Source organism: Hyphomicrobiales bacterium, assembly GCA_039973685.1.
Lineage (GTDB): Bacteria > Pseudomonadota > Alphaproteobacteria > Rhizobiales > JACESI01 > JACESI01.
This window is the reverse complement of sequence record JBDWKL010000034.1, coordinates 1-50385: the sequence shown is the minus strand read 5'-3', so window position 1 is coordinate 50385 and position 50385 is coordinate 1. Positions and strand designations below refer to the sequence as shown.

Sequence of the window (50385 nt, the reverse complement as noted above, 5' to 3'; positions counted from 1 at the left end):
CATCACACTTCATCCGGAAAATGCTTCATGGTCAATTTAATCGGATTTGGCGCTGCTTGGCCGAGGCCGCAGATGGAGGCGTCTGCCATCACGTCGCATAGGTCCGTAAGAAGGTCTTGGTCCCACGTGTCTGCTTGCATGAGTTTCACAGCCTTCTCGCAGCCAGAACGACACGGCGTACATTGGCCGCAGCTTTCATCTTCAAAGAACTTCAGCATATTGAGCGCTGCATCGCGGGCGCTGTCTTTATCTGACAGAACCACAACCGCCGCAGAACCGATGAATGTGCCGAGCGGTTGCAATGTATCAAAATCAAGCGGTACATCGTTGATGGAGGCGGGCAGGAGGCCAGAAGATGGGCCGCCCGGTTGGTAGGCTTTGAATTCATGGCCATCTAACATGCCGCCGCAAGCGTCAATAATGTCTGTGATCGTGGAGCCAGCAGGAAGCAGTTTCACGCCCGGTTCTTTGACACGGCCAGAGACTGAATAAGAACGCAGGCCTTTGCGACCGTTCTTCTCAGTGGATGATAGCACTTGTGGCCCTTCACGCATGATGCGGGTGATCCAAAGCAACGATTCAACGTTGTGCACCAAGGTCGGGCGATTGAAGACGCCAACTTGTGCCACGAATGGCGGACGATGGCGCGGGATGCCGCGCTTGCCTTCAATCGATTCGATCATCGCGCTTTCTTCGCCGCAAATATAAGCGCCAGCACCGCGACGAAGGTCGATATAACCTTCAGCCACAAGACCAGCGGCTTCAAGCGCTTTGATTTCAGTTGCTAGAATTTCAAGCACCGCTGGATATTCATCGCGCATATAGATGAAGCAAGTGTCTGCTTCCACTGCCCAAGCAGCAATCAACATGCCTTCAAGAAACAGGTGCGGCGTGCGCTCTAGGTAATAGCGGTCTTTGAATGTACCCGGTTCGCCTTCATCACCGTTGACGGCAAGATAGCGAGGTCCAGCTTCAGCGCGAACGAATGACCACTTTTTGCCAGATGGGAAGCCCGCACCACCGAGACCGCGAAGGCCTGCTTCAAGAATAGTGTCTTGCACTTCATCTGCTGTTTGACTGCCACCACGCAGTTTAGTGAGTGTCTCGTAACCGCCGTCTGCTTTGTAAGCGTCAAACTTTTGATAATCTGGCATCTTGTGATGCGTATCACCGCTTTCAACGGCTGCTTCAACCTTCTCAACTGTCGCAAGATCAATGTGGTTATGACCAAGTTCTAACGTTGGCGCTGTGTCACAACGACCCATGCAAGGCGCACGAAGAACGCGGACATTACCACCACCGCCATATTTATCGCCAAGGTCTTTTAAAAGTTCTTGAGCGCCTGCCAATTCACAAGAAAGACTGTCGCACACACGTATCGTTAGATCTGGCGGCGTTTGCTCGCCTTCACGCACAACATCAAAGTGAGCATAGAAGGTTGCAACTTCATAGACTTCCGCTTGTGCAAGCTTCATCTCTTCGGCCAGTGCGCGAAGATGGTCTGATGAAAGGCATTTGAATTTATCTTGGACAAGATGCAGGTGCTCAATCAATAAATCACGACGGCGTGGCTTGTCGCCAAGCAGTTCACGTACATCAATCAGTGCCTGATCATCGAGTTGACGGCCCTTAGGGGTTTTGCGCCCTTTGCCCGTTCCATCTTTCCAAACACCCTTACGCTCAACGTTTTTCAACATTGCGAATTCTCCAACAATTTGGGAGACGCTAGTTGAGGCAGGGCTTTCACATCAAATTTTAAGTACAGATTGGGCAATCAGCATTTGTTATCGTGGACTATTGGCTTACCAATTGCTTAGCCGCATTGCTCAAAACCGCATGGGCGGGCGGGGCAGGTTCACGGCGCGGGAGAAAGAGGCCGATTGGTCGCAGAATGTTCGGTTCAACGAGGTCTAAAGCTTTGATGTTTGAACCGACACCAAAAATTTCCACCATCGTGCGCGGTGCAATCGTTGCTGCAGTGCCGTTTTCCACCTGTGCAAGAGATACAGTCAGCGCGTTGGTTTCAAGCACGGGGTCAACTTCGACATTAATGTCAGAAAATATTTCATCAATGATCCGACGGTTCCTCATGCTTTTTGACAACAAACACAAAGGTAAATCAGCTGCGTCCTGCCACGTAATCTGGTCTTTTTTATCATCAACCATATGACTTGGTGCCAAGAGCACGTACTCTTCGTCATAAAGATGTGAGCTTGTTATCGTGGGTGGTAGAGGGTCTTCAATGTAGGAAATGCCCGCTCCAAACGAGAAATTATCGAGCCCTCGTTTAATCTCAACCGAAGATGCCGAGACGATTTCAACCTTTAGCTTTGGTTGGTCAACGCGGATTATGGCTGGCAAGCACGCTGCAAAGGCGAGGGCCGTTGGAATAACGCCGATGCGCAAACTACCTTCAATGGCGGATCTTGCTGCCGTTAGCTCTTGTTTCATCCCGTCGACATCTTCAAGCAACTTGCGTGCCCATGTCAGGACAATTTCACCTTCAGGTGTAAACCCCATGAAACGGTTACCACGAAGAACGATTGATGACTTAAGATCGAGTTCTAGGTTTCTAATGCGGGCTGAAAACGCAGGTTGCGAAATGCCGCAATCATCAGCTGCACGGGCAAAATGTCCGTGTCGCTCTAACGCCACTAATAGCTGCATATCTCGAATATCAAACAAGGAACAGGCCTCCAACCAGCATGCCGTTGAGAATCAGCAACTTAGCCGCACGCGCGAAAATCCTCAATGATTGACCATACGTTAGCGGCAGCATACCGCAAAATCTTATCTCGTTGCGACGGGTTATTAAAAATAAAGCCGCCGATGAGAACACCGGCGGCTTTGATTTGGGAGGGCCCATTATTTAATGGGATAGTCCAGTTGTCGAATTAGACTGAGTAGTAAAGGTCGAATTCAACTGGGTGTGGAGTTTGCTCATAAACAGTGTTTTCTTCCCATTTAAGCTCCATGTACGCTTCGATTTGGTCTTTATCGAATACGTCACCTGCACAAAGGAAGTCATTGTCTTCTTCAAGACTGTTCAATGCTTCACGAAGTGAGCCAGCAACAGTTGGGATTTGTGCAAGTTCTGCTGGTGGCAGATCGTACAAATCTTTGTCCATTGCTTCACCTGGGTGAATTTTGTTTTTGATGCCATCAAGGCCAGCCATCAACATTGCAGAGAATGCTAGGTATGGGTTAGCTGTTGGATCTGGGAAGCGAACTTCAACACGTTTTGCTTTCGGGCTGTTGCCGAAAGGAATACGACAAGAAGCTGAACGGTTGCGTGCTGAGTAAGCAAGAAGAACTGGTGCTTCGTAACCAGGAACCAAACGCTTGTATGAGTTGGTTGATGGGTTAGTGAAAGCGTTCAATGCTTTAGCGTGCTTGATGATGCCACCAATGTAGAACAAGCAGCTTTCAGAAAGGCCAGCATATTCAGAACCAGCAAATGTAGGCTCGCCGTCTTTCCAGATAGACTGGTGAACGTGCATGCCAGTACCGTTGTCACCAAATACAGGCTTCGGCATAAATGTAGCTGTTTTGCCATAAGCGTGTGCAACGTTGTGGATGCAGTACTTGTAGATTTGTAGGTGGTCAGCAACTTGTGTCAACGGCGCGAATTTCATGCCGAGTTCGTGCTGTGCAGCCGCCACTTCGTGGTGGTGCTTTTCGATCAACACGCCCATTTCACCCATAACTGAAAGCATTTCGCCGCGGATGTCTTGGCCAGAATCAATTGGGTTTACTGGGAAGTAGCCGCCTTTGTTACGTGGACGGTGGCCCATGTTGCCTGCTTCGTAGTCTGCGTCCGTGTTTGATGGAAGCTCTACAGAATCAAGTTCGAAACCAGTTTTGTATGGGTCTGTTGAGAATTTAACATCGTCAAAGATGAAGAACTCAGCTTCAGGGCCCATGAAAATGCTATCGCCAGCACCAGAAGACTTCACATATGCTTCTGCTTTCTTAGCAGTCATGCGTGGGTCACGGTTGTAAGCTTCGCCACTGTCTGGCTCAAGAATATCACAGAAGATTGCGAGTGTTGACTGCGCGTAGAATGGGTCTGCTGTTACAGTTGATGTATCAGGCATCATTACCATGTCTGATTCATTGATGGCTTTCCAACCACCGATTGATGAACCGTCAAACATCACGCCATCAGCGAACATGTCTTCGTCAACGCATGAAGAATGCATTGTCACGTGTTGCATTTTACCGCGTGGGTCTGTGAAACGAAGATCTACATACTGGATGTCTTCGTCTTTGATCTGTTTTAAAATGTCGTTAGCTGATGTCATAAGCTAGTTTCCTTGGTCACTCTATCATTTACCTTCATCGCTGCATGCGATTTTGGCGGTTTCTATAGCATGTCGCGTCATGTTTAGAACGACACGGATGCACAAATTTTAGGCATAAGCCTTTGACTGTCTCTTAAATGGCTTCTTCGCCAGATTCGCCCGTGCGAATCCGAATAACGTCGTCGATTGTTGAGACAAATATCTTACCATCACCGATGCGTCCTGTTTGGGCTGCATTGCGGATAGCCTCAATGGTAGCATCAAGCTGACCGTCAGACACGACGACTTCAACTTTTACCTTTGGTAGAAAGTCCACAACATACTCAGCACCACGATAAAGCTCAGTATGACCTTTTTGACGGCCAAAACCTTTCGCTTCTACAACGGTAATACCTTGGATCCCCACATCCTGAATTGCTTCTTTCACTTCGTCCAATTTGAACGGCTTGATGATCGCTTCAATTTTCTTCACGAATTTCAATTCCTTATAATTCTGTGAGCATCAGGGGCGTATAACAAAATAACGCCCCATAGCGTTGTTGTGATTACCCTACGCACCACCTTATGCATCCCTTGTGCCAAATTGACCCAACTATTCAAAAATTTAAGTAGCAAAGGGATTGGCGTAATTTTCCGCATATTAACGCAGACGAAATTCACCGCAATGGAGGGGAGGTCAAAAAATAGGCAATATCTATGGCTTATATTTATGCAATTGACTAATTAATGAGCATATATTGAGGCGGCGGATAATTTCTTCTGCCCCTCGGTCCAATTGGGCAATTGGCTCCTTTGTATAAAAGTCACTTTTTTAACGATCCGAAAGTCCCCAAATTTAACGTTTTCAGAAAAAAAATCTAAAACGATGCTTTTTTTGAGCTTTTTTAATTTGACCACGCGTTTTGGGGTGGTATAGAGGCGCCTGATTTCAAGATTTAATGAGGGCATCCTCGTTCTTGACTTCGTGACTTACAATGTGCGGGCGTGGTGAAATTGGTAGACACGCCAGATTTAGGTTCTGGTGTCGCAAGACGTGGGGGTTCAAGTCCCTCCGCCCGCACCATCCCCTCAAGCGGCAAGATCAGATTTCTGATGCTGACTTTTGGGAATGTTGAACATTGTAAGGTGAAGTTGAACAAGCAACCTCCTTTTATCTGTGTACACATGGCCCGCATATCATTGCGGGCATATTTCGATTGAATAAGGAAACACGACGATGCAAGTCACTGAAACCCTCTCGGATGGCCTGAAGCGCGGTTTGAAAATCACCATTCCAGCTTCTGAGCTTGAATCTAAAATGATGGAAAAACTCGTTGAGATCAAAGATCAGGTTCGCATCAACGGTTTTCGCCCGGGTAAAGTGCCACTCGCGCATCTGAAAAAGACATATGGCCGTTCGGTCATGGCAGACATTGTTCAAGAGACAGTGACGCAGTCTAGCCAAGCAGCATTAGAAGAGCGCAAAGAGCGCCCAGCAATGCAGCCTGCTATCGAAATGACAGAAGACCAAGACGAAGCAAACGAAATCTTGGACGGCAAACGCGACCTAGATCTCGATGTTTCTTATGAGTTGATGCCTGAATTCGAAGTTGGCGATCTTTCTGGAGTCACCATTGAAAAGCCAGTTGTTGAAGTGGCTGATCAAGAGGTCATGGACCAAATCGAACAAATCGGCAGCCAAAGCCGCCCTTATGAAGAGAAAAAGGGCAAAGCTGAAGACGGCGACCGTATCAGCATGTCTTACCTTGGTAAGGTTGACGGCGTAGCATTTGAAGGCGGCGCTGACGAAAATGGTCAACTTGTTCTCGGTTCTGGTCAGTTTATTCCTGGCTTTGAAGAGCAGCTTGTTGGCAAAAAAGCTGGCGACGAGACTGTTGTTAAAGTTACATTCCCAGAAGAATACCAAGCCGCGCACCTTGCAGGCAAAGAAGCTGAATTTGACGTTGTTGTTAAAGAAGTAGCAGCCCCTGGCGAACTCGTAATTGACGATGATTTTGCTAAAAATCTTGGCCTAGAAGGCTTGGATAATTTGAAAGAAATCATCAAAAGCCAAATCGATGGTCAATATGCTGGTGCAAGCCGCCAGAAAGTTAAGCGTCAATTGCTTGACCAACTCGATGAAAAATATGATTTCGAACTACCACCAACAATGTTGTCTCAAGAATTTGACGGCATTTGGGGTCAGGTTGAAAAAGAAATGGAAGAAGCTGGTACTTCTTTTGAAGACAACGACACGACTGAAGAACAAGCACGCGAAGATTATTCTAAAATCGCTGAGCGTCGTGTTCGCCTTGGTTTGGTGTTGGCCGAAATCGGCGACAGCAAGAAAATTCAGGTGACGGAAGACGAAATGCGCAATGCAGTAATGCAGCAAGCGTCGCAATTTCCGGGTCAAGAAAAAGAAGTTTTCGAGTTTTACCAAAAAAATACAGAGCAACTTGCTGGCCTTCGTGCACCGATCTTTGAGGAAAAGGTTGTTGATTACATTCTAGAATTAGCAACGGTTACTGAAAAGACAGTCACAAAAGAAGAATTGCTTGCAGAAGATGACGAAGAATAAGTCCCTATAGACGAACCCTTAAGGGTTTAAATGTATCAATGCTTTCCTAATATGAGGGTGAGCGATTCCTTTAGAGGCAGCCCATCGGCTGCCTTTGTTGGATTAAAGGCTTACCTTCGCACTAAAACGCGCCTTATGGAGATATGATGAGCAATCCGACTGAGACCTTTATGAACCTCGTGCCAATGGTTGTTGAACAAACAAACCGTGGTGAACGTGCCTATGATATTTTCTCACGCTTGTTGAAAGAGCGTATTATTTTTATCGCTGGTCCTGTTGAAGATGGAATGGCATCGCTGGTTTGCGCGCAATTGCTTTTTCTTGAAGCAGAAAACCCGAAAAAAGATATTGCGATCTACATCAACTCACCAGGTGGTGTCGTGACCTCTGGCATGGCGATTTATGACACGATGCAATTCATTCGTCCTGAAGTGTCGACATTGTGCTTCGGCCAAGCTGCATCAATGGGTTCATTGCTTTTGGGTGCTGGCCAAGCTGGCAAGCGCTTCAGCCTTCCAAATGCCCGCGTTATGCTTCATCAGCCTTCTGGTGGTTTCCAAGGTCAAGCATCAGACATTGAGCGCCATGCACAAGATATTGTGAAGTTGAAAAAGCGTCTTAACGACGTATATGTAAAACACACTGGTCAATCTTATGATGTGGTAGAAAAGACGCTAGATCGCGATCATTTCATGACTGCACAAGAATCAAAAGAGTTTGGTTTGATTGATGAAGTGCTCAACGAACGTGTTGGTGGCGACGAAGACGAAAGTTAATTATTCACGCGGTAGCGCTTTATTAAGTAAAAAAAGGCGCTTTACGCTGATTTGTTCTGTGTTAAGTTCTCTTGAAGTGTTTCAAGTTAGTATGAGAATCACAGGATTATGACCCTTCTTCATAATGGGAAGGGCGAAGTGAGGAAAATGCATGACCAAGGTGAGCGGCTCTGGCGATTCTAAAAACACACTTTACTGCTCTTTTTGCGGTAAAAGTCAGCACGAGGTAAGAAAACTCATTGCTGGTCCAAATGTTTTTATCTGTGATGAATGTGTCGAACTTTGTATGGATATCATTCGTGAAGAGAACAAATCTTCACTTGTGAAATCAACTGAGGGCGTACCGTCTCCAGCAGAAATCTGCAGCGTTTTGGATGATTACGTAATCGGCCAATTTAAAGCCAAGCGTGTTTTGGCTGTTGCCGTGCACAATCACTATAAGCGCCTGAACCACGCAGCTAAGAACAATGATGTTGAACTTGCTAAGTCGAACATCATGCTTATCGGCCCGACAGGTTGCGGTAAAACACTCCTTGCTCAAACACTAGCGCGCATCATCGATGTTCCTTTCACAATGGCTGATGCCACAACATTGACCGAAGCTGGTTATGTTGGTGAAGACGTTGAAAATATCATTTTGAAGCTTCTTCAAGCTGCTGATTACAACGTTGAGCGTGCCCAGCGCGGTATCGTTTACATTGATGAGATCGACAAGATTTCTCGCAAGTCCGACAATCCATCCATCACACGTGATGTTTCAGGTGAGGGCGTTCAGCAGGCCTTGTTGAAGATCATGGAAGGGACAGTCGCTTCTGTTCCTCCACAAGGCGGACGCAAACATCCACAGCAAGAATTCTTGCAAGTAGATACAGCCAACATCTTGTTTATTTCAGGTGGTGCGTTTGCTGGCCTTGATAAAATCATTTCTGATCGTGGTGAAGCAACATCAATCGGTTTCGGTGCACACGTTGCAGCAGAAGATGACCGCCGTGTTGGCGAGCTTTTCCAAGCTGTGGAACCTGAAGATCTATTGAAATTCGGTCTTATCCCAGAATTTGTTGGTCGTTTGCCTGTTCTTGCTACATTGGAAGATTTGGATGAGGCGGCTCTTGTCGAAATCTTGTCTGAACCTAAAAATGCTCTCGTGAAACAGTATCAGCGTCTCTTCGAAATGGAAGACGTCGAACTGACATTCAACGAAGATGCATTGAAAGCAATTGCAAACAAAGCAATTGAGCGCAAAACAGGCGCCCGTGGTCTTCGTTCTATCATGGAAACGATCCTACTCGACACAATGTATGAGCTTCCTGGCTTAGATGGTGTTGACGAGGTTGTGATCTCAGGTGACGTGGTAGAAGGAAGCGCGCAGCCGCTTTATATCTATAGCGAACGCGCTGAAGATACTGGCACAAGCGCCTAACCAGCCTCAAAAATACAATATTTGTAATCACATGTAATTTAGCACTCTTTTAACGAGAGTGCTAAATGATGCTTGTATTCCTGATTGCGGAATACCATGTTGGTAAGCAATAAGTCATGTTGGTTTGTTGCCACAAATCAGCAACTATGTGGTCAGGGTTGAGTCAGCAATTTTAAGCTGAGCCCCATGAAAGGATGTTTTATGACAACTGATACAATTGGTCTGTCTACTGGTAGCAATTTATATCCGGTTCTCCCGTTGCGCGACATTGTTGTGTTTCCGCATATGATTGTTCCGCTCTTTGTTGGGCGTGAAAAATCAATCAATGCGTTGGAAGAGGTAATGCAAGCAGATAAGCAAATCTTGCTCGCCACCCAAATCAACTCAAGCGACGATGATCCATCTCCAGAAGCCATCTATCCGATTGGTACAGTTGCCTCTGTTCTCCAGCTTTTGAAATTGCCTGATGGTACTGTGAAGGTGCTTGTTGAAGGTAAGGCACGCGCTGAGATTGAACAATATTCTGACCGCGAAGAATATTTCGAAGCAACTGGCCGTGTTCTGGAAGAAGAACTTGGCGATGCTGCTGAAGTTGAAGCTTTGTCTCGCTCTGTCATTTCTGAATTTGAGAGCTATGTAAAACTCAACAAGAAGCTTTCACCAGAAGTTATTGGCGCCGTTGGCCAAATCGAAGACTACGCGAAGCTGGCTGATACTGTTGCATCACACCTTGCGATCAAAATTCCTGAAAAGCAGGAAATCCTTAGCTATACCAGCGTCATTAAACGTCTTGAGCATGTTCTTGGTTTAATGGAGAGCGAAATTTCAGTTCTCCAAATCGAAAAACGCATCCGTTCGCGTGTTAAGCGCCAAATGGAAAAGACCCAACGTGAGTATTATCTGAACGAACAGATGAAAGCGATCCAGAAGGAACTGGGCGAGGGCGAAGACGGTAAGGATGAGCTTCAAGAACTTGATGATAAAATTCAAAAGACCAAGCTTTCCAAAGAAGCCAAAGACAAAGCTAATGCTGAGCTGAAGAAGCTTCGCCAGATGAGCCCAATGTCGGCTGAGGCAACGGTTGTTCGTAATTACCTTGATTGGTTGCTTGGCATTCCATGGTCAACAAAATCAAAGGTCAAAGGCGATCTTGCTTATGCTGAAGAGGTTCTCGATACCGATCACTATGGCTTGGAAAAAGTCAAAGAGCGCATCGTTGAATATCTTGCCGTGCAATCACGCGCCAATAAACTCAAAGGCCCAATCCTTTGTCTTGTTGGCCCTCCAGGTGTTGGTAAAACATCACTCGGCAAATCAATCGCCAAGGCGACGGGCCGTGAATATGTGCGCATGTCACTTGGTGGAGTGAGGGACGAATCGGAAATTCGCGGTCACCGCCGTACATATATCGGTTCAATGCCGGGTAAAGTTATTCAGTCCATGAAGAAGGCGAAGAAGTCTAACCCACTCTTTTTGCTTGATGAAATCGACAAGATGGGCATGGATTTCAGAGGCGATCCGTCGTCTGCCCTTTTGGAAGTTCTTGATCCAGAACAAAACAGCACGTTTGCAGATCACTACCTCGAAGTGGATTATGATCTATCCAATGTGATGTTTGTCACCACATCTAATACGCTCAATATTCCAGGTCCACTGATGGACCGCATGGAGATTATCCGTATTGCAGGTTACACCGAAGAAGAAAAACTCGAGATTGCTAAACGCCATCTGATTCCCGAAGCCGTGAAAGATCACGCGTTGAAAGACGATGAGTTTGAAATTGACGATGCTGCCACTTTGATGGTGATCCAACGCTATACGCGTGAAGCTGGTGTGCGTAATTTGAAGCGCGAATTGGCCTCACTCACTCGTAAAGTTGTGAAAGAAATCATCACCACAAAAGTTGAGACTATCAAGATCACCACTAAGAACCTTGAAGACTATCTTGGCGTTACAAAATACCGCCACGGTGAGGCTGAAGGGGAAGATCAGGTTGGTGTTGTCACCGGACTTGCATGGACTGAGGTGGGCGGTGAATTGCTGACCATTGAAGGTGTCATGATGCCGGGTAAGGGCAAGATGACTGTTACTGGTAATCTTAAAGACGTGATGAAAGAATCAATCTCTGCTGCGGCATCCTATGTGAAGTCGCGCGCTGTTGATTTTGGTATCGAGCCGCCATTATTTGATCGGCGCGACATCCACGTTCACGTGCCTGAAGGTGCAACACCGAAAGATGGTCCATCAGCAGGTATCGGCATGGCAACGGCAATCGTTTCTATGATGACTGGCATTAAAGTTTCTAAAGACATTGCCATGACAGGTGAGGTGACCCTTCGCGGTACCGTCTTGCCAATCGGTGGCTTGAAAGAAAAGCTCTTAGCGGCTCTTCGTGGCGGAATCAAAAAAGTGCTGATTCCTGAAGAGAATGCGAAAGACCTTGCCGACATACCAGATAGTGTGAAAAACGGACTGGAAATAGTACCCGTTTCTCGCATGGATGAAGTGCTGGAACATGCGCTTTTGGAAAAACCAGAAGCCATCGAATGGGACGAAAGCCAACAGCCGACTCAATCCGGTAAAGACGCTGAAAGCGGTGTCACTGCTCACTAATGTGGCAATTATAGTAATAATTATGACCCGGATCATTTTGGTCCGGGTCTTTTTATGTCATTTCTTGTGAAACGATGAATAAAAACCTCCGAAAAGCCTGAAAAAGCCTTGTTTTTTAGTACGATTCAATTCACAGACAAAGACAGTGAAATTCATGATATGGCTAAAACGAAGGATATTTTTACCATGAACAAAAACGAGCTTATCGCAGCAGTTGCGGAAAAAACAGACTTGTCAAAAGCAGCTGCAGGCGAAGCAGTTGACGCAACTTTTGATGCGATCACAAGCAGCCTTAAAGGTGGTGATGAGGTTAAGATCCTCGGTTTTGGTAACTTCAGTGTAACAGACCGTGCTGCCACAACAGGCCGCAACCCACGCACTGGTGAAACAATCCAAATTAAAGCGTCTAAATCTCCTAAATTCAAAGCTGGTAAAGGCTTGAAAGACGCAATCAACGGCTAATTCCCTAGTCTTTGAAACGAATATTGAAAGGCCCGCTCTGGCGGGCCTTTTGCTTTTTGATCCGCATTCAAATGAGTGAAAATAATTTTTTGTGCGATTTGATCAAATTGAATGGATAAAGGGCTTGCAATTGATTGCGAATTCAGGCTATTTCCCCTTCACGGTCGGGTGGTTAGCTCAGTTGGTAGAGCATCTCGTTTACACCGAGAGGGTCAGGAGTTCGAGCCTCTTACCACCCACCATTTTTTCTTCTCTTCGATATATCTAATTTTCGCCTTCACGGGCGATGAATTGATTGCGTGCGCTCTAGCTGTGTAAAAAAAACATCAGCTAAAGAAGCCTATATTTGGCTCTTTATGCCAAGCATTCTCCACCTTTCAATAGCTTCTTAATTTGCCCGAAAAATTCTGTTGCAATAAAATGTCTCCAGAGGGGTATTTCGTGCTTGACTTGCCGTGCTCCATTCCGTATCTCGTTCGCACGCTTCTAGAACGAAGCGGAAATGCGCGGGTGTAGCTCAGTTGGTTAGAGTGCCGGCCTGTCACGCCGGAGGTCGCGGGTTCGAGTCCCGTCACTCGCGCCACTTTCCTTTTTTGATAAAGTGAAAGTGGCGCCTAGATGCCGCGCTTTTCAAAACACTTCCTTTTACAGTTCATTGTTTTGTCGATCACCACCGTTGTATTGCGTTGGTTTGATTGTTCATACATTTTGCGGGCATTTTCGCTGAACGAGCGTTTTGTTTATGCTTTTTTCAGCTTCATGCATTTTTCCCCCTAGTTGTTTAGTTTTTGAACGTTCGGATACTTGCGCAAGAGGGATCAACCTATTAAGCCACTATTTAATCAGTTTATGAGCTGAACAGGTCGTACTTTCGCCATGTTGTCACCTTGACGACTCAGTGGGTACGACGTAGGCCATAGATACGCTTATCAAAGCGATTGTTGCCTTGTTGGAGAGGTTTTGGAGAAGGGAAGCGGATAATGGAAGTTCTTCTGTCCGAGTATCTGCCGATTATTGTTTTTATCGGTCTTTGTCTTGTCATTGGATTGGGACTTCTAGTTGCGCCCTTCGTGGTGGCTTACAAAGCGCCTGACACCGAAAAACTGTCTGCCTATGAGTGTGGCTTCAATGCATTCGACGATGCCCGCATGAAGTTCGATGTGCGGTTTTATCTGGTCGCTATTCTCTTCATCATTTTTGACCTCGAAGTTGCTTTCCTCTTTCCTTGGGCAGTTGCCTTTAAGGATCTTGGTTGGTTCGGCTTTTCATCAATGATGATCTTCTTAGGCGTTTTGACGATTGGCTTCATCTATGAGTGGAAGAAGGGCGCGCTTGAGTGGGACTAAACCACTTGTGAGTGAATAAAATTATGGCAAATACAACGTCCACATTAATTGCAGAACAGCCAAAAGGGATCATCGATCCGAATACTGGCAAGCCTATTGGCGCTGACGATCCATTCTTCGTAGAAATGGACAACGAGCTTGCCGACAAAGGTTTTCTCGTAACCAGCACAGACGATCTGATCAATTGGGCCAGAACAGGCTCATTGATGTGGATGACGTTTGGTCTTGCCTGTTGCGCTGTAGAAATGATGCAAATGTCGATGCCACGTTATGACTGTGAGCGTTTCGGCTTTGCACCGCGCGGTTCACCCCGTCAGTCTGATGTGATGATTGTTGCAGGTACGTTGACCAACAAGATGGCTCCGGCACTGCGCAAAGTTTACGACCAAATGCCTGAGCCACGTTATGTGATCTCAATGGGCTCCTGCGCTAATGGTGGTGGTTATTATCACTACTCCTATTCTGTGGTGCGTGGCTGTGACCGTGTGGTTCCAGTAGACATCTACGTGCCAGGTTGCCCTCCAACAGCAGAAGCACTGCTTTATGGCGTGTTGTTGCTGCAAAAGAAGATCCGCCGCACAGGCACGATCGAACGATAATTAAGTAAAGCAAGCGGAAAGCGTTAGACGCTATGGAAGTTGATACAGGTCTCAAAGACTATGCAGACTATCTTGAAGCCAAATTGGGCGATCAGGTAGAAGCATCATCATTTGCATTTGGCGAATTGACTATTCAAGTTGCCGTTGAAAACATCTTGGATGTCTTGCGCTTCCTTCGTGATGACGCACAGTCTTTGTTCGTGAATTTTACCGATATTTGCGGTGTTGATTATCCTGCACGCAAACGTCGCTTTGACGTGGTCTACCACTTGCTTTCACCAAAACATAACATGCGCATCCGTGTGAAGTTGCAGGCAGACGAAGATATGCTTGTGCCTTCAGCCACGCCGCTGTTCCCAGGAGCAGATTGGTTTGAGCGTGAAGCTTATGACATGTACGGCATCTTGTTTTCGGGCCATCCAGACCTTCGTCGTCTGCTTACAGATTATGGTTTTGAAGGCTATCCGCTACGCAAAGATTTCCCGACCACTGGTTATGTGGAAGTGCGTTATGATGACGAGCAAAAGCGCGTTGTTTATGACACCGTGAAACTGGCGCAAGAATTTAGACAATTTGACTTCGAATCACCTTGGGAAGGCACAGAATATGAGCTACCCGGTGATGAAAAAGCAACGCAGTAAAAAAGAGGGACGGGATTTGACGATGACCTTTTGTAAATCCAGTTCTGGAGACGCTTAATGGCTGAGGCACAGGTAAGAAATTTCAATATCAACTTCGGTCCGCAGCACCCTGCGGCACACGGGGTGTTGCGCCTTATTCTTGAGCTTGATGGCGAAGTGGTCGAGCGGGTTGATCCGCATATCGGTCTTTTGCATCGTGGCACAGAAAAGCTGATTGAGACGAAGACATATCTTCAAGCGGTTCCATACTTCGACCGTCTTGATTACGTTGCACCAATGAACCAAGAGCATGCCTATGCGCTTGCGATTGAAAAGATGCTGGACATTAAAGTGCCATACCGTGGTCAATTGATCCGTGTGCTCTATTCAGAAATTGGCCGCATTCTCTCGCACCTCTTGAACGTGACAACACAAGCCTTGGACGTTGGCGCTTTGACGCCGCCACTATGGGGCTTTGAAGAACGTGAAAAATTGATGGTGTTTTATGAGCGCGCCTCTGGCGCCCGTATGCACTCAGCTTATGTGCGTGCTGGTGGTGTTCACCAAGACCTACCGCAAAAGCTGGTTGATGACATTCACGCGTGGTGCGATCCGTTTCTCAATACATGTGACGACATCGAAACGCTGCTAACTGAAAACCGCATCTTTAAACAACGTAACGTTGATATTGGCTATGTCAGTCTCGATGATGCTTGGAAATGGGGTTTCTCAGGCGTAATGGTTCGCGGTTCTGGCGCTCCTTGGGATCTGCGTAAATCTCAGCCTTATGAGTGCTATCCTGATCTTGATTTCGATATTCCAATCGGTAAGAACGGCGACAACTATGATCGCTACGTGATCCGCATGGAAGAAATGCGCGAGAGCGTGAAGATCATGAAACAGTGTTGTGAGCTTCTATCTGGTGAGAAGGGCAGAACGCCAATCTCTGCGATTGATGGCAAAGTTGTGCCACCTAAGCGCCAAGAAATGAAGAAGTCGATGGAAAGCTTGATTCATCACTTCAAACTCTACACTGAAGGCTTCCACGTTCCAGAAGGCGAAGTATACGCCGCTGTTGAAGCACCTAAGGGTGAGTTCGGTGTTTATCTTGTGGCAGATGGTTCTAACAAACCATACCGCTGTAAAATCAAAGCGCCAGGTTTTGCTCACTTGCAAGCCATGGACTTCCTTTGTCGTGGCCACATGCTTGCTGATGTGTCAGCGGTTCTTGGTTCACTCGACATCGTGTTTGGTGAGGTGGATCGCTAATGAGCCAAACACTCTACCTTTTTCTGATCTTGGCTGGCGTTGCCAACTTGATATTTTTGGGCTTCGTTTATCTAAACGAAAACAAAAAATTGATTGTACAAACTGGGCATACCATCGAAGGCATGACGCAGGTTGTTGGCGGGCGCTATCTTATGATGGCGGTATTGGTATTGGGTTTATATCTGCTTGCAGATCGCGCGTCGCTTGGCGTTGCGTTTGCTAGTTTTGCATTTGTCGCTTTGTTCGACATTTTAATTGAAAAACGGCGCGGTGGAAAAGTCTTTCCACATGTTGGTGCTGCTGTTGTGAGTGTAGTCATGTCTGTCGTCTCTTTCGACATGGCAGAAGCTGAAGGACTTTAAGGATGGCCGTTCGTCGAATAGCTGAGGAACAACCAGATAGTTTCGTCTTTGATAAGGGAAACCTTAAATGGGCGAAGGATCAGATTGGCAAGTTTCCAAAAGGAAAGCAGGCATCTGCTGTCATTCCATTGCTTTGGCGTGCCCAAGAGCAACATAACGGTTGGTTGCCAGAGCCTGCCATGCGCTATATCGGCGACATGCTAGAAATGCCGTTCATCCGTGTGATGGAAGTGGCAACATTCTACACTATGTTCCAGTTGAAGCCGGTTGGTTCTGTCGCTCACATTCAAGTATGTGGCACGACGCCTTGCATGTTGCGCGGTTCAGAAGATTTGATGAAGGTTTGCAAAAGCCGCATCTCACCGAACCAGCATGAAGTAACAGCAGATGGCAAATATTCATGGGAAGAGGTTGAATGCCTCGGTGCCTGTGTAAACGCGCCGATGGTTCAAATTTTCAAAGATACATTTGAAGACCTGACACCTGAAACATTCGAGAAAATGCTCGACGATATTGAAGCAGGGCGCAAAGTCAGCCCAGGCCCACAGACAGATCGTTATTTGGCTGTTCACTCAGAAGGCCGCACGCAGCTTCACGAAGGCGCAATTGAATATGGACCAGAAGCCAACGCCTATATTGCTCCCTATGTGATGGCTGGTAACGCTGCCATGATCGCCAATGATGCGCGTGATAGCGGACTAGCAACAGGCGCTGGTAAGAAGAAAGCCGCGCCTAAAAAGACAAGTGCGGCGAAGCCAGCGGCTGCGAAAGCGCCAGCAACAAAAGCTGTAGCTAAGAAACCAGCCGCTAAGCCAGTAGTGGCCAAAGCGGCTCCTGCTAAGGCAGCAGCGGCTAAAGCAAAGCCTGCAAAAATTAAAGCGCCGACCAAAGCGGAGCTTGCCAAAGAAGAAAAAGCAGCTGATGCAGCCTTAGCCGCTTTGCCAAAAGGTGCAAGCGCTGAAGACCGCGCCAATGCTGTTGGCAAAAAGCCGCGTGGCCTTCCAAAGGCACGCAAAGCGGGTGCTGATGATTTGAAACTCATCAAGGGTGTTGGTCCAGTGATCGAGACGAAATTGAATGACAAAGGCATTTGGCATTTTGACCAAATCGCCGCATGGGACCGCGGTGCGGTTCAATGGTTCGATCAATTCTTGAGCTTCAAAGGCCGTATCGACCGCGACACTTGGTTGAAACAAGCTGCAATTTTAGCGACTGGCGGTGAGACTGAGTTCTCAAAACGCTCGTCCAAAACAACAAAGGGGAAATAGATCATGGTTCAATTCCTCGAAGATAAAGACCGCATTTTCACAAACATTCATGGTTTCCATGATTGGGGCCTAAAGGGTGCTCAAGCACGTGGTCAGTGGGATAAAACGGGTTCCATCATCAAGAAGGGCCGCGATTGGGTCATTGATGAAATGAAAGCTTCCGGCCTTCGTGGTCGTGGTGGTGCGGGTTTCCCGACTGGCCTTAAATGGTCTTTCATGCCGAAAGAATCTGATGGTCGTCCACATTACCTCGTCGTCAATGCTGACGAATCAGAGCCGGGTACATGTAAAGACCGCGAAATTATGCGCCATGATCCGCATACGCTGGTTGAAGGCTGCTTGATTGCAGGTTTCGCCATGGGTGCTAAAGCGGGTTACATCTATGTGCGCGGTGAGTTCATTCGTGAGCGCGAACGTCTGCAAGCAGCGATCGACCAAGCTTATGATGCGGGACTGCTCGGCAAGAACGCGGCAAAATCTGGTTGGGATTTCGACCTTTACGTTCATCACGGGGCAGGTGCTTATATCTGCGGTGAAGAAACAGCTTTGCTTGAAAGTTTGGAAGGCAAAAAAGGCCAACCACGCTTGAAGCCGCCATTCCCTGCCAATGCGGGTCTTTATGGTGCGCCGACAACAGTGAACAACGTTGAATCAATTGCCGTGGTGCCGACAATCCTACGTCGTGGCGCGTCTTGGTTCTCTTCATTCGGTGCTGATAACAACAAGGGCACCAAGCTCTTTTGCGTATCAGGCCACGTCAACAATCCAGCTACTTTTGAAGAAGCAATGTCTGTTCCATTCAAAGATATGATGGATAAGCACTGCGGCGGTATTCGTGGTGGTTGGGACAATCTTTTGGCGGTTATTCCTGGCGGTTCGTCGGTTCCTTGTGTGCCTGCTGAACAGATTATGGATTGCCCGATGGACTTTGATAGCCTTCGTGGGCTGCAATCTGGTCTTGGTACGGCGGCTGTGATCGTGATGGATAAATCCACCGACATGATCAAAGCAATCGCCCGATTGGCTTACTTCTACAAACACGAAAGCTGCGGCCAATGTACGCCGTGTCGTGAAGGCACTGGCTGGATGTGGCGTGTGCTTGTGCGTATGTCTGAGGGCCGCGCTGAAAAACGTGAAATCGACATGCTTCTTGATGTTACGAAGCAGGTTGAAGGCCACACAATTTGTGCATTGGGTGATGCGGCAGCATGGCCGGTTCAAGGTTTGATCCGCCATTTCCGCCCACTCATTGAAGAACGCATCGATCAATATTCACACCGTGCAGACAAAGACGGTGCTGTATTGGAGGCTGCTGAATGACAAACTTCCAAGCATGGTCTCGGGAAGACCTAAGATTTGTTGTATCTGGCGGTGCTAGTTTAGAAATAAGCTCATCGCCCCGTTCAAGGGAAGATCTCCGCTTTATAGCATCCGGATTGCAAAGCGGAGCCTTTCTAAAGATTACCGATGTAGGGAGGTTTTCTCGCGAAGACCTTAGATTTATAGCTACTGGTTCACCTGATGGTGCCACCGTTATATTTAGTTAATTGTAGAGGCTGCTGAATAATGTCCGATACATCTAAAATCGTCGTAGATGGCGAAGAAATCGAAGTACCAAGCCACTTTACTCTTCTGCAAGCCGCAGAAGCAGCTGGGGCAGAAGTGCCACGTTTTTGTTTTCACGACCGTCTGTCAGTTGCTGGTAACTGCCGGATGTGTCTGGTTGAAGTAAAAGGTGGCCCGCCAAAGCCTGCGGCCTCTTGTGCTATGGGCGTGCGCGATTTGCGTCCGGGTCCAGAAGGTCAAGCGCCTGAGATTTTCACCAAGACACCAATGGTCAAAAAAGCGCGGGAAGGGGTGATGGAATTCCTTCTCATCAACCACCCACTTGATTGCCCAATTTGCGACCAAGGCGGCGAATGCGACCTGCAAGACCAAGCCATGGCTTACGGTATTGATGGCTCCCGCTTCCAAGAAAACAAACGTGCGGTTGAGGACAAATATATCGGCCCACTTGTTCGCACAAAAATGACACGTTGCATTCACTGCACACGCTGCGTTCGCTTCACTACCGAAGTAGCTGGCGTTTCAGACCTCGGTCTTATTGGCCGCGGTGAAGATGCAGAAATTACAACATACCTTGAAAGTTCTATGTCATCAGAACTGCAAGGCAATGTGGTTGACCTTTGCCCTGTTGGTGCGTTGACATCTCGTCCGTATCAAGATCAGGCCCGTCCTTGGGAACTGAACAAGACGGAAAGCATCGACGTTATGGATGCGCTTGGTTCTGCTATCCGTGTGGATACACGTGGTCGCGAAGTAATGCGCGTGATGCCAAGGTTGAACGAAGAAATCAACGAAGAGTGGATTTCAGACAAGACACGGTTCATCTGGGATGGTCTTCGCACACAGCGCCTCGATCGCCCTTATATTCGTAGCGGCGACAAACTTGCTCCGGCAAGCTGGTCAGAAGCTTTTGCAGCAATTGCTGAAAAAGTGTCGGCAACATCTGGTGAGAAAATCGGCGCAATTGCTGGTGATCTATCTGGCGTTGAAGAAATGTTTGCGGCAAAACAATTGCTTGAAGCACTCGGCTCATCAAACGTTGATTGTCGCCAATCAGGCAATGCACTTGACCCATCAAAGGGCCGTGCAAGCTACACATTCAATGCCACAATTGAAGGCATCGAAGATGCTGACGCGATTTTGCTTGTTGGCACAAACCCACGCGTGGAAGCCGCACTTCTTAATGCTCGCATCCGCAAAGCATGGCGTGCGTCAGAAGGCACATTGCCAATTGGCGTGATCGGCGAAGCTGCTGACCTTACATATGACACCACATACATCGGCGCAGGCGGTGATAGCCTTGCAGAACTTGCTGGTGGCAAAGGGTCTTTTGCAAAAGCATTGAAATCAGCAAAACGTCCGTTGATCATCATCGGTCAAGGCGCATTGACGCGTGCTGATGGTGCTGTGATTTTAGCCAACGCTGCGGCAGTAGCTGACAAGTTCGGCGCAACGACTGCTGACTGGAATGGCTTTGCTGTTCTTCATAACGCAGCCAGCATGGTTGGCGGCTTGGACATCGGTTTTGTTCCGGCAAACGACGGTGTAAAAGCAGCAGACATGGGCGGCCTTGATGTTGTCTTTATGCTCGGCGCTGACGAAGTCTCCCTAAAGGGCGATGCCTTTAAAGTTTACATCGGTTCACACGGTGACAACGGCGCACATAGCGCTGACGTTATCTTGCCTGCGGCGACATATACTGAGAAGTCAGCAACTTACGTCAACACAGAAGGCCGTGTGCAAATGACAACCCGCGCCGCATTCGCCCCTGGTGAAGCGCGCGAAGATTGGGCAATCTTACGTGCCTTGTCTGATGTGCTAGGTCACACACTCCCATACGACAATCTAGGCGCCTTGCGTGCTGCACTTTATGAAGCGCATCCTCACATGGCACTTGTTGGCGATATTGCTGAAAGTGATGCATCTGCTGTGGCAGGTATCGCGAAAGCAGGCGGCAAAATAAACAAAGCGGCATTCAGTTCGATTGTCAGCGATTTTTATCTCACGAACCCGATTGCACGGGCTTCTAAAGTGATGGCTGATTGTTCAGCACTCGCCATGAAGCAACGCGCAGAAGCGGCGGAGTAGGGCAGGACAATGGAATTTATTGATACCTATATCATCCCCGGTGCGATCATTGTCGGTCAGAGCTTTTTGCTACTAGCAATTGTTCTCATCGGTGTGACTTATTCAACTTATGCCGACCGTAAAATCTGGGCAGCCGTGCAAATGCGCCGTGGTCCAAACGTTGTTGGCCCATGGGGTTTGTTGCAAGCTTTTGCTGATGCGCTGAAATTTATCTTGAAAGAGCCTATTGTTCCTTCAGGTTCCAACAAAGCGGTTTTCTTGCTTGCACCACTCGTCACAGTGACGCTCGGTTTGGCCGCTTGGGTTGTTATGCCTGTTAATGCGGGCTGGGTGATTTCAGACATTAATGTCGGCATCCTCTTCATTTTCGCCATTACATCGCTCGAAGTTTACGGCGTGATTATGGGCGGTTGGGCTTCAAACTCTAAATACCCATTCCTTGGTGCACTTCGTTCAGCTGCTCAAATGATCTCTTACGAAGTCTCTATCGGCTTTGTTATCGTTGCCGTGCTGCTATGCGTTGGGTCACTCAACATGAGCGAAATTGTTCTAGCGCAACAAGAAGGACCGGGCACAATGATTGGCCTTCCAGCGTCTTTCCTTGATTGGCACTGGTTCGCACTGTTCCCACTCTTCATCATCTTCTTTGTGTCACTGTTGGCAGAAACAAACCGTCCGCCATTCGATTTGCCAGAAGCTGAATCTGAATTGGTAGCAGGTTTCATGGTTGAGTATTCATCTACTCCTTACGTGATGTTCATGCTCGGCGAATATGCCGCGATCTTGTTCATGTGCGCTATGACAACCGTGCTCTTCTTGGGTGGTTGGTTGCCGCCGTTTGACTTCGCACCATTCACTTGGGTTCCAGGTGTCGTTTGGTTCGTACTCAAAGTCGGCTTGGTGTTCTTTATGGTATCATTGGTTAAAGCGTTCGTTCCACGTTATCGCTACGACCAATTGATGCGCCTTGGTTGGAAAGTGTTCCTCCCAATTTCACTCTTCATGGTCTTCTTTGTGGCCTTTATTCTCTTACTGACAGGATGGGGCCCGTAAAGACGGGGATGCAGACTTATGAATTCACTTGTTCAAGCCGGTAAGGCACTTTTCTTGAAGGAATTTTTCAGCGCCATCGTGTTGACGATGCGCTATTTCTTCAGACCTAAAGTAACCATCAACTACCCTTATGAAAAAGGGGCAATCAGCCCGCGTTTTCGTGGTGAGCATGCATTGCGTCGTTATCCAAACGGCGAAGAACGTTGCATTGCCTGTAAATTGTGTGAAGCAATTTGTCCGGCACAAGCTATCACCATCGAAGCAGGCCCACGACGCAACGACGGCACCCGCCGCACTACGCGTTATGACATCGACATGGTGAAATGCATCTATTGCGGTTTTTGCCAAGAAGCATGTCCGGTGGATGCGATTGTTGAGGGTTCAAACTTTGAGTTCGCGACGGAAACCCGCGAAGAACTCTACTACGATAAAGACAAACTTTTAGACAATGGCGCGCGCTGGGAGCGTGAGCTGGCACAGAATATCGCGCTTGACGCGCCATATCGCTAAGGAAACCGTAATGGGACTGGCTTCAATCTTCTTCTACCTGTTTTCGACAATCCTCGTATTGTCGGCATTCTTGGTGATCTCATCCAGAAACCCTGTTCATTCAGTGTTGTTTCTGATCCTCGCTTTCTTTAATGCGGCAGGCCTTTTCGTTCTGGTCGGCGCTGAATTCCTCGCCATGTTGTTGGTGATTGTTTACGTCGGCGCGGTCGCGGTATTGTTCTTGTTCGTTGTTATGATGCTCGACGTTGACTTCGTGGAGTTGAAACAAGGCTTCCTGCAATATGTTCCGCTTGGCGGTTTGGTTGCGGTTGTATTGGCCGTCGAACTTGTCGTTGTACTAGGCGGCTCTTTATTCGATCCGAATTTTGCAATTGGAACAGGTACAGCGCCAATTCCCGATGTGACTGAGATCGGCAACACCAAGGCTATCGGCTTGTTGCTATACACTCGCTACATCTATTTCTTCCAAGCAGCCGGCCTTGTGCTTTTGGTTGCGATGATTGGTGCGATTGTTTTGACACTGCGCCACAAAGAAGGCGTGAAGCGCCAAGACATTGCCGCACAAAATGCGCGCACCCGTGAGACGGCGATTGAAGTCGTCAAGGTTGAGACAGGAAAGGGGATCTAATCAGATGGAAATCGGTCTATCTCATTATTTGGTTCTAGCAGCGATCCTATTCACCATTGGTGTGTTTGGTATTTTCGTGAACCGTAAAAACGTCATCATCATTTTGATGTCAGTCGAATTGATCCTGTTATCAGTGAACATCAATCTGGTCGCATTCTCATCGTTCAGCGGTGATCTTGTTGGTCAAATCTTCGCACTCTTGATCCTAACCGTTGCAGCTGCAGAAGCTGCGATCGGTCTTGCAATTCTCGTCGCTTTCTTCCGCAACAAAGGGTCGATTGCGGTTGAAGACATCAATGCGATGAAAGGCTAGAGATTATGTATACAGCGATTGTCTTTCTTCCTCTTATTGGCTTCCTGATTGCCGGCATCTTTGGCCGCGCCATCGGTGCAAAAGCCAGTGAATATGTAACAAGCGGCCTTATGATTGTTGCAGCTGTGCTGTCATGGATTGCCTTCATTCAAGTTGGTTTCAGCGATGCAGAAGCCTTCACGGTGCCTGTGTTACGCTTTATCCAGTCTGGTGATTTTGTGGCCGACTGGGCGTTCCGTATTGATACGCTCACCGTGGTCATGCTTGTGGTGGTGAACTCTGTTTCCACACTCGTGCACATCTACTCCATCGGCTATATGCACCACGACCTACACCGTCCGCGTTTCTTTGCTTATCTGTCGCTCTTCACTTTTGCGATGTTGATGCTTGTAACATCAGACAACCTCATCCAAATGTTCTTTGGTTGGGAGGGCGTTGGCCTTGCGTCTTATCTGCTGATTGGTTTTTGGTATCACAAACCTTCTGCAAACGCGGCAGCAATGAAAGCGTTCATCGTCAACCGTGTCGGTGACTTCGGCTTCGCACTTGGTATTTTCGCAACCTTCATCATCTTCGGTTCCGTTGAGTTTGATACAATCTTCTCAGCAGCTAAAGGCATGATTGGCGAAGATGGTTCTGTTGCAGCCGCTGAGCCAGTGCTCAACTTCCTCGGTTACAGCCTAGCTCTTGATAGCGCGATTACAGTAACCTGCTTCTTGCTCTTTATGGGCGCTATGGGTAAATCAGCGCAGTTCCTGCTGCACACTTGGTTGCCAGACGCTATGGAAGGCCCAACGCCAGTTTCAGCGCTTATTCACGCTGCAACAATGGTGACAGCTGGTGTCTTCCTTGTTGCTCGTATGTCTCCGATTTTCGAACTGTCACAAACAGCGTTGACCTTCATCACCTTTATTGGTGCGTTCACTGCAATCTTTGCAGCAAGTGTTGGTCTCGTGCAAAACGACATCAAGCGCGTGATTGCTTATTCAACCTGTTCGCAGCTTGGCTATATGTTTGTTGCAATGGGCCTTGGCGCTTATTCAATCGGCATCTTCCACCTCTTCACACACGCCTTCTTTAAAGCGTTGTTGTTCTTAGGCGCAGGCTCAGTGATCCACGCGGTCTCCGACGAACAAGATATGCGCAAAATGGGTGGCCTTAAGAATTTGGTGCCTGTGACCTATTGGACCATGTTCATCGGTACAATCGCCCTGACAGGCGTTGGCATTCCAGGCACGCTTGTTGGTACAGCTGGCTTCTTCTCAAAAGATGCCATCATCGAAGCGGCCTTCGTGGGTCAAAACTCAATGGCAAGCTTCGCTTTCGCTATGACTGTTCTGGCCGCCTTGTTTACAAGCTTCTACTCATGGCGCTTGGTGTTTATGACATTCCACGGCAAACCACGCGCGTCTGCGTCTGTTATGAGCCATGTGCATGAATCACCAAAAATCATGACTGTGCCATTGTTCATCTTGTCAGTGGGTGCTCTGTTTGCAGGTGTTGCATTCTACGGCCACTTCATTGGTCACGGATATGATCATTTCTGGAAGGGTGCGCTCTTTACAGGTCCAACAAATAATATCATCCATGAATTCCACCATGTGCCTTTCCTTGTGAAAGCGGCGGCAACTATCGTGATGATTTTGGGCTTCGTGATTGCTTACGTTTTCTATATCCGCAAACCAGATCTGCCGAAAACTTTGGCTGAAGAGCATCCGGGGCTTTACAAGTTCCTGCTCAACAAATGGTACATGGATGAACTCTATAATGTGGTGTTTATTCGTCCTGCCATGTGGCTCGGCAAATTCTTCTGGAAGCGGGGCGACGGTTGGTTGATCGACGGCTTCGGTCCAGATGGCATCTCAGCCCGTGTCCTCAACATTACCGACCGTGTCGTCAAGCTACAGTCCGGTTTCATTTATCACTATGCGTTCGCCATGATGATCGGCCTTGCGGCCCTCGTCACCTGGATGATGTTTTAAGAATTAAGGGAAAGAAGACCAAACCATGTCATTTCCGATCCTCTCCACGGTGACATTTCTGCCCCTAATCGGGGTTGCGATGATATTGATTGTCCGAAACGACGATCATCTCGCTCGTCAAAACATCCGCTATATTGCGTTGATCACAACATTGGTGACATTTATCTTGTCACTCGGTATTTGGATCAACTTTGATAATGCTTCAGCCTCTTTCCAAATGAAGGAAGAGCTGGAATGGTTTGCGGGCAGTGGTATTGCCTACCGCATGGGTGTTGATGGTATTTCAATGCTGTTCATTATCCTAACAACCTTCTTGATGCCGCTTTGTATCTTGGCCAGTTGGGTATCCGTTCAAAAGCGCGTCAAAGAATATATGATCGCCTTCTTGGTGCTTGAAACACTTGTCATCGGTGTGTTCTCTTCGCTTGATATCGTGCTCTTCTATGTCTTCTTTGAAGCAGGCCTCATTCCGATGTTTATCATCATCGGTGTATGGGGTGGTAAGCGCCGCATCTATGCATCGTTCAAGTTCTTCCTCTATACGCTTCTCGGTTCAGTTCTTATGCTGCTTGCGATTATGGCGATGTATTGGGATGCAGGTTCGACAAACATTGAAGTGTTGCTCGCACACCAATTCCCAGCTGAAATGCAAACCTGGCTATGGCTTGCCTTCTTCGCTTCTTTCGCGGTGAAGATGCCAATGTGGCCGGTTCATACATGGTTGCCAGATGCACACGTTGAAGCGCCGACTGCTGGTTCTGTTATCTTGGCGGGTATCTTGTTGAAGCTCGGTGGCTACGGCTTCCTGCGGTTCTCACTTCCAATGTTCCCGCTCGCCTCTGCAGACTTTGCTCCATTCGTGTTCACGCTCTCAGTCATTGCGATTGTCTACACATCGCTGGTCGCTCTTATGCAGCACGACATTAAGAAGCTGATTGCTTATTCATCCGTTGCCCATATGGGTTATGTGACGATGGGCATTTTTGCAGCCAACGAGCAGGGCATTCAGGGCGGCATCTTCCAGATGTTGTCACACGGTCTTGTATCAGGCGCGCTCTTCCTTTGTGTCGGCGTTGTTTATGACCGCATGCACACACGGGAAATTTCAGCCTATGGCGGCCTTGTAAACCGCATGCCTTTTTATGCTGTTGTGTTCTTATTGTTCACGATGGCCAATGTGGGCTTGCCGGGAACCAGTGGCTTCGTCGGTGAATTCATGACGTTGATGGGTGCCTTCAAAGCGAACACATGGGTGGCGTTGATTGCCACAACTGGTGTGATTTTGTCCGCAGCTTATGCACTGTGGCTTTATCGCCGCGTTGTCTTCGGCGGACTTGAAAAAGAGAGCTTGAAACAAATTCTCGATATGTCGCTGCGTGAAAAAGTGATCATCGCACCATTGGTGATCTTCACAATTTTCTTCGGTGTCTATCCATCACCAGTATTCGATGTGACAGCCGCATCAGTCGACAATCTCATTCAAGGCTATGAAGCAGCACTCGCTGCAGCCGAACAGTTGCAGCAAACCGCTGCCGCAAGCGTGAAGTAGAGGGCAGGGACCATGCAAGATAAGTATTTGGAAGCGCTCAACATCATGCCTGCCATGCCAGAAGTGGTAATGGCTGTTGGTGCAATGGCGTTGTTGATGATTGGTGTTTTCACAAACGAGAAATCAACCAACACAGTTACAGGCTTGGCAATTGCTTTGCTCGTTGTCTCCGGAATTTTGGTGATGAATGGCGGCGGTGAGACTGTTGAGATATTTGACGGCGCGTTTGTCGTCGATCCATTTTCAAACCTGATGAAGATTTTGACGCTAGTAGGCTCCATTGCCGCTATCGCCATGTCTGTTGGGTTTGTGCGCCGAGAGAAGTTTGATCGGTTTGAATATCCAATTCTGATCGTGCTTGCCACACTCGGCATGATGATGATGATTTCATCAAACGATTTGATTGCTTTGTATCTCGGTCTTGAGTTGCAGTCTCTCTCACTATACGTGATCGCATCAATCAACAGAGATTCAACACGCTCAACTGAAGCTGGTTTGAAATACTTCGTGCTTGGCGCGTTGTCTTCAGGCTTCCTGCTTTACGGCATGTCGCTGATTTATGGCTTTACGGGTCATACAGGTTACGGTGCTATCGCAGAAGCGCTTCAAGCAGATTCATCCTCTGTCGGTATCGTTATCGGCTTGGTCTTCGTGCTTGCAGGTCTTGCCTTTAAAATTTCAGCAGTCCCATTCCATATGTGGACACCAGATGTTTATCAAGGTTCTCCAACACCTGTTACAGCCTTCTTTGCAGCCGCCCCAAAGATTGCCGCAATGGCGCTCTTCGTTCGGGTTGTTTATGATGCGTTTGAACCAATCACCAAAGACTGGCAGCAAATTGTTGTCTTCATCTCGATCGCCTCAATGATTTTGGGTGCCTTCGCAGCGATTGGCCAAAACAACATCAAACGTCTGATGGCTTATTCATCCATCGGTCACATGGGCTACGCACTTGTTGGCCTTGCCGCTGGTAGCCAAGTGGGTGTTGAAGGTGTGATCATTTACATGCTGATTTACATGGTAATGACGCTCGGTGCTTTCGCCTGCATTTTGTCAATGCGCGAGAAAGACGGCATGGTTGAGAACATTGATGCACTGGCTGGTGCTTCAAAAACTCATCCTTGGATGGCCTTTGTCCTCGCAATGATCATGTTCTCACTCGCAGGCATTCCGCCACTTGCAGGTTTCTTCGGCAAATGGTTCGTATTCGTCGCTGCGATCGAGGCTGATCTTTATGCTCTCGCAATCATCGGTGTTCTATCCAGTGTGGTCGGCGCGTTCTATTATCTTCGTATCGTGAAGATCATGTATTTTGATGAGGTGAAAACCGAATTCGTCAAAGCGCCAACAGAGCTTGGTGTGATCATGACGATTGCTGGTCTCTTCGTAATTGGCTTTATGCTGATCGTTGGTCCAGTTGGAGAAATTGCAACAGTAGCGGCAAAGACCTTCTTTGCTGGCTAAGCTTAGGCGCGCAAGGTGCAAGAGTTTTATGACCCGTCACACGACATAACGCATTTTGCGTTTGGAGATGTCTCATCAACCAATGATGAGGCATTTCGTTTGGGTGAGGAAACGGGTGCTAACAAGCTTTTTGTGACCGGCAAACGCCAACTAGCCGGGCGCGGGCGTCGTGGTCGGCCTTGGGTGTCAGAAGAGGGAAACCTCTACGCAAGCTTATTCCTTCGCAATCCAGCTCCCATGGAACAATGTGCGCAATTGTCTTTTGTTGCCGCCATTTCACTCCACGATGCAATTTCATCGTCCATTGATGACGACCGCAACATGTGTGCGTTAAAATGGCCCAATGATGTGCTGTTTAACAAAAGCAAAGTCTGTGGCTTGTTGTTAGAGGCAAGGGGCGGTGGTGACGACACCAAAATCGTGATTGGCATGGGCACCAATTGCACTCACTTTCCTGACGATACGCCGTATCCTGCAACCAGTTTTGCCAATGAAAACATCGAGCTCTTGCCAGACGAATTATTCAAAGCGCTCAAACATCATTTTCTGCTCAATTTGAAAACGTGGGATCAGGGTAATAACTTTGAACTCATCCGCAAACGTTGGTTAGAAAAAGCAACGGGCCTTGGTGACGAGATTGTTGTGCGGCTTGAAAATGACGAGATTAGAGGCATCTTCCAAGATTTAGATCATGAAGGAAACCTCGTTTTGGGTCTAAGTCGTGGCCGCAGCCAAAAATTCTCTGCAGGCGATGTTTTCTTTCCCTCTATGGTACTCTAGTTAAATGTTCAGGCGAACGGTTCGCCGCTGTTTGAAAGACAGGTTTAAATGACGAAGAACGATAAAAAAGACCTCGTCTTCGCGCCCCTCGGAGGGGTCGGCGAAATTGGCATGAACTTGGCGCTTTATGGCTATGGTAATCGCGATAAGCGTGATTGGATTGTCGTCGATTTCGGTATTTCTTTCCCCGGTCCTCATCAGCCTGGTGTTGATGTTATTTTTCCAGACATCAAATTTCTTGAAGACATCAAGAAAGACATTCTTGGTATTCTCATTACCCACGCCCATGAAGATCACTATGGTGCGCTGTTAGAACTTTGGCCTGCCATAGAACGCCCGCTTTATTGTTCTGAATTTGTCAGCGGACTGTTGAACGCCAAGGCCGCACGGTTTGGTGAATATGATAAGATACCGTCCAACAATGTGAAGCAAGGCGAGAGCATCGACCTTGGTCCATTCAATATTGAATTTATCGCCGTCTCACACTCCATCCCTGATCCTTGCTCTTTGTTGATCACAACACCCGCAGGCCGCGTGCTTCATACAGGTGATTGGAAACTCGACCCGAACCCTGGTGTTGGTCAAGCGACAGACGTAGCTCGACTAAAAGAAATTGGCGAAACAGGCGGCGTTGATGCGCTGATTTGTGATTCCACCAACGCCATGCGCGAAGGGGTAAGCCCGAGCGAAGCCGATATTCAAAAGAACTTAGTATCTGTCATCAAGTCGGCTAAGAACCGTGTGGCCGTTACAACATTCTCATCTAACGTTGCGCGGATCCGTGCAATTGCTCTAGCTGCTGCAGCCTGTGATCGCCAAGTGGTGTTGATGGGTGCTTCCATGCGCCGCGTTGTCGATGTCTCGCGCGAGCTAGGTTATCTCGACGACGTACCGCCGTTTATCAGCGAGAATGAATATGGCTATCTGCCACGTGAAAAAGTGTTGGTAATCCTTACAGGTACACAAGGCGAACCCCGCGCAGCTTTGGCACGCATTGCCCGCAACGATCACCGCGATATAGCTTTTTCAAAAGGCGATATGGTGATTTTCTCCTCCCGCGCTATTCCTGGTAATGAGAAGCTTGTCGGCAACATCATCAATCAACTAGCCGCGTCAGGCGTTGATGTGGTGACGGATAAAGACGCAGAAGTGCATGTCACGGGCCACCCGCGCATCAACGAACTTTTGCAAATGTACGACTGGGTAAAACCACGTTCGCTTGTGCCTGTCCACGGCGAAGCGATGCACCTTAAAGCTCAAGCGCAACTTGGTTTAGAAAATGGCATCAGCGACGTGATGGTCATCGATAATGGTGATGTCGTCCACGTCGCACCAAATGCATTGCAAAAGGTCGACGAAATACCAGCGGGCATTTTGGTGCGTGATGGCAAACTCATCAGAGATGAAGAGGGCGCTGGCGTTATTAAGCGGCGTAAATTGTCGTTTGCAGGTGTTGTGAATATTGCGATTGTCATCGACCAAAAAGGTGACATTCCTGATGATCCCGCTGTTGAATGTATCGGCCTGCCACTCGAAGATGACGATGACGAGTTGATGGAAGACATCGTATTCGAGGTGGTTCTAAACACCATTGAAGGTTTGCCACGCAAAAAGCGGCGCGATGAAGCCCTCGTACGCGATGCAGTCTATCGGGCTGTTCGTGCCAAGGTGAATTATATCTGGGGCAAAAAACCGTTCTGTTCGGTTTTATTGCTTCGCTCATAGGAGCTGAAAATGATTGGCCGATTAAATCACGTCGCAATTGCTGTGCCAGACATGGAAGCAGCCTGCGCAAGTTATAAAAACTCGCTCGGTGCAACGATCACAGAACAACAAGATTTGCCCGAGCATGGTGTGTCGGTTGTTTTTGTTGAACTGCCAAATACCAAGATCGAGTTTTTACATCCGTTCGGCGAAGCATCTCCGATTGCTGGTTTCTTAGAGAAAAATCCTGCAGGTGGTATTCATCATCTATGTTATGAAGTGGAAGACATCATCGCTGCCCGTGATAAATTGGTCAGCGAAGGCGCGCGTGTATTGGGTGACGGCGAACCAAAGATCGGTGCTCATAATAAGCCTGTCTTGTTCCTGCATCCCAAAGATTTCCAAGGCACTCTTATCGAACTAGAACAAGTGTAAGGCATCAACTCATGGAACCGATAACAATCTTCGCGTTTTACTTCATCCTTTGGTGGCTGACATTGTTCTGCATTTTGCCTTTCGGCGTAAAAACGCAGGGCGAAGAGAGCGATGTCACTCTTGGTACGGTTGATAGTGCGCCAGCAAAACCTATGATCGTCAAGAAGATGATCATCACAACATTTGTCTCAGCGCTCATTCTCGGCTTGATCATTTGGGTTGTGGTTGGGTTAGGTGTTGGCATCGAGGACATTCCGTTCATTCCGGATTTCCGAATAAACTAATCCATTGGAATGCTGCGAATACAGGACTTACGCACACTAATTTTAGTCAAAAAAAACAGGGCTTACGCGCGCTAATTTTAGTCAAAAAAAACAGGGCTTACGCCCTGTGAAAAAGTAATTCGCTCTCTGCTCTATGCTTCCACCGAGGTGGCGCTGCATTTCACAACGTGATTGCGCTGATAGATCAGTCCCTCCCAAGACTTAGAACGTATGGCCGGTATGTTATATTCAAACCTAGCCTAAAGAAGCTATACCAGACGTTTTCATTTGTCATCCCAGTTTTTCGATATATTTGAATTATTTGTATGACAAAGTAACAGGAACTGGAATATTTTCCTCCAATTACGTTTGGAAAATGATGTATTTCGTAGTTATTTGGCCATAATTGGCGGCGAGAACATTGTTTACCAAATTCAGAAATCGTGACAGGAAGGCATATTTGTTGGGCGTATAACGAGTTTAGACTAGCGGTCATCGCAAACACCCGATATTTGCTATTAAGTACCTTCATTCAACAGGAATTTCCTCATGCGGCTTTCTCGCTATTTCCTCCCAATTTTGCGCGACAATCCTAAAGAAGCAGAAATCGTTTCGCACCGTCTTATGCTACGCGCTGGCATGATCAAGCAACAATCTGCGGGCATTTATTCGTGGTTGCCACTTGGGTTGAAGGTTTTGGAGAAAATCAACACTGTTGTTCGCGAAGAGATGGACAGGGCAGGCGCCGTTGAAATCTTGATGCCAACGATCCAATCTGCAGACCTTTGGCGCGAAAGTGGGCGTTATGAAGCTTACGGCAAAGAGATGCTGCGCATTGAAGACCGCCAAGAACGTGAAATGTTGTTCGGCCCGACCAATGAGGAAATGGTGACGGATATTTTCCGCTCCTCAATCAAGTCATACAAAAACCTGCCTTTGAACCTTTATCATATTCAATGGAAATTCCGCGACGAAGTGCGTCCTCGTTTTGGGGTTATGCGTGGGCGTGAGTTCTTGATGAAAGATGCTTATTCATTCGATCTTGATTATGAGAGTGCAAAAAAAGCCTATCAAGGCATGTTTGCGGCTTATCTTCGAACCTTTAAACGGCTTGGCTTGCAGGCTATCCCGATGAAAGCTGACACAGGTCCAATTGGTGGCGACCTAAGCCATGAATTCATCGTTCTTGCTGATACAGGCGAAAGCGGCGTGTTTTGCCATCGTTCGCACCTTGAGCGCAAAACACCGCCAGAAGACCTCGATTTTTCAGATACCAAAGCTTTGGAAGCAATCTTTGAAAACTGGACCACTGATTATGCAGCCACTGATGAAATGCATGATGAAGCAGCCTATGAGGCAGTGCCAGAAGCAGATCGAGTTTCAGCTCGCGGTATTGAAGTCGGCCATATCTTCCATTTTGGTACCAAGTATTCTGAATCCATGGGCGCGAAAGTTACTGGCCCTGATGGCGTAGAAACACCTGTTCATATGGGCTCATACGGCATCGGCCCGTCGCGCCTCGTTGGTGGCATTATTGAAGCAAGCCATGATGAAAACGGCATTATCTGGCCAGAAGGTATCGCGCCATTTGATGTTGGCATTATCAATATGAAAGTTGGTAATGAGGAAACTGATGCAGCATGCGAAACGCTCTACAAAGCGCTTCAAGCCGCAAATAAAGATGTGTTGTACGATGACACTGACAATCGAGCTGGTGCGAAATTTGCCACAATGGACCTTATCGGTTTGCCACAACAGATTGTTGTTGGACCGCGCGGTATGGCTGATGGTGTGGTAGAATTAAAGAATCGCGCTACTGGTGATCGTGAAACAATGAGCGTTGAGGCGTTAATCAACAAACTAACGGCATAATCCAACCAACCACATAATCCAAATTGTGAAGCAAGCATGGACCTACCAGTGAAAACATCTGCATTTAGTCGCTTTGAATGGCTCGTCGCTGGCCGTTATCTAAGAGCGCGGCGTAAAGAAACCTTCATTTCAGTCATTGCCAGCCTCTCATTCCTTGGCATTTTGCTGGGTGTTGCAACGTTGATCGTTGTCATGGCGGTTATGAATGGCTTCAGAACAGAACTGCTGGACCGCATACTCGGCATTAACGGCCATCTCATCGTGCAACCGATGGACGGCAACGCGCTCAAAGAATTTGACGAGATTAAAAAGCGCATTGAAAAAGTTGGCAATGTTGTCCAAGCCATCCCTTTCATCGAAGGTCAGGTGTTAGCGAAAGGCGCTCAAGGCCGCACGCCAACAGGCGCGCTGGTTCGAGGTCTTCGCCAGCAAGAAATCTTGAAAATGGACGCACTAGCGCAAAATGTAACGCTGGGTGACTTTTCGAATTTCGATAAGGGCAACGGTGTCGCGGTTGGGGCAGGGCTTGCGATCAAGCTTGGGCTTTCTATCGGTGATAAACTAACATTGATTGCGCCTGAAGGAAATGTCACCGCCTTTGGTGTCACGCCTCGGGTCAAGTCCTATCCAATTAATGTGATCTTCCAAATTGGTATGTCGGAATACGATGCCGCTTTGGTCATCATGCCACTACCGGAAGCGCAGCTCTATTTTAACAAGGAGGATTTGGTTGACGCCATCGAGGTGATAACCACTGATCCTGATCTTGTTGATATTCTCCGACCAAGGGTTGAGGAAGCCGTTGATCAAACGGCCTTGGTGACAGATTGGCGAGCCCGAAACAAAACGTTCTTCTCAGCCCTCGAGGTGGAGCGAAACGTCATGTTCATGATCTTGACCATGATCATCCTCGTTGCTGCTTTAAACATCATTTCCGGTCTTACGATGCTGGTGAAAGATAAAGGCAGGGACATCGCTATCCTTCGTACAATGGGCGCAAGTCGTGGTTCGGTGATGCGTATCTTCTTCATCACGGGTGCTGCAATTGGCACAGTCGGGACCATTGCAGGGACAATCCTTGGTATCATTCTTGCGCTCAATATCGAGGATATTCGCCAATTCATCTCTCGATTGACCGGTGCTCAAATTTTCCCAACTGATATTTATCACCTATCGCAATTACCTGCGAAGCTTGAACCTTCTGAGGTCGTTTCCATTATATTGATGGCTTTGTTCTTGTCGTTCCTTGCAACAATCTATCCTGCATGGCGCGCTGCAAAACTCGACCCTGTGGAGGCTCTTCGTTATGAATAATGTAGACCTCTTTACAGAAGCACCTGTTGAAACTGTACCACCCTTATCAATGATCAATGTGGAACGCCGCTTTAAGCAGACCGAAGGGCATTTGACCGTTTTGGATGGCGCAAACCTTACCATCACCGACGGCGAAATGGTCGCACTTGTCGCACCTTCTGGCGCGGGTAAATCTACTTTGCTCCAAATTGCAGGCCTTCTAGAACAACCAGATTCAGGCGAGGTCATCATCAATGGGCGGCCCTGTGCTGCGATGAATGATGAAAATCGCACCATGCTTCGTCGTCTCGAGATTGGTTTCGTCTATCAATTCCACCATCTACTTCCAGAATTTGACGCAGCAGAGAACCTAATATTGCCGCAACTTATTCGCGGCATGGCACCAGACGCTGCTCGTGAACGCGCGATGCAAGTGATGGAATATCTCAAGATTGCTCATCGCCACGACCACAGACCCGCAGAACTATCAGGCGGTGAACAACAACGTGTTGCGATTGCTCGTGCTGTCATCAACGGTCCACGGGTGCTCTTGGCTGATGAGCCAACAGGCAATCTTGATCCAGGCACATCCGCCCATGTATTCGATGCTCTTATGGGGCTTGTACGGGGCAGTGGGCTTGGGGCGTTGATCGCCACGCATAACATGGAACTTGCGGCCAAAATGGATCGCCGTGTCACTTTGCGTGATGGCCAAATCGTCGACTTTTAAGATTTCATAAAGCATAAATAGTAGCGCTTATTACTACTCATTGACTTTAGAACAAAACAAGAACATATTATCTTCATAACAACGGTGGAGATAACCAATGCCTATACTTCGTGACCTTGCAGCCCTAGCTTCCCTATCATCATTCTTTTTAGCCGCAACCTATTGGGCGGACATTGTTTCTAGCCTATCTTAGATTAAGAACAAATAATGAACAAGGGTCTGTTTCCCACATTTTGCGGGGAACAATTATATTGGGTCTTAGGAACAGCGCTTTGACGTGGCAAACTGTTTGCTGATTTCAACTGATTGCAGACCATGACCCATGAGCAATACCTCTAACTTTATTCATTTAAGAAGCCATTCAGCCTATTCGCTTCTTGAAGGGGCGATAAAGCTGCCAAAGCTTTTGAGCTTGGTTGAGAAAAACAAGATGCCAGCGATTGGTTTGACCGATACTGGTAATCTGTTTGGGGCTTTGGAATTTTCTGAAAAAGCCAAGGGCATGGGCATTCAGCCGATCATCGGTTGTCAGCTCCTGCTATCATGGGAATCTGAGACAAAAGACCCGAACGCCCATCTAAACACCAATAAGCATGATGATTTTGCCACTATCGTTTTATTAGCGATGGATGACGATGGCTATGCAAACTTAGTCAAACTAGTTTCTCGCAGTTTCCTTGAGACGGGCTCCGACCAACGCGCTCATATTAGTTTTGAATTGTTGAGCGAATTGAGTAACGGATTGATTTGTTTATCAGGCGGGCTAGATGGTGCACTCGATCTCGCAATCCTAGACAACAAAGCCAATGTGGCCGAGCAAAAGGCGATTGGCCTGAAAGAACTGTTTGGCGACCGTTTCTATATCGAACTTCAACGTATGGCGTTAGAAGGTGAAGACAAGCGGGAGCCTAAACTGCTCGATATCGCCTATAAGCATGACATTCCGATTGTTGCCACCAACGAACCATTTTTCGAAAAACAAGATGATTATGATGCCCACGATGCGTTGATCTGCATATCGCAAGGTGCAGTCGTCTCGATGGATGATCGCAGGCGTCTGTCCAATTCGTGCTATTTCAAATCGAGCGATGAAATGGTCGCGCTCTTTAGTGACCTTCCAGAAGCCATCAACAACACCTATGAGATTGCCCAACGCTGCCATGTGCGTGCGCTCATGCGTGATCCAATCTTGCCATTGTTCGCAGCGGAAGGTCTTGAGGGTGATGAGGCTGTGGCCGCAGAAGCCAAAGTTTTGCGCGATCAGGCCATTGAGGGTCTGAAAGCTCGGCTTGATTTTCACGGTCTTGCACCTGATCGCACGGAGCAAGAATATTTTGATCGGATCAATTTTGAACTCGATGTGATCGAGAACATGAAATTCCCCGGCTACTTCCTCATCGTTGCCGACTTCATCAAATGGGCGAAATCGAAAAACATCCCCGTCGGCCCAGGCCGTGGTTCTGGTGCGGGGTCGGTGGTTGCATGGGCGCTCACCATTACGGATCTAGATCCGCTGCGCTTCTCGCTGCTTTTTGAACGTTTCCTCAATCCTGAACGTATCTCAATGCCCGATTTTGATATCGACTTTTGTCAAGATCGCCGTGATGAAGTTATCAAATACGTCCAAGAACGTTATGGCCGTGAGCAAGTGGCGCAAATCATCACCTTTGGTTCGCTGCAAGCGCGCGCCGTATTGCGCGATGTGGGGCGGGTTCTGCAAATGCCTTATGGGCAGGTTGATCGCCTTTGTAAGCTCGTACCAAGTAATCCAGCCAATCCTGTTACGCTTAAAGAAGCCGTAGACGGGGAGCCGAAACTACAAGAAGCCCGCAAAGAAGAAGAGGTTGTTGATCGTCTGATCACAACATCCTTGAAGCTTGAAGGCCTTTATCGTCACGCATCCACCCACGCAGCGGGTATCGTGATTGGTGATCGTTCGCTTGAAGAATTGGTCCCGCTTTACCGCGATCCGCGCTCAGATATGCCCGTTACCCAATTCAATATGAAATGGGTAGAGCAGGCGGGCCTCGTCAAGTTTGACTTCTTGGGCCTTAAAACGCTGACAGTTTTGCAAAAGGCCGTTGATCTTCTGGCTAAGCGCAACGTCGAAATTGATCTTGCGGCTCTGCCACTTGATGACGCGAAAACTTACGAAATGCTCTCTCGCGGTGAATCCGTTGGCGTGTTCCAGTTGGAAAGCCAAGGGATGCGGAAAGCACTTTTAGGCATGAAGCCCGATGTGTTTGAAGACATCATCGCCCTGGTTGCGCTTTATCGACCGGGTCCGATGGACAATATTCCAGTTTATAACGCCAGAAAACACGGCGAAGAAGAACCTGACTTCATCCACCCGCGCATCGAGAAGTACCTCAAAGAAACCCAAGGCGTCATCATCTACCAAGAACAAGTGATGCAGATCGCGCAGGAACTTGCTGGTTACTCCCTCGGCGAAGCAGACGTTTTGCGCCGCGCTATGGGTAAGAAGATCAAAGCGGTAATGGAAGAACAGCGCATTCCATTCGTGGAGCGGTCTGTGGAGCGTGGCTTGGCTAAATCCAAAGCCAACGAGATTTTCGATCTCCTCGCAAAATTCGCGAGTTACGGCTTCAACAAATCACACGCAGCAGCCTATGCTCTGGTTGCCTATCAAACTGCGTATTTGAAAGCCAACTATCCCGTTGAATTCTTGGCCGCGACCATGACTTTGGATATGGGCAATACGGACAAACTCAACGACTTTAAGAGAGAGGCCGAACGCCTTGGTTTTAATGTGGAAATTCCAAACATCAATAAGAGCCAAGTAGAGTTCGATGTTGATGGCGAAACCATTTATTATGCCCTTACAGCCGTGAAGGGTGTTGGCCACCAAGCGGTCGCGGACGTTATTGCCGTTCGTCCTGAAGAGGGCTTCAAAGACCTCGCTGATTTCGCGCACCGATTAGACCCGAAATCAGTCAACAAACGATTGCTCGAAAACCTCGTATGTGCAGGCGCTTTTGATTGTCTGGTTGATAATCGTGCGCAAGTATTGGATTCGCTCGAGCAAATCGTCGCACTCGCCACCCGCGAACATCAGGCCAAACAGAGCGGTCAAAATGACATGTTCTCCGCCGTCAGCGGCCCTGAACCTGTGCGCTTGAAACCGTTGCCAGACTTTGAACCGTCTGAGCGGCTATCACGCGAACAATCATCCATCGGCTTTTATCTCAGCGCCCATCCACTTGATGAGCATTTGGAACTTCTGCAGAAACTCGGTGTCAAACCATGGAATGTGTTTGAAGAAAACGTCAAACGCGGCTCACCCGTCGGCAAAATTGCGGGCACCATTATCAGCAAGCAAGAACGCACGACCCGCACCGGCAACAAAATGGCGATTCTACAGATTTCTGACCCGTCGGGACAATTCGAAGCCGTCTGTTTTTCCGAAACATTGGAAAGACACCGCGATAATCTTGAGGCGGGGTCGTCCGTCGTGATAATTGTTGCAGCCGAAGACCGACCAGAAGGTGTCAATGTTCGCATCAACAGTGTTGAGCCATTGGATAAGGCCGCATCCGGTTTCCAAGGCGCGCTCAACATCTTCGTGCGAGACGATAAACCACTTGCATATATCGCCAATCAATTGTCGCCGGAACAGGGCGGACGCGGCGGTGAGGTGAGCTTGATTATCCTTGATGATAAGAGTGGGCGTGAGGTCGAAGTAAAGTTGCGGAATCGCTACGTATTGACGCCGAAAATTGCTAAAGCGATCAAACAAATGCCTGGCATTGTGGACGCGCGCTTACAATAATCCGCACTGCCTGCGGATTTATCGTCGTTTTTGCTTGCATTAGGTGCGATTCCCCTGTAACCACCGCGCCATCACACACACGAGCCAGGTGCCGTATTCGTTACGGTTCCATTCGGTGAGAACATAGGGCTCGTGGAGGACAAACCGAATAAAAGGAGTAGGCCACCATGGCACTGCCAGATTTTTCTATGCGTCAATTGCTCGAAGCAGGCGTTCACTTTGGTCACCAAACACACCGTTGGAACCCCCGCGTTGAGAAGTTTCTCTTCGGCTCACGCAATAACATTCACATCATTGACCTGTCACAGACAGTTCCTTTGCTGCACCAAGCGCTTAAAGTTGTAAGCGACACAGTTGCAGGTGGTGGTCGTGTTCTCTTCGTTGGCACAAAGCGCCAAGCTGCAGAATCAATCGCAACATCAGCTAAAAGCTGCGCACAGTACTATGTGAACGCACGCTGGCTCGGTGGTACGTTGACAAACTGGTCAACAATCTCAAATTCGATCAAACGCCTACGTGAACTTGAAGCAATGCTTGAAGGTCCAGAAGCAGCGTCTTTCACAAAGAAAGAGCGTTTGACCCGTACTCGTGAACTTGAAAAGCTAGAGCGTTCGCTCGGTGGTATCAAAGACATGGGCGGTATTCCGAACCTTATTTTCGTGATCGATACAAACAAAGAATCAATCGCGATTAAAGAAGCAAAACGCCTTGGCATCCCAGTGGTTGCTATTCTCGATTCTAACTGTTCACCAGAAGGTATCGATTACCCAATCCCAGGCAACGACGATGCTGGCCGTGCGATTTCGCTTTATTGCGATCTCATTGCTCGCGCTTCACTCGACGGTATTGCTCGCGGTGCTGGTTCTGCTGGTATCGATATGGGCTCAGCTGTTGAAGTTGCTGAACCTGCACTTGTAGAAGAAGCGCCAGTTGCTGTTGAAGCAGCGCCTGCACCTGTTGCAGCTGCACCAGCAGCTGAAGCATCAAGCGACGCGGCTCCTGCTGCTTTGTTTGCAGCACCTGAAGGTGAGCCAGACGATCTGAAACAGATTTCTGGTGTTGGTCCAGTTCTTGAGAAAAAACTTCACGATCTCGGTATTACGAAGTTTGCACAAGTTGCAGCATTTACGGCTGACGACATTGCTAAGGTAGACGATGCATTGTCATTCAAAGGTCGTATCGAGCGTGACAACTGGCTTGAGCAAGCAGCAACACTTGCTGCTGGCTAATCAATAATTGCCTCTCTCTGCGAACTGTCGCAGGTGAGGGGCATATATTTTCTTTAATAGTGTCGCCTGCTTGAGAAAATGCGGGCGCTGAACCTGAAACGAGGATCAAATGGCTATTTCAGCATCCATGGTTAAAGAGCTACGCGAAAAAACTGGCGTTGGCATGATGGATTGTAAAAAAGCGCTATCTGAAACAGATGGCAATATCGAAGCAGCAGTAGACTGGCTTCGGGCAAAAGGCTTGTCAAAAGCTGCTAAAAAGGCTGACCGCGTTGCGGCTGAAGGTCTTGTTGGTGTTGCCTCAGCTGGTACAAAAGCAGCTGTTGTTGAAGTAAACTCAGAAACAGATTTCGTTGCACGTAACGATGCGTTCCAAGCAATTGTGAGCAATGTTTCTAAAGTGGCGCTTGAAGGCGACGGCAGCGTTGAGGCACTTGGTGCAGCTAGCTACCCAGATACAGGCCGCACAGTGAACGAAGAGTTGACTGAAGCAATCGCAAAAATTGGCGAGAACATGAACCTTCGTCGTTCAAGCGTATTGAGCGTTGATAACGGTGTTGTTGCAACATACATCCACAATGCAATCGCAGACGGCATCGGCAAAATCGGTGTGTTGGTTGCTTTGGAATCAACTGGTGACAAAGACAAACTCAACGAGTTTGGCCGCCAAGTTGCTATGCACATTGCAGCGGTAAACCCACTCGCACTTTCTTCTGATGAATTGGATCAGGAAGTTGTTGAGCGCGAACGTGCTGTTTATATGGATCAAGCGAAAGATTCTGGTAAGCCAGAAAACATCGTTGAGAAAATGGTCGAAGGCCGTATCCAGAAATATTACAAAGAAGTCGTTCTTCTTTCGCAAGTTTTCGTAATCGACGGTGAGAACACTGTTGAACAAGCTGCGAAAAATGCAGAAAGCTCTGTCGGCGCACCAATCAAGATCAAAGCGTTTGAGCGTTTCGTTCTCGGTGACGGCATTGAAAAGCAAGAAGATGATTTCGCAGCTGAAGTTGCTGCAATGTCAGGCAACTAATCTGCTTTTCACCTCTTTTGAATACTGAGGTGACAACAATTTTGAACGCTCCGGTTTAAAAGCCGGAGCTTTCTTTGTTTAGGGCTTAATAAACAGGAAATCCGTTTGCTTTAAACCAACGCCTATGTTCACATATCGCGTTCCATCGTGTATGCGATTTGGAGATTCAGTTTAAGGCAGTTTTACTACTATGAATGACGATGTTCCTTACAAACGTATTTTGCTGAAAGTATCAGGCGAAGCGTTGATGGGTGACCAACAGTTTGGCATTGACCGCAAGGTCGTAGACCGCATCGCTGAAGAAGTGGCCGCTGTGGCGACAATGGGCATCGACATTGCCATCGTTGTGGGTGGCGGAAACCTGTTTCGTGGCGCAGATGTGCAAATCGCTGATGAGAACCGTGTCGCAGGGCACCACATGGGCATGCTCGCAACTGTTATGAATTGCATCGCTATGCATGATGGGTTGCTTGAAGCAGGTTTGGATGCCCGCGTTATGTCCGCAATTGCCATGCCAGAGATTTGCGATACATTTACACAACGCGACGCTAAAAAAGCACTGTATAACGGTGAAATCGTTTTATTTGCTGCAGGAACCGGCGCTCCTTATTTCACTACCGATACAGGTGCTGCGTTAAGAGCGCTTGAAATGGACTGTGATGCGCTGTTTAAGGGCACAAATGTTGACGGCATCTATTCAGCCGATCCTAAAAAAGATCCTGATGCAGAACGTTACGATGAAATCAGCCATGCTGATGTCATCAAACAAGGACTTGAGGTAATGGATGTGTCTGCGGTCGCATTGACCAACGAAGCAGATATTCCAATTGTGGTCTTTTCAATTCAAACACCGGGTGCACTCTTTGAAGTTGCCAGTGGTGGAGGGCGGCGCACGATCGTAAGTTGATCAACGCGCTCTAAACACAACCGCAAATTGCGGTTAAACTAATTATGAGTCGGCAAGTGAGCCGAAGTGGAGGTTTTATAATATGTCAGATGGTGTAATTGATTTTGATGATATTTCACGCAGAATGACGGGTGCCGTCACCGCATTGAAATCTGATCTCAATGGGCTTCGCACAGGACGTGCATCTGCAAGCCTGCTTGATACAGTAATGGTTGATGCTTACGGCTCCAGTATGCCGATCAATCAGGTTGCTTCAGTTTCCGTTCCTGAGCCTCGTATGTTGACAGTTCAAGTGTGGGACAAAGGCATGGTTGCCGCGACTGACAAAGCCATTCGCGAATCTAATCTTGGTCTAAACCCAGTGATGGACGGCCAAAATCTTCGTATTCCAATGCCTGAACTCAACGAAGAGCGCCGTAAAGAGCTTGTCAAAATTGCTGGCGGCTATGCTGAGCAAGCCCGTGTTGCTGCTCGCCATGTTCGCCGTGATGGTATGGACGAAGCCAAAAAAGCTGAAAAAGACGGCGACCTTGGTAAAGACGAAGCGCACAAAGTATCCGATCGCATTCAAAAGATGACAGATGATACAATCACTGAAATCGATGCGACGATTGCCGAAAAAGAAAAAGAGATCATGCAAGTATAGAACTTGCAGATCGTTTACTGAAACGCTGAGCTTAGAATTAATCTATGTCTGACGCCTCCCTCATACCCATTGCTCAAGAAGACGCGGCTTCGCTCCAGATGCCACGTCATATTGCGATTATTATGGATGGCAATGGTCGTTGGGCGAAGGAACGTGGTTTACCTCGTGTTGAAGGCCATCGACGTGGCGTCGACACCGGCCGCAACATTACACGCATCGCGGGTGAGGGTGGTCTTGATTACCTAACGCTTTATAGCTTCAGTTCAGAAAACTGGTCGCGCCCTGAAAGCGAGATCAATGAGCTGTTCGGCTTGTTGCGTATGTTTATCCGCCGCCACCTTGCAGAGTTGCATAAGAACAACGTTTGCATCCGCATCATTGGTGATGAAGATGGTGTGCCTGCTGATATTCTCAAAATGATGGATGAAGCCCATCAACTTACCAAAGCAAATACTGGCTTAACCCTCGTGATTGCGTTCAACTATGGTGCGCGTGGCGAGATTGCGAGCGCGATGAAGAAGATTGCGAAGTCTGTCGCTGATGGTGAGTTATCTATTGATGACATTACAGCCGATACGGTTAGCCAAAACCTACATACAAGCGACATCCCAGATCCAGATTTGATCATTCGCACCAGCGGTGAGCAACGGCTTAGCAATTTCTTGTTGTGGCAAGCTGCTTATTCCGAATTTGTATTCACGGATTGCAAATGGCCTGACTTCGACGAAGAAGCTTTTTATGCCGCTATAGCCGAATATAGCTCTCGCGACCGACGCTTTGGTGCTGTCTCTTCAACCGACTTAAGTAGCTAGGCGGTTATCTTGGTTACCCCTAATACCACCAGCGAGCTTACCAAACGCATCCTTTCAGCCGTGATCCTTGCTCCTATCGTGATTTTCATGGCGTGGCTTGGTGGTATCTCCTTCGGTTTAATGATGGCTGTGATTGCCGTTCTCATGTACTGGGAATGGACCGTGATGACACAGCGGAGCATTTTACTACCGCGTGATATCTTCGGCGTATTATGCGTTTTGGTTTTGGTGATCGCTGGATATGTGGGCGGAACCACAACGCCCATTCTTTTCTCATTCATAGCGATCGTGATCGGCTTTATTGTCATCGCATTCGCCAAAAACAAACTTGGCTGGACAATCGCAGGCGTCGGTGTCGGCTCCAGCCTTGCCACTTGTTTGATCTATCTAAGAGGCATTGAGCCGAGTGGGATAGGCTTACTGTTATTCTTATGCTTCTCAGTTTGGGCAGCCGATATTTTCGCCTATATCGTTGGGCGGACCGTTGGCGGACCCAAACTAATGCCACGCGTTTCCCCAAAAAAGACGTGGTCTGGTTTTTTAGGTGGTGCGGCTGGTGCTGTGATCATTGGTGCTTTGGTCGCATCTTATTTGTTCGAAGCCAGCACAGTCCTTTTCGCAGGCCTTGCCTTTATAACAGCCCTTGCAGCTCAAGTTGGTGACCTGCTTGAATCGCACATCAAGCGCCGTTTTAATGTGAAAGACTCCAGCAATTTAATTCCAGGACATGGCGGAATTTTAGATCGTGTCGATGGTCTGGTGTTATCAGCCTATGTTTTTGTCGCCTGTTATGTGTTAGGCGTCGCCCAGTTTTAAGATAAGATGGAATCGGCCTGATAATGACTTTCACCAATGCTGCGCCAACAAGCGAAACTCAGTCCAATTCAGAAAACGTCAGAACAATCTCCGTCTTAGGAGCAACCGGATCTATTGGCGATAGCACGCTTGCAATCGTTGCCCATCAGCCAGACCGCTACAAGGTTATCGCTGTAACAGGTGGTTCGAACGCTGAGAAACTCGCGAAAATTGCGCGCGATACGAGCGCAAGCATTGTTGCCATTGCTGATGAGAGCAAAGTTTCATTTCTAAAAGAGGCACTCGCCGACTTGCCTTGTGAGGTACTTGGCGGAGACGAAGGTGTTTTAGAAGCTGCCCGCGCGCCCTGTGAAATGACCATCTCGTCCATCGTGGGTTTTGCGGGTCTTGGACCAACATTGGCAGCTCTGGATGCCTGTCGCTACCTCTCACTTGCCAACAAAGAAAGCCTGGTTTGTGCGGGCTCTTTGGTCATGGGCGAGGCGGCTAAAAAGGGCGTCACTGTTCTACCGCTGGATTCAGAGCATAATGCTATCCACCAAGCCTTACTTGGCGACCGAATTGCAGATGTTGAAATGGTGACACTAACCGCATCCGGTGGCCCATTTCGCACATGGTCTAGGGACGACATTGCTAAAGCAGGCCCAGCCAACGCACTAAAACATCCAAACTGGTCGATGGGTGCGAAGATTACGATCGATTCAGCGACCTTGATGAACAAGGGCCTTGAAGTCATCGAAGCCCATCACCTGTTTCCAATTCGCCACGACCAGCTTGATGTGGTGGTTCATCCTCAATCAATCATTCATGGCATGGTCTCATTCGTTGATGGTGCAGTGCTCGCAGAACTGGGTTGCCCAGACATGCGCACGCCAATTGCTCATTGCATGGCGCACCCAAACCGGATCGAAACTGAGGTTGAGCGCTTGAGCCTAACCAAAATCAGCCAGCTGACCTTTGAAGAACCAGACCTAGAACGTTTTCCCATGTTAAGAATCGCGAAACAGGCACTTAGCGAAGGTGATGTTGCGACCAATTTGATCAATGGTGCAAATGAAGTTGTTGTCCAACACTTTTTGAACGAGAATCTATCGTTTTATGGCATGAGTGATGTTGTGGAAAAGGTGCTCGCTTCCGGTCTCAATCAATTCAATCCCAAAGATGGGATAACCTCTTATGATCAGGCGGTTACAATTGATGGTTTTGCAAGATCGCAAGCAGCCGAATTTATAACTTCATTAACCTAAAAATAGCGTAAGCAGAGTGCAGTCTCACATGCATTCAGAATATTCACCTATTTTATATGGTTTCAAACGACTATGATGTGAGGTGGGGGAGATTCCCTTTTTAAGATAAACGGAGCCATTTATGGAAATGATACAATACGGCCTTTCGAGCTTTTTTGGTTGGGTCTTACCTTTCCTTTTTGTATTGACCATTGTGGTTTTTTTCCATGAACTTGGTCACTTCCTTGTTGCCCGCTGGAATGGTGTTGGTGTTTCTAAGTTTGCCGTAGGCTTCGGCCCTGACATTTGGGGCTTCACTGATAAGCACGGAACTAGGTGGGCGCTATCGGCTATTCCCCTTGGTGGCTACGTTAAATTTATCGATGATGCTGATCCGTCTGGCGCTAGCCCCAATAAAACGGCCGAGCTTGAAGCTGCTGGTGTTGATCCATCAAAACTGTTTGCAAAAAAGAAACTTTGGCAAAGAGCTTCTGTGGTGGCCGCAGGTCCGATCGCTAATTTCATCCTAGCAATCGCAATTTTCGCCGGTATTTTTCTCGTTAATGGTCGAGATATTTTGACAGCGAAGGTTGACGAAATTCAAGCAGATAGCGCTGCAAGTAAAGCTGGCTTCAAAGTAGGTGACACTATTATTGAAATTGATGGCGTTAAGATTGCGAGTTTTACTGACTTGCAACGCATCGTCTCTGTTAGCGCTGAAATTCCGCTCTCGATTAAGGTGTTGCGCGATGGTGATGAAATTGACCTCAATGCTACGCCTGCTTTGAGAGAGATTGATGATCGCCTTGGTGGGACGCAACGCATTGGTTTGCTCGGCATACAAAGAAGCTCTAGCAAAGATGCAATCATTCATAAATCATTTGGTCCAATTGGCGCTGTCTCTGAAGGTGTTGCCGAGACCGGTTATGTGATTAAACGCACAGTGACCTTCTTTATCGGGTTATTCACAGGGCGCGAATCGGTCGATCAACTTGGTGGACCAATTCGGATTGCAGAGGTATCCAAACACGTTGCGGCAATAAGCTTTACCGCGCTCATTTCTCTTACTGCTGTATTATCCGTGAGTATTGGGTTTATGAACCTACTTCCAATTCCAGTTTTAGATGGCGGCCATTTAGTTTTTTATGCAATCGAAGCCGTGAAAGGCAGTCCTCTATCGGAAAAAGCGCAGGAATATAGCTTCAAGTTTGGACTAGCAGTCGTGTTATCAATGATGGTTTTCGTAACGACAATCGACATTAGTCGCTTCTTTTAAGGCAAACTGCCTTATTCTTCTTTGTTGTGGATCGTTCACGTGATATTTCTGCAACGTAATGTATTGTAAGCAAAATATTAAGATCGGCGCACACTTTAGCTTGCGTATTAGAGCGTTTTTTGCCAAAACAGGAGTAGGTTCGGGAATCTGTTTTCTCGACCCTGCAGACTTTTGAAAATCCAAGGGCCGGAAGTTTTATGAAACTTATTCAAAATCGCGCAATCGCTAGCGTGTTCGCAATTATGACAATCTTCGCATTTGTTGCGGGCGCTGCCATTGTTGACGCTAGTACTTCACAGGCCCAAGCACAGGTAATCTCTGGTGTTGATGTTGTTGGTAACCAACGCATTAGCCGCGACACCATTTTGACCTATGTCACAATTGAGCCAGGCCAGAACGCGACCTCCATCAAAAAAGATGAAACAATCCAAGCATTGTTTGCTACTGGGCTTTTCAGAGATGTATCTATTGGCTCTAGCGGTTCGCGCCTACTTGTTACAGTTGTGGAAAACCCAATTGTAAACGGTGTCTCTTTTGTTGGTAATGACAAAATTAAAGACGACGATCTGAGAGCCGCTGCGCTGACTAAAGCGCGCGCTACGTTCAGCCAAGATCAGGTTGATGCAGACGTTGAAGGTTTGAAGCAGGCATACAAAGCGATCGGTCGTTTCAATGCGACAGTGAAGGCGACAGTAAGTCCTGTTGATGGCAATCGTGTCAATGTTACTTACCGTATCGACGAATCAGACAAAACGGGTATCGCGAAAATTCGTTTCGTCGGTAACAAAGTTTTCGGTGATGGCCGTCTTAAAAACGCAATCTCCACACGCCAGTCAGGCCTGCTTAGCTTCCTTAAATCAGACGACATTTACGATGAAGCTCGCCTAGCAGCCGATGAGGAGCGTCTACGTCGCTTCTATTTCAACCATGGTTACGCGGATTTCGAAGTTATTTCGTCAGTAGTCGACCTTGATGAAAACAAAAACAAATTCTTTATCACTGTCACAGTGAGTGAAGGTGAGCGCTATCGGTTTGGTAAAATAGAAATTGACTCAATCCTTCTCGATGTTAACCCTGAGCAGCTCCGTCCTCTTTTGGAAACAAAAGAAGGTAAGGTTTACGATGCACGTCAAGTTGAACGTTCAATCGAAAAACTCTCACTCGCTGCAGCAGAAAAAGGCTTTGCCTTTGCTCAAGTTCGCCCAAGAGGTGAGCAAGCTGAAGATAATCGCATCAACATTACCTATGCAATCGATCAAGGTGCGAGAGTTTTCGTTGAGCGCATCAACATCCTAGGCAATACACGAACACGGGAATATGTGATCCGCCGTGAACTTGACCTTGCTGAAGGTGACGCATTCAATCAAGCTTTGCTCGATCAGGCACAACGTAGAATTAGAAACTTGGGCATCTTTAAAGATGTGCGCGTCACGAGAGGCCAAGGCACTGCGTCTGACCGTATCGTGGTGAATATCCAAGTAGAAGAACAACCTACTGGTGACATTTCATTCGGCCTTGGTGCTGACTTGTCAGGTGGTTTCTTGACCAACCTCTCTATCGCTGAGCGTAACTTCCTTGGTCGTGGACAATTCCTACGTGCAGCGGTTGGGCTTGGTACAGGCAATCAAACTTATGATTTGAGCTTTACAGAGCCTTATTTCCTCGGTCGCCGTGCATCTGCTGGTTTCGATCTGTTCCGACGCGATAGTACAGACCAAGACGGTCGTAGTTTCGATGTGAGTAATACAGGTGGTAGCCTACGTTTTGGATTGCCGTTAACGAACAACTTGTCGGCCGGCATACGTTATACATTCGATCGGGAAACCATTTCAGATGTAGACGTGGAATCAGCACCGCTGTCTATTCAGGCGCTTGTTGGTGCTGACGGTGACTCGACGACAAACACATCATCGGTCTCATATAGCATCACTTATAACTCTTTAGATAACACGCAAGATCCAACAAACGGCTTGTTAGCTGTATTCGAACAAGAGTTTGCGGGCCTTGGTGGAGATGTTAATTTCATCAAAACTGATGCGAGAGTTGCATTCTATAAAGAGTTGAATGCGAACCATGAGGTAATCGGTTTGGTGCGTGGTCGGGCAGGTAACATTACTGGCCTTGGCGAAGATGTGCGCCTTCTTGATAATTTCTTTGCTGGTGGCGATTTGGTTCGCGGTTTCGAAAACCGAGGTATCGGTGGACGTGACACCGAAGGTAATGACGCGATTGGTGGTACAAACTTCTTTGGCGTATCAGCTGAGTTGCAATTCCCAGTTCCACTTTTACCACGCTCTTTGGGTCTTAAAGCTGCATTGTTCGCTGATGCGGGTTCTGTTTTCGGATTTGACGAGCAAGAAGGTATTACACCAGTTGAAGGCTCAACAGATTTCAACATTCGTTCATCAGTGGGTGTTGGCTTCCTATGGGATTCACCACTCGGCCCGTTGCGCGGTGACTTTGCTCACGTGCTATCGAGTGAAAGCTTCGATGAAGAGCAATTCTTCAGAATTGGTGGCGGTACACGCTTCTAGTGTCACCCAATGAAATGCACTGAAAACATCAAGTGATCGATTTGAAAGACACTGACCAAAAATTCTTCGATGATCCACAACCGCTCTCAGTGAGAGCGGTTGCTGCTTCTTTAAAGGCCGATTTCATCGAGAATGGCAGCACAACTGACGAAATTATAGGTGTAGCACCGCTTTCTGATGCGGGCGCGGGGCACTTAACCTTCATAGATAATCCCAAATATTTGGACGAGCTAGCAACGACAAGCAGTACAGCTTGTATTTGCGCTGCTAAATATAAAGACCGCGTG

Annotated in this window: 42 protein-coding genes and 3 tRNA genes; 41 read left to right on the top strand and 4 right to left on the bottom strand. The window is 47.8% G+C overall.

All coding sequences use genetic code 11. The features are described from left to right. Nucleotides 1-2: 2 nt before the first annotated feature. The 4 genes from ABJO30_09500 to ABJO30_09485 form a co-directional block, all read right to left on the bottom strand. The gene (locus ABJO30_09500; GenBank protein MEP3233047.1) at nt 3-1697 is read right to left on the bottom strand and encodes an NAD(P)H-dependent oxidoreductase subunit E; all 1695 of its coding nucleotides are present in this window, start codon (nt 1695-1697) and stop codon (nt 3-5) included. Nucleotides 1698-1794: 97 nt separating this feature from the next. Continuing rightward, nucleotides 1795-2685: a LysR family transcriptional regulator gene (locus ABJO30_09495; GenBank protein ID MEP3233046.1), complete on the bottom strand. Its 891-nt coding sequence runs from the start codon at nt 2683-2685 to the stop codon at nt 1795-1797. 209 nt (nt 2686-2894) lie between these two features. Beyond that, nucleotides 2895-4304 carry a type I glutamate--ammonia ligase gene (gene glnA / locus ABJO30_09490; GenBank protein MEP3233045.1) on the bottom strand — a complete coding sequence of 470 codons (1410 nt, stop codon included), beginning with the start codon at nt 4302-4304 and terminating at the stop codon, nt 2895-2897. Between the two features lie 133 nt (nt 4305-4437). Beyond that, on the bottom strand, nt 4438-4776 hold the full coding sequence (locus ABJO30_09485) for a P-II family nitrogen regulator (GenBank protein ID MEP3233044.1): 339 nt from the start codon (nt 4774-4776) through the stop codon (nt 4438-4440). Between the two features lie 506 nt (nt 4777-5282). On the opposite strand from ABJO30_09485, the gene ABJO30_09480 reads away from it, so the two are divergent. The 41 genes from ABJO30_09480 to ABJO30_09280 form a co-directional block, all read left to right on the top strand. Further along, a tRNA-Leu gene (locus tag ABJO30_09480) sits at nt 5283-5367 on the top strand. A 153-nt stretch (nt 5368-5520) separates the two neighbouring features. Beyond that, nucleotides 5521-6864 carry a trigger factor gene (gene tig / locus ABJO30_09475; protein MEP3233043.1) on the top strand — a complete coding sequence of 448 codons (1344 nt, stop codon included), beginning with the start codon at nt 5521-5523 and terminating at the stop codon, nt 6862-6864. Between the two features lie 146 nt (nt 6865-7010). Then, complete coding sequence (clpP, locus tag ABJO30_09470) at nt 7011-7640, top strand: ATP-dependent Clp endopeptidase proteolytic subunit ClpP (GenBank protein MEP3233042.1); 630 nt, start codon at nt 7011-7013, stop codon at nt 7638-7640. Between the two features lie 151 nt (nt 7641-7791). Further along, complete coding sequence (gene clpX, locus ABJO30_09465) at nt 7792-9060, top strand: ATP-dependent Clp protease ATP-binding subunit ClpX (protein MEP3233041.1); 1269 nt, start codon at nt 7792-7794, stop codon at nt 9058-9060. A 201-nt stretch (nt 9061-9261) separates the two neighbouring features. Continuing rightward, on the top strand, nt 9262-11673 hold the full coding sequence (gene lon, locus ABJO30_09460) for an endopeptidase La (GenBank protein MEP3233040.1): 2412 nt from the start codon (nt 9262-9264) through the stop codon (nt 11671-11673). A gap of 159 nt (nt 11674-11832) precedes the next feature. After that, a complete protein-coding gene (locus ABJO30_09455) occupies nt 11833-12135 on the top strand; it encodes an HU family DNA-binding protein (protein ID MEP3233039.1) in 303 nt (100 codons plus the stop codon). A gap of 166 nt (nt 12136-12301) precedes the next feature. Continuing rightward, nucleotides 12302-12377, top strand: a tRNA-Val gene (locus tag ABJO30_09450). Between the two features lie 264 nt (nt 12378-12641). Then, nucleotides 12642-12718 (top strand) — tRNA-Asp (locus ABJO30_09445). A gap of 397 nt (nt 12719-13115) precedes the next feature. Beyond that, on the top strand, nt 13116-13481 hold the full coding sequence (locus ABJO30_09440) for an NADH-quinone oxidoreductase subunit A (GenBank protein MEP3233038.1): 366 nt from the start codon (nt 13116-13118) through the stop codon (nt 13479-13481). A 23-nt stretch (nt 13482-13504) separates the two neighbouring features. Then, entirely contained in the window at nt 13505-14080 is a 576-nt protein-coding gene (locus ABJO30_09435; protein MEP3233037.1) for an NADH-quinone oxidoreductase subunit B family protein, read from the top strand. A 32-nt stretch (nt 14081-14112) separates the two neighbouring features. Then, on the top strand, nt 14113-14721 hold the full coding sequence (locus ABJO30_09430) for an NADH-quinone oxidoreductase subunit C (protein MEP3233036.1): 609 nt from the start codon (nt 14113-14115) through the stop codon (nt 14719-14721). A 57-nt stretch (nt 14722-14778) separates the two neighbouring features. Then, entirely contained in the window at nt 14779-15969 is a 1191-nt protein-coding gene (locus ABJO30_09425) for an NADH-quinone oxidoreductase subunit D (protein ID MEP3233035.1), read from the top strand. Next, entirely contained in the window at nt 15969-16331 is a 363-nt protein-coding gene (locus tag ABJO30_09420; protein MEP3233034.1) for a DUF4267 domain-containing protein, read from the top strand. The genes ABJO30_09425 and ABJO30_09420 overlap by 1 nt, the downstream gene beginning before the upstream one ends. Nucleotides 16332-16333: 2 nt before the next feature. Then, on the top strand, nt 16334-17599 hold the full coding sequence (gene nuoE, locus ABJO30_09415; protein ID MEP3233033.1) for an NADH-quinone oxidoreductase subunit NuoE: 1266 nt from the start codon (nt 16334-16336) through the stop codon (nt 17597-17599). A gap of 3 nt (nt 17600-17602) precedes the next feature. After that, nucleotides 17603-18919, top strand: coding sequence for an NADH-quinone oxidoreductase subunit NuoF (nuoF, locus tag ABJO30_09410; GenBank protein ID MEP3233032.1), 1317 nt, complete (start codon nt 17603-17605; stop codon nt 18917-18919). Between the two features lie 246 nt (nt 18920-19165). Next, complete coding sequence (gene nuoG, locus ABJO30_09405; protein ID MEP3233031.1) at nt 19166-21253, top strand: NADH-quinone oxidoreductase subunit NuoG; 2088 nt, start codon at nt 19166-19168, stop codon at nt 21251-21253. Nucleotides 21254-21262: 9 nt separating this feature from the next. Next, entirely contained in the window at nt 21263-22306 is a 1044-nt protein-coding gene (gene nuoH / locus ABJO30_09400) for an NADH-quinone oxidoreductase subunit NuoH (protein ID MEP3233030.1), read from the top strand. A gap of 18 nt (nt 22307-22324) precedes the next feature. After that, nucleotides 22325-22816 carry an NADH-quinone oxidoreductase subunit NuoI gene (gene nuoI / locus ABJO30_09395; GenBank protein MEP3233029.1) on the top strand — a complete coding sequence of 164 codons (492 nt, stop codon included), beginning with the start codon at nt 22325-22327 and terminating at the stop codon, nt 22814-22816. Nucleotides 22817-22826: 10 nt separating this feature from the next. Continuing rightward, nucleotides 22827-23444 carry an NADH-quinone oxidoreductase subunit J gene (locus tag ABJO30_09390; GenBank protein ID MEP3233028.1) on the top strand — a complete coding sequence of 206 codons (618 nt, stop codon included), beginning with the start codon at nt 22827-22829 and terminating at the stop codon, nt 23442-23444. A 4-nt stretch (nt 23445-23448) separates the two neighbouring features. Further along, nucleotides 23449-23757 carry an NADH-quinone oxidoreductase subunit NuoK gene (nuoK, locus tag ABJO30_09385; GenBank protein ID MEP3233027.1) on the top strand — a complete coding sequence of 103 codons (309 nt, stop codon included), beginning with the start codon at nt 23449-23451 and terminating at the stop codon, nt 23755-23757. A gap of 5 nt (nt 23758-23762) precedes the next feature. Continuing rightward, nucleotides 23763-25739 carry an NADH-quinone oxidoreductase subunit L gene (nuoL, locus tag ABJO30_09380; protein MEP3233026.1) on the top strand — a complete coding sequence of 659 codons (1977 nt, stop codon included), beginning with the start codon at nt 23763-23765 and terminating at the stop codon, nt 25737-25739. Nucleotides 25740-25764: 25 nt separating this feature from the next. Then, complete coding sequence (locus ABJO30_09375; GenBank protein ID MEP3233025.1) at nt 25765-27288, top strand: NADH-quinone oxidoreductase subunit M; 1524 nt, start codon at nt 25765-25767, stop codon at nt 27286-27288. 12 nt (nt 27289-27300) lie between these two features. Beyond that, nucleotides 27301-28752 (top strand): NADH-quinone oxidoreductase subunit NuoN, encoded by a 1452-nt coding sequence (gene nuoN / locus ABJO30_09370; GenBank protein ID MEP3233024.1) that lies wholly within the window; start codon nt 27301-27303, stop codon nt 28750-28752. Nucleotides 28753-28767: 15 nt separating this feature from the next. After that, entirely contained in the window at nt 28768-29532 is a 765-nt protein-coding gene (locus ABJO30_09365; GenBank protein ID MEP3233023.1) for a biotin--[acetyl-CoA-carboxylase] ligase, read from the top strand. 48 nt (nt 29533-29580) lie between these two features. Next, nucleotides 29581-31257, top strand: a complete 1677-nt coding sequence (locus ABJO30_09360) for a ribonuclease J (GenBank protein MEP3233022.1) — start codon at nt 29581-29583, stop codon at nt 31255-31257. 9 nt (nt 31258-31266) lie between these two features. Then, nucleotides 31267-31671: a methylmalonyl-CoA epimerase gene (mce, locus tag ABJO30_09355; protein MEP3233021.1), complete on the top strand. Its 405-nt coding sequence runs from the start codon at nt 31267-31269 to the stop codon at nt 31669-31671. A gap of 11 nt (nt 31672-31682) precedes the next feature. Beyond that, nucleotides 31683-31955, top strand: a complete 273-nt coding sequence (locus tag ABJO30_09350; protein ID MEP3233020.1) for a DUF1467 family protein — start codon at nt 31683-31685, stop codon at nt 31953-31955. A gap of 528 nt (nt 31956-32483) precedes the next feature. Next, on the top strand, nt 32484-33806 hold the full coding sequence (proS, locus tag ABJO30_09345) for a proline--tRNA ligase (protein ID MEP3233019.1): 1323 nt from the start codon (nt 32484-32486) through the stop codon (nt 33804-33806). A gap of 48 nt (nt 33807-33854) precedes the next feature. Further along, nucleotides 33855-35120 carry a lipoprotein-releasing ABC transporter permease subunit gene (locus ABJO30_09340; GenBank protein ID MEP3233018.1) on the top strand — a complete coding sequence of 422 codons (1266 nt, stop codon included), beginning with the start codon at nt 33855-33857 and terminating at the stop codon, nt 35118-35120. A 49-nt stretch (nt 35121-35169) separates the two neighbouring features. Continuing rightward, nucleotides 35170-35829, top strand: coding sequence for an ABC transporter ATP-binding protein (locus ABJO30_09335; protein ID MEP3233017.1), 660 nt, complete (start codon nt 35170-35172; stop codon nt 35827-35829). 322 nt (nt 35830-36151) lie between these two features. After that, on the top strand, nt 36152-39619 hold the full coding sequence (dnaE, locus tag ABJO30_09330; GenBank protein MEP3233016.1) for a DNA polymerase III subunit alpha: 3468 nt from the start codon (nt 36152-36154) through the stop codon (nt 39617-39619). A 167-nt stretch (nt 39620-39786) separates the two neighbouring features. Then, complete coding sequence (locus tag ABJO30_09325; protein ID MEP3233015.1) at nt 39787-40848, top strand: 30S ribosomal protein S2; 1062 nt, start codon at nt 39787-39789, stop codon at nt 40846-40848. Nucleotides 40849-40957: 109 nt separating this feature from the next. Further along, the gene (tsf, locus tag ABJO30_09320) at nt 40958-41881 is read left to right on the top strand and encodes a translation elongation factor Ts (protein MEP3233014.1); all 924 of its coding nucleotides are present in this window, start codon (nt 40958-40960) and stop codon (nt 41879-41881) included. Nucleotides 41882-42071: 190 nt separating this feature from the next. Beyond that, nucleotides 42072-42788, top strand: a complete 717-nt coding sequence (gene pyrH, locus ABJO30_09315) for a UMP kinase (protein MEP3233013.1) — start codon at nt 42072-42074, stop codon at nt 42786-42788. Nucleotides 42789-42870: 82 nt separating this feature from the next. Beyond that, a complete protein-coding gene (gene frr, locus ABJO30_09310) occupies nt 42871-43434 on the top strand; it encodes a ribosome recycling factor (protein MEP3233012.1) in 564 nt (187 codons plus the stop codon). 44 nt (nt 43435-43478) lie between these two features. After that, nucleotides 43479-44246: an isoprenyl transferase gene (locus ABJO30_09305; protein MEP3233011.1), complete on the top strand. Its 768-nt coding sequence runs from the start codon at nt 43479-43481 to the stop codon at nt 44244-44246. A 9-nt stretch (nt 44247-44255) separates the two neighbouring features. Continuing rightward, nucleotides 44256-45062 (top strand): phosphatidate cytidylyltransferase, encoded by an 807-nt coding sequence (locus ABJO30_09300; GenBank protein MEP3233010.1) that lies wholly within the window; start codon nt 44256-44258, stop codon nt 45060-45062. 23 nt (nt 45063-45085) lie between these two features. Continuing rightward, nucleotides 45086-46309, top strand: a complete 1224-nt coding sequence (gene dxr, locus ABJO30_09295; protein MEP3233009.1) for a 1-deoxy-D-xylulose-5-phosphate reductoisomerase — start codon at nt 45086-45088, stop codon at nt 46307-46309. Nucleotides 46310-46430: 121 nt separating this feature from the next. Continuing rightward, nucleotides 46431-47564, top strand: a complete 1134-nt coding sequence (gene rseP, locus ABJO30_09290) for an RIP metalloprotease RseP (protein ID MEP3233008.1) — start codon at nt 46431-46433, stop codon at nt 47562-47564. A gap of 197 nt (nt 47565-47761) precedes the next feature. Next, on the top strand, nt 47762-50098 hold the full coding sequence (gene bamA, locus ABJO30_09285) for an outer membrane protein assembly factor BamA (GenBank protein ID MEP3233007.1): 2337 nt from the start codon (nt 47762-47764) through the stop codon (nt 50096-50098). Between the two features lie 41 nt (nt 50099-50139). Next, a partial coding sequence (locus ABJO30_09280) for an LpxD N-terminal domain-containing protein (GenBank protein ID MEP3233006.1) occupies nt 50140-50385 on the top strand: 246 nt, incomplete at its 3' end.

What these genes read in the sequence shown, in the direction of transcription:
- ABJO30_09500 (MEP3233047.1), bottom strand. Translation starts at nt 1,697, where the DNA reads ATGTTGAAAAACGTTGAGCGTAAGGGTGTTTGGAAAGATGGAACGGGC.
- glnA (MEP3233045.1), bottom strand. Translation starts at nt 4,304, where the DNA reads ATGACATCAGCTAACGACATTTTAAAACAGATCAAAGACGAAGACATC.
- tig (MEP3233043.1), top strand. Translation starts at nt 5,521, where the DNA reads ATGCAAGTCACTGAAACCCTCTCGGATGGCCTGAAGCGCGGTTTGAAA.
- clpP (MEP3233042.1), top strand. Translation starts at nt 7,011, where the DNA reads ATGAGCAATCCGACTGAGACCTTTATGAACCTCGTGCCAATGGTTGTT.
- clpX (MEP3233041.1), top strand. Translation starts at nt 7,792, where the DNA reads ATGACCAAGGTGAGCGGCTCTGGCGATTCTAAAAACACACTTTACTGC.
- lon (MEP3233040.1), top strand. Translation starts at nt 9,262, where the DNA reads ATGACAACTGATACAATTGGTCTGTCTACTGGTAGCAATTTATATCCG.
- ABJO30_09455 (MEP3233039.1), top strand. Translation starts at nt 11,833, where the DNA reads ATGGCTAAAACGAAGGATATTTTTACCATGAACAAAAACGAGCTTATC.
- ABJO30_09440 (MEP3233038.1), top strand. Translation starts at nt 13,116, where the DNA reads ATGGAAGTTCTTCTGTCCGAGTATCTGCCGATTATTGTTTTTATCGGT.
- ABJO30_09435 (MEP3233037.1), top strand. Translation starts at nt 13,505, where the DNA reads ATGGCAAATACAACGTCCACATTAATTGCAGAACAGCCAAAAGGGATC.
- ABJO30_09430 (MEP3233036.1), top strand. Translation starts at nt 14,113, where the DNA reads ATGGAAGTTGATACAGGTCTCAAAGACTATGCAGACTATCTTGAAGCC.
- ABJO30_09425 (MEP3233035.1), top strand. Translation starts at nt 14,779, where the DNA reads ATGGCTGAGGCACAGGTAAGAAATTTCAATATCAACTTCGGTCCGCAG.
- ABJO30_09420 (MEP3233034.1), top strand. Translation starts at nt 15,969, where the DNA reads ATGAGCCAAACACTCTACCTTTTTCTGATCTTGGCTGGCGTTGCCAAC.
- nuoE (MEP3233033.1), top strand. Translation starts at nt 16,334, where the DNA reads ATGGCCGTTCGTCGAATAGCTGAGGAACAACCAGATAGTTTCGTCTTT.
- nuoF (MEP3233032.1), top strand. Translation starts at nt 17,603, where the DNA reads ATGGTTCAATTCCTCGAAGATAAAGACCGCATTTTCACAAACATTCAT.
- nuoG (MEP3233031.1), top strand. Translation starts at nt 19,166, where the DNA reads ATGTCCGATACATCTAAAATCGTCGTAGATGGCGAAGAAATCGAAGTA.
- nuoH (MEP3233030.1), top strand. Translation starts at nt 21,263, where the DNA reads ATGGAATTTATTGATACCTATATCATCCCCGGTGCGATCATTGTCGGT.
- nuoI (MEP3233029.1), top strand. Translation starts at nt 22,325, where the DNA reads ATGAATTCACTTGTTCAAGCCGGTAAGGCACTTTTCTTGAAGGAATTT.
- ABJO30_09390 (MEP3233028.1), top strand. Translation starts at nt 22,827, where the DNA reads ATGGGACTGGCTTCAATCTTCTTCTACCTGTTTTCGACAATCCTCGTA.
- nuoK (MEP3233027.1), top strand. Translation starts at nt 23,449, where the DNA reads ATGGAAATCGGTCTATCTCATTATTTGGTTCTAGCAGCGATCCTATTC.
- nuoL (MEP3233026.1), top strand. Translation starts at nt 23,763, where the DNA reads ATGTATACAGCGATTGTCTTTCTTCCTCTTATTGGCTTCCTGATTGCC.
- ABJO30_09375 (MEP3233025.1), top strand. Translation starts at nt 25,765, where the DNA reads ATGTCATTTCCGATCCTCTCCACGGTGACATTTCTGCCCCTAATCGGG.
- nuoN (MEP3233024.1), top strand. Translation starts at nt 27,301, where the DNA reads ATGCAAGATAAGTATTTGGAAGCGCTCAACATCATGCCTGCCATGCCA.
- ABJO30_09360 (MEP3233022.1), top strand. Translation starts at nt 29,581, where the DNA reads ATGACGAAGAACGATAAAAAAGACCTCGTCTTCGCGCCCCTCGGAGGG.
- mce (MEP3233021.1), top strand. Translation starts at nt 31,267, where the DNA reads ATGATTGGCCGATTAAATCACGTCGCAATTGCTGTGCCAGACATGGAA.
- ABJO30_09350 (MEP3233020.1), top strand. Translation starts at nt 31,683, where the DNA reads ATGGAACCGATAACAATCTTCGCGTTTTACTTCATCCTTTGGTGGCTG.
- proS (MEP3233019.1), top strand. Translation starts at nt 32,484, where the DNA reads ATGCGGCTTTCTCGCTATTTCCTCCCAATTTTGCGCGACAATCCTAAA.
- ABJO30_09335 (MEP3233017.1), top strand. Translation starts at nt 35,170, where the DNA reads ATGATCAATGTGGAACGCCGCTTTAAGCAGACCGAAGGGCATTTGACC.
- dnaE (MEP3233016.1), top strand. Translation starts at nt 36,152, where the DNA reads ATGAGCAATACCTCTAACTTTATTCATTTAAGAAGCCATTCAGCCTAT.
- ABJO30_09325 (MEP3233015.1), top strand. Translation starts at nt 39,787, where the DNA reads ATGGCACTGCCAGATTTTTCTATGCGTCAATTGCTCGAAGCAGGCGTT.
- tsf (MEP3233014.1), top strand. Translation starts at nt 40,958, where the DNA reads ATGGCTATTTCAGCATCCATGGTTAAAGAGCTACGCGAAAAAACTGGC.
- pyrH (MEP3233013.1), top strand. Translation starts at nt 42,072, where the DNA reads ATGAATGACGATGTTCCTTACAAACGTATTTTGCTGAAAGTATCAGGC.
- frr (MEP3233012.1), top strand. Translation starts at nt 42,871, where the DNA reads ATGTCAGATGGTGTAATTGATTTTGATGATATTTCACGCAGAATGACG.
- ABJO30_09305 (MEP3233011.1), top strand. Translation starts at nt 43,479, where the DNA reads ATGTCTGACGCCTCCCTCATACCCATTGCTCAAGAAGACGCGGCTTCG.
- dxr (MEP3233009.1), top strand. Translation starts at nt 45,086, where the DNA reads ATGACTTTCACCAATGCTGCGCCAACAAGCGAAACTCAGTCCAATTCA.
- rseP (MEP3233008.1), top strand. Translation starts at nt 46,431, where the DNA reads ATGGAAATGATACAATACGGCCTTTCGAGCTTTTTTGGTTGGGTCTTA.
- bamA (MEP3233007.1), top strand. Translation starts at nt 47,762, where the DNA reads ATGAAACTTATTCAAAATCGCGCAATCGCTAGCGTGTTCGCAATTATG.